The sequence below is a fragment of the Gluconobacter sp. P1D12_c genome (genome assembly GCF_018812105.1).
GTDB classification, from domain to species: Bacteria; Pseudomonadota; Alphaproteobacteria; order Acetobacterales; family Acetobacteraceae; genus Gluconobacter; species Gluconobacter oxydans_A.
This window is the reverse complement of sequence record NZ_JACSIQ010000006.1, coordinates 56,855-114,525: the sequence shown is the minus strand read 5'-3', so window position 1 is coordinate 114,525 and position 57,671 is coordinate 56,855. Positions and strand designations below refer to the sequence as shown.

Annotated in this window: 48 protein-coding genes, 1 tRNA gene, 1 pseudogene and 1 riboswitch (2 of these 51 running past the window's edge); of the genes and pseudogenes, 28 read left to right on the top strand and 22 right to left on the bottom strand. The window is 52.8% G+C overall.

Annotated features, from left to right (window positions below):
• The 5 genes from KP705_RS08575 to KP705_RS08555 all read left to right on the top strand — a co-directional run.
• Positions 1 to 523: the end of an efflux RND transporter periplasmic adaptor subunit gene (locus tag KP705_RS08575; protein WP_046900466.1), read on the top strand. The gene continues 614 nt to the left of window position 1, outside the view; the window shows 523 of its 1,137 coding nt (coding positions 615-1,137); its start codon lies off the left edge, out of view; its stop codon occupies positions 521 to 523.
• Positions 524 to 541: 18 nt separating this feature from the next.
• Positions 542 to 3,652 carry an efflux RND transporter permease subunit gene (locus KP705_RS08570; protein WP_046900465.1) on the top strand — a complete coding sequence of 1,037 codons (3,111 nt, stop codon included), beginning with the start codon at positions 542 to 544 and terminating at the stop codon, positions 3,650 to 3,652.
• A complete protein-coding gene (locus KP705_RS08565; RefSeq protein ID WP_046900464.1) occupies positions 3,649 to 5,160 on the top strand; it encodes an efflux transporter outer membrane subunit in 1,512 nt (503 codons plus the stop codon). Before KP705_RS08570 ends, KP705_RS08565 begins: the two co-directional genes overlap by 4 nt.
• 384 nt (positions 5,161 to 5,544) lie before the next feature.
• Entirely contained in the window at positions 5,545 to 7,608 is a 2,064-nt protein-coding gene (locus KP705_RS08560; RefSeq protein WP_152659215.1) for a hypothetical protein, read from the top strand.
• Between the two features lie 231 nt (positions 7,609 to 7,839).
• The gene (locus tag KP705_RS08555; RefSeq protein ID WP_046900462.1) at positions 7,840 to 9,351 is read left to right on the top strand and encodes a glycosyltransferase family 2 protein; all 1,512 of its coding nucleotides are present in this window, start codon (positions 7,840 to 7,842) and stop codon (positions 9,349 to 9,351) included.
• Positions 9,352 to 9,411: 60 nt separating this feature from the next.
• Here KP705_RS08555 and ribH read toward each other — a convergent pair whose 3' ends face one another.
• The 6 genes from ribH to KP705_RS08525 form a co-directional block, all read right to left on the bottom strand.
• Positions 9,412 to 9,891 carry a 6,7-dimethyl-8-ribityllumazine synthase gene (gene ribH / locus KP705_RS08550; RefSeq protein ID WP_046900461.1) on the bottom strand — a complete coding sequence of 160 codons (480 nt, stop codon included), beginning with the start codon at positions 9,889 to 9,891 and terminating at the stop codon, positions 9,412 to 9,414.
• The gene (locus tag KP705_RS08545; protein WP_046900460.1) at positions 9,888 to 11,141 is read right to left on the bottom strand and encodes a bifunctional 3,4-dihydroxy-2-butanone-4-phosphate synthase/GTP cyclohydrolase II; all 1,254 of its coding nucleotides are present in this window, start codon (positions 11,139 to 11,141) and stop codon (positions 9,888 to 9,890) included. Before KP705_RS08545 ends, ribH begins: the two co-directional genes overlap by 4 nt.
• Entirely contained in the window at positions 11,138 to 11,776 is a 639-nt protein-coding gene (locus tag KP705_RS08540; RefSeq protein WP_046900459.1) for a riboflavin synthase, read from the bottom strand. Before KP705_RS08540 ends, KP705_RS08545 begins: the two co-directional genes overlap by 4 nt.
• On the bottom strand, positions 11,758 to 12,792 hold the full coding sequence (gene ribD / locus KP705_RS08535; protein ID WP_046900961.1) for a bifunctional diaminohydroxyphosphoribosylaminopyrimidine deaminase/5-amino-6-(5-phosphoribosylamino)uracil reductase RibD: 1,035 nt from the start codon (positions 12,790 to 12,792) through the stop codon (positions 11,758 to 11,760). The genes KP705_RS08540 and ribD overlap by 19 nt, the downstream gene beginning before the upstream one ends.
• 120 nt (positions 12,793 to 12,912) lie before the next feature.
• Positions 12,913 to 13,074: riboswitch (FMN riboswitch) on the bottom strand.
• Positions 13,075 to 13,258: 184 nt separating this feature from the next.
• Positions 13,259 to 13,450 carry an entericidin A/B family lipoprotein gene (locus KP705_RS08530; protein WP_046900458.1) on the bottom strand — a complete coding sequence of 64 codons (192 nt, stop codon included), beginning with the start codon at positions 13,448 to 13,450 and terminating at the stop codon, positions 13,259 to 13,261.
• A 141-nt stretch (positions 13,451 to 13,591) separates the two neighbouring features.
• Entirely contained in the window at positions 13,592 to 14,608 is a 1,017-nt protein-coding gene (locus tag KP705_RS08525; protein ID WP_235271747.1) for a DUF563 domain-containing protein, read from the bottom strand.
• 197 nt (positions 14,609 to 14,805) lie between these two features.
• Between KP705_RS08525 and KP705_RS08520 the strand changes: the two genes are divergently transcribed.
• The 3 genes from KP705_RS08520 to KP705_RS08510 all read left to right on the top strand — a co-directional run bounded on the left by KP705_RS08520 (position 14,806) and on the right by KP705_RS08510 (position 18,412).
• Positions 14,806 to 15,738, top strand: coding sequence for a ribose-phosphate pyrophosphokinase (locus KP705_RS08520; RefSeq protein WP_046900960.1), 933 nt, complete (start codon positions 14,806 to 14,808; stop codon positions 15,736 to 15,738).
• A gap of 27 nt (positions 15,739 to 15,765) precedes the next feature.
• Positions 15,766 to 16,371 (top strand): histidine phosphatase family protein, encoded by a 606-nt coding sequence (locus KP705_RS08515; protein WP_215764310.1) that lies wholly within the window; start codon positions 15,766 to 15,768, stop codon positions 16,369 to 16,371.
• Positions 16,372 to 16,474: 103 nt separating this feature from the next.
• The gene (locus KP705_RS08510) at positions 16,475 to 18,412 is read left to right on the top strand and encodes a M61 family metallopeptidase (protein ID WP_215764309.1); all 1,938 of its coding nucleotides are present in this window, start codon (positions 16,475 to 16,477) and stop codon (positions 18,410 to 18,412) included.
• A gap of 133 nt (positions 18,413 to 18,545) precedes the next feature.
• Here KP705_RS08510 and KP705_RS08505 read toward each other — a convergent pair whose 3' ends face one another.
• From KP705_RS08505 to pqqA, 7 genes are all read right to left on the bottom strand, one after another.
• Complete coding sequence (locus KP705_RS08505) at positions 18,546 to 20,108, bottom strand: glycosyltransferase family 2 protein (protein WP_046900454.1); 1,563 nt, start codon at positions 20,106 to 20,108, stop codon at positions 18,546 to 18,548.
• A 142-nt stretch (positions 20,109 to 20,250) separates the two neighbouring features.
• Positions 20,251 to 21,387: a pyridoxal phosphate-dependent aminotransferase gene (locus KP705_RS08500; protein ID WP_215764308.1), complete on the bottom strand. Its 1,137-nt coding sequence runs from the start codon at positions 21,385 to 21,387 to the stop codon at positions 20,251 to 20,253.
• A 20-nt stretch (positions 21,388 to 21,407) separates the two neighbouring features.
• On the bottom strand, positions 21,408 to 22,475 hold the full coding sequence (gene pqqE, locus KP705_RS08495) for a pyrroloquinoline quinone biosynthesis protein PqqE (RefSeq protein WP_099211352.1): 1,068 nt from the start codon (positions 22,473 to 22,475) through the stop codon (positions 21,408 to 21,410).
• Positions 22,472 to 22,747: a pyrroloquinoline quinone biosynthesis peptide chaperone PqqD gene (gene pqqD / locus KP705_RS08490; RefSeq protein WP_215764307.1), complete on the bottom strand. Its 276-nt coding sequence runs from the start codon at positions 22,745 to 22,747 to the stop codon at positions 22,472 to 22,474. The genes pqqE and pqqD overlap by 4 nt, the downstream gene beginning before the upstream one ends.
• A complete protein-coding gene (gene pqqC, locus KP705_RS08485; RefSeq protein ID WP_046900450.1) occupies positions 22,744 to 23,463 on the bottom strand; it encodes a pyrroloquinoline-quinone synthase PqqC in 720 nt (239 codons plus the stop codon). Before pqqC ends, pqqD begins: the two co-directional genes overlap by 4 nt.
• Positions 23,460 to 24,374 carry a pyrroloquinoline quinone biosynthesis protein PqqB gene (gene pqqB, locus KP705_RS08480; protein ID WP_046900449.1) on the bottom strand — a complete coding sequence of 305 codons (915 nt, stop codon included), beginning with the start codon at positions 24,372 to 24,374 and terminating at the stop codon, positions 23,460 to 23,462. The genes pqqC and pqqB overlap by 4 nt, the downstream gene beginning before the upstream one ends.
• An 89-nt stretch (positions 24,375 to 24,463) precedes the next feature.
• Positions 24,464 to 24,544, bottom strand: coding sequence for a pyrroloquinoline quinone precursor peptide PqqA (gene pqqA, locus KP705_RS08475; RefSeq protein ID WP_010502998.1), 81 nt, complete (start codon positions 24,542 to 24,544; stop codon positions 24,464 to 24,466).
• 174 nt (positions 24,545 to 24,718) lie between these two features.
• Between pqqA and KP705_RS08470 the strand changes: the two genes are divergently transcribed.
• The 3 genes from KP705_RS08470 (at position 24,719) to KP705_RS08460 (ending at position 29,498) form a co-directional block, all read left to right on the top strand.
• Positions 24,719 to 25,984, top strand: a complete 1,266-nt coding sequence (locus tag KP705_RS08470) for an AI-2E family transporter (RefSeq protein ID WP_046900448.1) — start codon at positions 24,719 to 24,721, stop codon at positions 25,982 to 25,984.
• An 80-nt stretch (positions 25,985 to 26,064) separates the two neighbouring features.
• Positions 26,065 to 26,697, top strand: coding sequence for a guanylate kinase (gene gmk, locus KP705_RS08465; RefSeq protein WP_046900447.1), 633 nt, complete (start codon positions 26,065 to 26,067; stop codon positions 26,695 to 26,697).
• Positions 26,698 to 26,879: 182 nt separating this feature from the next.
• Entirely contained in the window at positions 26,880 to 29,498 is a 2,619-nt protein-coding gene (locus KP705_RS08460) for a TonB-dependent siderophore receptor (protein ID WP_215764306.1), read from the top strand.
• 46 nt (positions 29,499 to 29,544) lie between these two features.
• Here the strand turns inward: KP705_RS08460 and KP705_RS08455 are convergent, their stop codons facing one another.
• Positions 29,545 to 30,318, bottom strand: coding sequence for an SDR family oxidoreductase (locus KP705_RS08455; RefSeq protein ID WP_046900958.1), 774 nt, complete (start codon positions 30,316 to 30,318; stop codon positions 29,545 to 29,547).
• Between the two features lie 132 nt (positions 30,319 to 30,450).
• Between KP705_RS08455 and KP705_RS08450 the strand changes: the two genes are divergently transcribed.
• On the top strand, positions 30,451 to 31,353 hold the full coding sequence (locus KP705_RS08450) for a LysR family transcriptional regulator (RefSeq protein ID WP_215764305.1): 903 nt from the start codon (positions 30,451 to 30,453) through the stop codon (positions 31,351 to 31,353).
• Position 31,354: 1 nt separating this feature from the next.
• Here KP705_RS08450 and KP705_RS08445 read toward each other — a convergent pair whose 3' ends face one another.
• Positions 31,355 to 32,278 (bottom strand): slipin family protein, encoded by a 924-nt coding sequence (locus KP705_RS08445; RefSeq protein WP_046900445.1) that lies wholly within the window; start codon positions 32,276 to 32,278, stop codon positions 31,355 to 31,357.
• A gap of 2 nt (positions 32,279 to 32,280) precedes the next feature.
• The gene (locus tag KP705_RS08440) at positions 32,281 to 32,736 is read right to left on the bottom strand and encodes a GntR family transcriptional regulator (RefSeq protein ID WP_252348303.1); all 456 of its coding nucleotides are present in this window, start codon (positions 32,734 to 32,736) and stop codon (positions 32,281 to 32,283) included.
• A 103-nt stretch (positions 32,737 to 32,839) separates the two neighbouring features.
• Between KP705_RS08440 and hisG the strand changes: the two genes are divergently transcribed.
• Together hisG and hisD are read left to right on the top strand one after the other, a co-directional pair.
• Positions 32,840 to 33,544 (top strand): ATP phosphoribosyltransferase, encoded by a 705-nt coding sequence (gene hisG, locus KP705_RS08435; protein ID WP_235271746.1) that lies wholly within the window; start codon positions 32,840 to 32,842, stop codon positions 33,542 to 33,544.
• A complete protein-coding gene (hisD, locus tag KP705_RS08430; protein ID WP_215764304.1) occupies positions 33,541 to 34,839 on the top strand; it encodes a histidinol dehydrogenase in 1,299 nt (432 codons plus the stop codon). The genes hisG and hisD overlap by 4 nt, the downstream gene beginning before the upstream one ends.
• A 14-nt stretch (positions 34,840 to 34,853) precedes the next feature.
• Here the strand turns inward: hisD and KP705_RS08425 are convergent, their stop codons facing one another.
• Positions 34,854 to 36,431 carry a DUF6311 domain-containing protein gene (locus tag KP705_RS08425; protein WP_215764303.1) on the bottom strand — a complete coding sequence of 526 codons (1,578 nt, stop codon included), beginning with the start codon at positions 36,429 to 36,431 and terminating at the stop codon, positions 34,854 to 34,856.
• A 295-nt stretch (positions 36,432 to 36,726) separates the two neighbouring features.
• On the opposite strand from KP705_RS08425, the gene infA reads away from it, so the two are divergent.
• From infA to KP705_RS08400, 5 genes are all read left to right on the top strand, one after another.
• Positions 36,727 to 36,945 (top strand): translation initiation factor IF-1, encoded by a 219-nt coding sequence (gene infA, locus KP705_RS08420; RefSeq protein ID WP_007282896.1) that lies wholly within the window; start codon positions 36,727 to 36,729, stop codon positions 36,943 to 36,945.
• A 13-nt stretch (positions 36,946 to 36,958) separates the two neighbouring features.
• Positions 36,959 to 37,606 (top strand): nucleoside triphosphate pyrophosphatase, encoded by a 648-nt coding sequence (locus KP705_RS08415; RefSeq protein ID WP_211513965.1) that lies wholly within the window; start codon positions 36,959 to 36,961, stop codon positions 37,604 to 37,606.
• Positions 37,603 to 38,646: a ribonuclease E/G gene (locus KP705_RS08410; RefSeq protein WP_215764302.1), complete on the top strand. Its 1,044-nt coding sequence runs from the start codon at positions 37,603 to 37,605 to the stop codon at positions 38,644 to 38,646. Before KP705_RS08415 ends, KP705_RS08410 begins: the two co-directional genes overlap by 4 nt.
• The gene (locus KP705_RS08405; RefSeq protein WP_046900440.1) at positions 38,643 to 38,819 is read left to right on the top strand and encodes a DNA gyrase inhibitor YacG; all 177 of its coding nucleotides are present in this window, start codon (positions 38,643 to 38,645) and stop codon (positions 38,817 to 38,819) included. Before KP705_RS08410 ends, KP705_RS08405 begins: the two co-directional genes overlap by 4 nt.
• A gap of 61 nt (positions 38,820 to 38,880) precedes the next feature.
• Positions 38,881 to 38,956, top strand: a tRNA-Phe gene (locus KP705_RS08400).
• Positions 38,957 to 39,084: 128 nt separating this feature from the next.
• Here KP705_RS08400 and KP705_RS08395 read toward each other — a convergent pair.
• Both KP705_RS08395 and KP705_RS08390 read right to left on the bottom strand, forming a co-directional pair.
• Positions 39,085 to 39,516 (bottom strand): annotated as a pseudogene (locus KP705_RS08395) (MgtC/SapB family protein); the annotation flags it as partial.
• Between the two features lie 57 nt (positions 39,517 to 39,573).
• Positions 39,574 to 41,508: a glycoside hydrolase family 32 protein gene (locus tag KP705_RS08390; RefSeq protein WP_046900438.1), complete on the bottom strand. Its 1,935-nt coding sequence runs from the start codon at positions 41,506 to 41,508 to the stop codon at positions 39,574 to 39,576.
• 111 nt (positions 41,509 to 41,619) lie between these two features.
• Here KP705_RS08390 and KP705_RS08385 point away from each other — a divergent pair, with 111 nt between their 5' ends.
• The 6 genes from KP705_RS08385 to KP705_RS08360 all read left to right on the top strand — a co-directional run bounded on the left by KP705_RS08385 (position 41,620) and on the right by KP705_RS08360 (position 48,455).
• Positions 41,620 to 42,615, top strand: coding sequence for a bile acid:sodium symporter family protein (locus KP705_RS08385; RefSeq protein ID WP_046900955.1), 996 nt, complete (start codon positions 41,620 to 41,622; stop codon positions 42,613 to 42,615).
• Positions 42,616 to 42,725: 110 nt separating this feature from the next.
• Positions 42,726 to 43,472: a sulfotransferase family 2 domain-containing protein gene (locus KP705_RS08380; protein WP_211500330.1), complete on the top strand. Its 747-nt coding sequence runs from the start codon at positions 42,726 to 42,728 to the stop codon at positions 43,470 to 43,472.
• A gap of 224 nt (positions 43,473 to 43,696) precedes the next feature.
• The gene (locus KP705_RS08375) at positions 43,697 to 46,183 is read left to right on the top strand and encodes a TonB-dependent receptor (RefSeq protein ID WP_064275197.1); all 2,487 of its coding nucleotides are present in this window, start codon (positions 43,697 to 43,699) and stop codon (positions 46,181 to 46,183) included.
• 187 nt (positions 46,184 to 46,370) lie between these two features.
• Positions 46,371 to 46,964, top strand: coding sequence for a hypothetical protein (locus tag KP705_RS08370; protein ID WP_215764301.1), 594 nt, complete (start codon positions 46,371 to 46,373; stop codon positions 46,962 to 46,964).
• Between the two features lie 5 nt (positions 46,965 to 46,969).
• A complete protein-coding gene (locus KP705_RS08365; protein ID WP_215764300.1) occupies positions 46,970 to 47,848 on the top strand; it encodes a Fic family protein in 879 nt (292 codons plus the stop codon).
• A 100-nt stretch (positions 47,849 to 47,948) separates the two neighbouring features.
• Complete coding sequence (locus tag KP705_RS08360; protein ID WP_215764299.1) at positions 47,949 to 48,455, top strand: DUF892 family protein; 507 nt, start codon at positions 47,949 to 47,951, stop codon at positions 48,453 to 48,455.
• A 17-nt stretch (positions 48,456 to 48,472) separates the two neighbouring features.
• Here the strand turns inward: KP705_RS08360 and KP705_RS08355 are convergent, their stop codons facing one another.
• Positions 48,473 to 49,918: a discoidin domain-containing protein gene (locus tag KP705_RS08355; RefSeq protein WP_252348302.1), complete on the bottom strand. Its 1,446-nt coding sequence runs from the start codon at positions 49,916 to 49,918 to the stop codon at positions 48,473 to 48,475.
• A 49-nt stretch (positions 49,919 to 49,967) separates the two neighbouring features.
• Between KP705_RS08355 and KP705_RS08350 the strand changes: the two genes are divergently transcribed.
• From KP705_RS08350 to KP705_RS08340, 3 genes are all read left to right on the top strand, one after another.
• Positions 49,968 to 51,200 (top strand): DNA repair exonuclease, encoded by a 1,233-nt coding sequence (locus KP705_RS08350; RefSeq protein ID WP_046900434.1) that lies wholly within the window; start codon positions 49,968 to 49,970, stop codon positions 51,198 to 51,200.
• Positions 51,200 to 54,613, top strand: coding sequence for an AAA family ATPase (locus tag KP705_RS08345; protein WP_046900433.1), 3,414 nt, complete (start codon positions 51,200 to 51,202; stop codon positions 54,611 to 54,613). Before KP705_RS08350 ends, KP705_RS08345 begins: the two co-directional genes overlap by 1 nt.
• Before the next feature lie 150 nt (positions 54,614 to 54,763).
• Positions 54,764 to 55,630 carry a helix-turn-helix domain-containing protein gene (locus KP705_RS08340; protein ID WP_046900432.1) on the top strand — a complete coding sequence of 289 codons (867 nt, stop codon included), beginning with the start codon at positions 54,764 to 54,766 and terminating at the stop codon, positions 55,628 to 55,630.
• 86 nt (positions 55,631 to 55,716) lie between these two features.
• On the opposite strand, the gene htpG is transcribed toward KP705_RS08340, so the two are convergent.
• Positions 55,717 to 57,582: a molecular chaperone HtpG gene (gene htpG / locus KP705_RS08335; protein ID WP_215764298.1), complete on the bottom strand. Its 1,866-nt coding sequence runs from the start codon at positions 57,580 to 57,582 to the stop codon at positions 55,717 to 55,719.
• 67 nt (positions 57,583 to 57,649) lie between these two features.
• Positions 57,650 to 57,671: the final stretch of a flagellin gene (locus KP705_RS08330; protein WP_215764297.1), read on the bottom strand. 1,046 nt of this gene lie beyond the right edge of the window; only the last 22 of its 1,068 coding nucleotides appear in the window; its start codon lies beyond the right edge, outside the window; its stop codon occupies positions 57,650 to 57,652.

Here is a 57,671-nt window from a genome sequence, read left to right as displayed (position 1 = left end):
TGTCGTCTCAGCAACCAACATGGCTGTGGGACAGAACATTACGGACTCAACGGCCATTCAGATGACGCTGCTGGATCTCTCTTCCGTGTGGGTCGCTGCTGCTGTTCCGGAAAGCCGCATGTCTGACATCACGGGTGGCGCGACGCTGGATGTCACGTTCCCTGCCCTTCCCGGCAAGACATGTTCCGGTCCGGTTGCAACACGAGACCCTGCATTGAAGCCTGATACCCGGCGGCTCAACGTTTATGTTGTCTGCCCGAATACGGAAGGCTTGCTACGTCCCGGCATGTTCGCTTCGGCCAATCTGGGTGTTTCGGAAAACGATGTTGTTCGGGTACCGAAATCCGCGCTGCTGATGAACAACGATCAGGTTTCAGTTTTCGTTGAGGTTGCTCCGGGCACTTTTCGTAGGCGTGAAGTCACCATCAATTATGATGAAGGTGACGATGTGCTTGTTCTCTCCGGCTTGTCAGCAGGTGAGCGTGTTGTGACCAGCGGCGCCATCCTGCTGAACGACGACTGACCGGACGGGCCAGCCATCATGATCGAACGTTTTATCTCTTGGTGCTTTGTGCGCCGGAACATCGTCTTCTTTGCCGCCGTTTTGCTTGCCGTCATGGGAAGCATTGCGTGGCGTATCCTGCCTGTTGAAGCCTATCCGGACCTTGGGTCTGTCAGCGTTTTCGTGACGACCCAGCAGTCTGGTCTGGCCGCGGAGGAAATGGAGCAGCAGGTCACGATTCCACTGGAGCGCATGCTTGCCAGCGTTCCTGGTGTTTCGGACAGCCGCTCCACCAGCACCTTTGGGCTCTCCCTCATCACGTTGATTTTCCGGGATGGGACGGATGTGTTCTGGGCCCGGCAGCAGGTTGAAACCATTCTTGCCAGCAACCCGCTTTCCAACGGTGCACAGCCTTCTCTGGGACCAATTTCTGGCCCGACGGGCGAAATCTATCGCTATACGCTGGAATCAGACGACAAGAACCTGATGCAACTGTCGGACGTTCAGAAATGGACGGTTATTCCGGCAATTTTGCACGTTCCTGGTGTTGTAAGCGTCAATAATTTCGGTGGCTTCACGCGAGAATATCAGCTCGTTCTCAAGCCTTCCTCCCTGTTCCGCTATCACATCGGCCTAGAAGATATTCTGTCCGCGATCCGGAACAACAATATTAACGCAGGTGGTGGTCGGGTCACGCGAGGCGAGCAGTCCTATATCGTCCGCGGTGTAGGCATGATCCACTCCCTGGAGGACATGGGGAATATTGTGGTTGCCCAGCGCGATGGCGTGCCTGTTCTGGTGCGTGATCTGGGAACCATCCAGTTCGGGCATCAGGTCCGCGAGGGCATTCTGGGCAAGGACCATAACCCCGATACCATCGAGGGCGTGGTCACCATGCTGAGTGGTGAGAATCCGTCTATAGTGCTGGAAAACCTGCACCAGACGGTTGCGAAGCTTCAGACACAGCTCGCCCCTCAGCACATCCGCGTCGTTCCCTATATTGATCGCGACAATCTGGTTCTCTCCACGACCCACAAGGTCACGGAGACCATGATTGAGGGTATTCTCCTTGTAGGCGTAATCCTGACGCTATTTCTGGGAAGCCCCCGCAGTGCCATTGTCACGGCCATTACCATTCCACTGGCGCTGTCAGTTGTCTTCACCCTGATGCATTTCCTCGGCATGTCGGCGAACTTGTTCTCGCTGGGTGCGGTCGATTTTGGTGTGATTGTCGATGGTGCCATCGTCATTACCGAGACGATCCTGCGTGTTAGAGAAGAACGACCGACCGAAGCTCTGAATTCCCAGGAAGTACTGACCGTCGCGAAGCGGGCAGGTCATGCCATCTTCTCCTCAACGCTCGTCATTATCCTCGCTTACAGCCCGCTCTTTGCTTTTGAAGGAAGTGAAGGGAAGCTGTTCCGGCCGATGGCTTATACTGTCAGCTTCGCTCTGCTGGGTGCCCTCCTGTGTGCTCTGGCGCTGATTCCGTCTCTCAGCTTTCTGGCGCTGCGCAAACCACGGCATATCTGGCATAATCGCCCGCTGGAGTGGCTGCATGGGCGCTATATTCACTGGCTTGGCCATTTCATTGATCGTCCGCTGATTGCTTATGGCGCTGGTCTTGGTGCCCTCGTGGCCGTCGTGTTTCTGGGAATCAGCATTGGCAGAGAGTTCCTTCCCGATCTCGATGAAGGCGCCCTATGGTTGCAGGTGCAGATGCCGACCGGAATTTCGATGGAAAAAGGCGAGCAGATCGCCAATGAACTTCGAAGCGCCGTCCGGGAATTTCCAGAAACCTCCTACGCCATCACACAGCTTGGTCGCTCCGACGACGGTACTGATCCTTGGACGCCGTCTCATATTGAGATGCCGGTTGGCCTGAAATCCTATGATCAGTGGCCATCAGGTGAGACGAAAGCCCAGTTTGTTCAGCGTCTGCATGCACGATTGTTGAAAATTCCGGGCATCGAATTTGGCATCAGTCAGCCGATCGAAGACAACATGAGCGATCTGGTTGGTGGTGCGCATAGCCCGCTCGTGCTTCGCGTTTATGGAAATGACTTCGAAGAGCTGCGTCGCGTTGGCCAGCAGATTGTCAATGTGCTGCATCAGGTTCCGGGAACAACGGAAGCTTCCATTTTCCAGGAACCGCGCATTCCGCAGATTGATGTTACGGCTGACCGACTGGCGGCAGCTCGCTATGGCATCAACATTTCTGATATTTCAGATGCTGTGTCCTATGCGATCGGTGATGCACCAATTTCCACGGTGTATGAGGATGACCGCTTCTACAATGCTACACTGCGTATCCCTCGAAAGGATGCACAGGACCTGCAAAGCCTGTCGCAGTTCCCCCTCCTGACGGCGCAGGGGGCTTACGTTCCACTGTCTCAGGTGGCCCGCGTAAACCTGCGCATGGGTGAAAGCAATATTGCCCATGAGCTCAGCCATCGTCAGATCACTATCCGTGTCGATAATGGCGAACGCCCGCTGTCACAGTATCTTGCTGATGCTCAGGCCCGCATTGAACAGTCTGTGCATTACGACAAGCAGAAGTACACTTTGGAATGGGCAGGCACATTCCAGCAGCAGGAACGCGCGCAGAAGCGTCTTGCCGTTGCTCTGGCCGTCATGTTTGCCATGATGCTGGTGCTGCTGTTCATCGAGTTCGGTAAAATTCGCCAGGCACTGCTTATTCTGAGCGTTGTTCCGCTCGCGACGCTGGGTGGCCTGATTGCGCTGCATGTGCGTGGAGAGACCCTGAATATCGCTACAGCTGTGGGCTTTATCGCCCTTTTCGGTGTGGCGGTGCAGAACGGCATCATCATGATCTCAAGCATCAACCGACATCGCGCCGAAGGCCGTTCTGTACGGGATGCCACAATCATTGGTGCTGGTGAGCGTTTCCGTCCGGTTCTGATGACGGCCACCGTTGCAAGCGCCGGCATGCTTCCGGCAGCACTGGCAACCGGCGTTGGCACGGACGTGCAGCGTGGGCTTGCAACAGTCGTTGTAGGTGGGCTTGGGATTGCCACACTGCTGACCCTCTTTGCATTGCCCGTCTATTTCAGTGAGCTTGAAATGTGGGTGGAGCGTCGGGATGCCCGTCGTCCGCGACCGTCTGAAGAGAATGGAGCCCCGACATGAAGCGGGTTCTTAAAAATACGACCGCCCTTCTGGGGTCAGTTCTGATATCGGCCTGTGCAGTCGGTCCGGATTTTCATCGTCCGGACCTTCCAAAAGATGTGAACTATCAAGCTACGCCGCTCGCCAGGACGGCTGGCAATTCCCAAAGCGGGACAGGAGTGGCTCAACACTTCCAAAGTGGCGTGGACGTTCCTGGAAAGTGGTGGGAAGTCTTCCGCAACCCGCAGCTCAATACGCTTGTTGAGCAGGCTCTGGCCAACAACCAGTCCATGAAAGCGATGCAGACAGGGTTAAAGTCTGCATGGGAGCAACGGCGGATTGAAGGGGCTGGGCTCTATCCAACGGTCTCGGCTTCCTTTAATCCTACTCGCAATAAGACCTCACGCGTCTACTCTCCGGTTCCGAACAACAATACCTGGCTGTATAATGTTCATACCGCTCAGCTGACGATCGGATATGTTCCGGATCTCTGGGGTGGAACACGGCGGGCCATTGAGGCCGCGGGCGCGCAGGCCGAAATTCAGAAATTTCAGCTTGAAGCTACTGCCCTTACCCTGATCTCCGATCTGGTGAGCGCTACAATTGATGAGGCCACGCTTCGTGCGCAGATCGAAGCGACACAGGATCTAATTGCCAGCCAGAAATCGGCTCTCAAGCTGATTACGGCCCGACAAAAGTTCGGAGATGCTTCCGAGCAGGACATGGTGGCGCAGCTTGCTTCGGTGGCACAGCTTGAAGCTACCCTTCCCTCTCTGAATCTTCAGTTGGCTCAAACCCGGGATCAGTTAGCTGTTTTGGTTGGGGTGGCACCCAATACTCCGCTGCCGACCTTCAGGCTGGAACAGTTTACGCTTCCGCAGACATTGCCAGTCTCCCTGCCCTCAGATCTTTTGAATCAACGACCGGATATTCGGGCGGCACAGGCACAGATCCAGTCTGCAAGTGCGCAGATTGGTGTTGCGATCGCCAACCGGTTGCCCAACGTGCAGCTCAGTGCCCTTCCGGGGCAAGCCGTCGGGACCATGAGCGACTTCTTCAAACCCGGATATGGAAACTGGACGATCGCTGCAACTGTCATGCAGCCAATCTTCCAAGGCGGCTCCCTGCTGCATGCCGAGCGGCAGGCACGTGATAACCTGCTACAGGCCAACGAGACCTATAAGGCCACAGTTTTGAGTGCCATTCAGGACGTCGCGGACAGCCTTCATGCACTGGACTTTGATGCTGATGCGTTGATGGCGAATGAGAGCGCCTATAATGCTACAGGAAAAAGTCTGAAGATTGCTCAGGCTCAGCTTCGCTTGGGAGACGTCAGTGAGCTGATGGTGCTTCAAGCCCAGCAGTCTCATGCTCAGGCGCGATTGGCCTATGTTCAGGCACAGGGCGCAAGATTTTCTGATAGTGTGGGTCTGTTCCAGTCCCTCGGCGGCGGCTGGTGGAACCGTAATGACCTGGGGATGACTCCTGAAGCACAGAAAGCTCTCGGAAAGTCTCTGCTGCCCTGGTAATTTTTTGTGCCAAAATCATCTTTTACCATGACAGCGTCTTTGACTTTTGAGGCTGAGACGCTGTCATGGTAACTAAATTCAGAGCCAGTACGGCATTGTTTTGCCAACATATTCTTCTTGGTCTCTCTCGTCCTGTCATCATAAATTTTAGACGAGATGCCGTGGCACGCAGCATGACGTCTTACTGCATCTCCACCACCTTCGATTCAGGAATACTCCCTATTTTCCGATCGGGAAAACGTTTGAAGCACGTGAGGCACAGGAACCTCTGATGTCCTGACATCAGCTTCTAATTGACTTTTTGAATAAAAAATGCATTAATTAGGGCATTATAGGAATAGTGTATTCCTGTATAATATTTTCCTTAAAATAAATGGTTTCAATATGGATTTAAATTTTCCAAGGAAACCGGGTTTCCTTATTGCTGTTTTGTCACTTCTTTCTGGAGTGATCGGATATTCCCCTTCTTTTGCCGGGGATGTTCCACTTTATTACAAGACACATACAGGCTCTATTGCCCCTGTTACCGTGGGGACAGGTGTAAATTCGCAGGGCTATCCAGTTGTCCCTACATATAAAGGCAAAGACGGGGCGTGGCATTCCACAACTGTTATTGCCCAAGTCTGCGGAACAAATGCCGATGGCACTCCTGTTGCATGCAGTATAGCAGACCAACTTCCCTCAAGTGTCCTGACTACAGCAAAAATCAACGTACAGTCAGGCATTGCTGGCCTGAATGATCAGGCTCAGGTTACGGCTGGGGTAAACACAGCTTCACAAATTTTGACACAAGCAGGTTTATCTGAAGGGAATCAGGGGAGTATTCCCCTAAATCTGACGAGTAATGGCTGGCAGGGCGATGCTCCATCCCATCTCGCAGGACCACGAATTACTGTTGGTGTTTCCATGAACAATATGGCCGATCAAATGGCCATGTTTGGTGGGCATCGCCTGTACGATAGCGTTTTCAGTAAGTTCTATGCCCTTCCATATGGCGTTGGCGATAATGGGGGATGTGTTCATTCTTCAGTCATGACCTATGCCCCGGGAACGGGCGCTAACTGCGGTGCAGGAGGCTGGGACGCCGTCACGGAATACGAACTCGCAACCAACAATCCGCCTTGGTATATTGCTGGTGCAGATTTTCCTGATGAAAATGGAACGCCTCACAGTGTGACGTTTACAACATCTGGAGCGATTATTCGGCCGGCCCTGCCTGCAAGCTACACCGACTACATGCATTACCACATGCATGTTATGACCAATATTGTAGCTGGACCGACAATCTATTCAGGCGTGTCGCTGGATGGTGTGCAGGAACATCGTAATCAAGACCAACAGTTCTACGGGGGCACGCTGGAATCATGGAAAAATGATTCTGATAGTACTGGAACATTCACCCAGTTTACGATGACCGGACAATGGCAGCCCATCAGTGGTTCTGCGGTTGATAATGGGCATGTGCCGCAGGTTGGCACTCAAAACACAACCTCAGCCGCAGATCGAGTAGATGCGCTGGATCAAACCCAATATGCTGAATTTACACATCCTTTTATTGAGTTTGGAACGTACATCAAACACTTCACACGAAATACTAGCTGTGAAGTCATCGTTAAATCTGGAACAGATGGTGAAGCGATGAAACGGCTGGGCCCTTCTCGCAAATGCGATGAAGAACTCGATAACTGGTATCATGGGCCAGACTACGGCGCGACCATGCATGGCCTGACCATCGGGGCCGGATTCGACAATAAGGTAAGCCAGGATAGCTATGGTCTTGCCGTCGCAGGCCTTTGGCCAGAAGGTATTCGGACATGGCTGGGCTCTGACGGAATAGATTTCGATGGAGACGCTTATAAAGTTGGCTCCCGGATCGGTTCAGCCGCTGTTGTTGGCGCAAAAAAAATGATTGCTGAGTACTGGCAGGAGCCGACAGCAAACATTGGGTACCTGGAGAGCGTCAAACTTTGGTCTCAAACTGATACTCTTTCAGAGACCAATAATGCTAATACGGGTGGAACAGCCGCAAATGGTATGGATGTTTCCTATTGGTTTGGTCCACGCCAGTCATCTTCCTCATTTAACATAGACGGTACATTTGAAGCAGCGATTGCCTTCAATCCTGGCTGGGCCAAAAATGGTCTGGCTTTGTGCGGATCTAATGCTGCATCGTTTGATATGACATCTTCAGGAACTGCGTGCCTCACGGTCGATAGCTGGGCTAATACGTCGACAACCGGCTCCTTGGCAGTAGGTAATGGTTTGACTGTGAGCAGTGGCACAACAACACTCAAGGATGTAGTAGCTACGTCTTATAAAGAAGCGTTGAGAACCCCAGCTTCCAGCTCAGCACCCTGTCAGGCGGGAGAATTTTCTGATGATGAAAACTACCATTATGTCTGTGTTGCAGACAATTCATGGAAGAGAGTTGCGTTAAGTTCATTTTAGTTTTTTAAATATTTGTATTGTGAGCGGGTTTAACTATTTTTTTTATTCGCGCACACAAAAAGTCTCTTACTAATCTTGGGTCATGTGTCTTTATCCTCCTGTTTTCTACTGGATAAAGACATCCCTATAGGGCTTCCCCTACGAGGAGAGTCTCGGGTATGCAGACAGACAGCATCTGGTTGCCTTATTTTTGCAGCGCCGGGTCTCTCAAGCTGAGGAGTGCTTTTTCCTATGGTGCCGTCATCTGTAGCTATCGCCCTTTTCGTCAAGAATGAATTTTCTGACATTGCAGGATGGATTGCCTGGCACCTTGGCCTGGGAGTGAAGACCCTATTCATTTTTGATGATCACTCCACAGACGGAACATGGGAAATCATTCAGGCTGCGGCCAAGTCCTTTAATATTCGTGCTTTTCAAACCGACCCGGTAGCAGAACCCGATTTCTACTGGCGTCAGCGCAACTGCTTTATGCAGGCTGCCGAAATGGCCAAAGGGCATTATGCTTGGCTCGGGTTTCTGGACGGCGATGAATATGTTTACTTTCGTCACGCAGACAGCCTTCCAGAATTCCTTGAACGCTTCCCCCATGCCGATGGGCTCGCGTTAAGCTGGCGTATTCAAGGGAGCTCCGGACGGGTCGTCCGCCCCCGTAAAATGACAGTCGAAGCCTTCACTCAGCATTCGACGCCAGAGTTGGGTGACAATGTTCTCGTCAAAAGCTTTGTCAGACCGGAATGCATGGGCGACACGTATCATAACCCACATTGGTTTGACGTCCCGGCAGAACGCTATGTCAGACCTAATGGCAAATATGTTCCTTCAGCAAATGCCGTGCAGGAAATCGACTGGGAAGATGCTTTTGTCCTGCATTACATCTGCCGCAGCATGGAACACTACATCCAGCGCATCAAACGTCGCCTGAATGCTGATCTCAGTGATAGCCTCGGCTACTGGGACCATTTTGATCGCAATGATGTTGAGGACTTTGAGCCTCTTCGGTTTATTCCAAAAATCCGCCCGATTCAGGTCAGCATTAATCGAAATATGGTCGCGCGCGCTATTGACGATTTGAGAAAGCAATATCCCCCTACAGTAGCAATTTCAGATTACGAGGGTGAAATACTGGAATCCCGCGTTTTCAGCATTCACTCTGCATATTTTGAGACACAGCTCTGTGTTGATGCCAGTACGGGAGATGTCTGCCACGCTTCTCCTGCGGGGATGTCCGAACGTAATTTTTTACCTGTATATGGTGCGATTTTCCCTGATACACCCGATTTGATTACGTTCTTCGTACGAGATGGCGTGCATGTCGAGCATAACCGAGTTCTAAAAATTTTTGGCGATGATAGAGTTTTCAGTGAACTGACCTATCAGATTTCGAAAAGTATACAGGACAAGCCTGAAGGAACAGCGCTGAAAACAACTCTTTCTGGCGAATATCTCTGCTTCATTCTTCCTCATAATGGTATCGGACGGGTAGAAGCCAATCGCAGGCAGGCAAAGGACTGGGAAGAAGTGTTACTCAGGCCTGAATTTAATGTCACTTATAACTGGCAGAGAATAACGGCATCTTTACCAACATCTGGAAAGATGACGTTTGATTCTTTGATCACTTGGCTACGGAATGAAAAAGACGCTCCAAGCGTCTATCTTTTCCTGAAGATGATTGCTCTTCTGTCACCAAGTGATCGCGAGAAACTTCATAGACATGTTCCCGGACTTCTCTGGGGATTTATTTGAAATTGAAAATACCGGGCCAAGGGATCACTCACCCAAGGCCCAGGATATAAAAAGCTGGTTTTAGGCTGAAACCGGCACGTTCCGAAGGAAAGCTACGCTTTCTACGCAGGCCGCAGCAGCTTCACGGCCTTTGTTCTCAGCATCTTCGTGTGAACGGGCAACAGCCTGTGCTTCGGTGTAAGTTGTCAGGATACCAAACGCGATCGGCACTTCCGTTGCGAGTTGTGCCTGCATGATACCGATGGTCGCACCCAGCGAGATAAACTCAAAATGGGCGGTGTCTCCCTTTATGACGCAGCCGAGGCAGATCACGCCTTCATATTTGCCCGATTTGGCCAGTCTCTGAGCAAGAAGCGGCAGCTCAAATGCACCAGGAGCATCATAGACGTCCACATCCGTGATGCCGCGCTCTTCCATCCATTCGAGCGCCCCATTCTTCAGGCCACCTGTGATACCAGTGTTAAAACGGCTGACGATGATCGCCATTTTGGGGGCTGGAGAAAGGCGCAGGTCAGGGGCGACGGGGATATGCTTGCTCATGCGGGCTGTTCCTGGAGAAAATGGCCCATCCGCGTCCGCTTGGTGGCGAGATAGGCCCGGTTAAAAGGGTTGGCTTCAATTTCCAGCCGCTCGCGGGACTGCACATCAAAACCGAACCGAACAAGATTGGATTCCTTGTCCGGATTGTTCGTCAGAAGGCGAAGGGAGGTGACGCCCAGATGCCGGAGCAGGTCAGCGGCTGCATCCCATTCACGGGCATCCGCGGGCAGGCCCAGAGCCTCGTTTGCCTCTACTGTGTCCATGCCGCCATCCTGAAGCTCATAGGCCCGGATCTTGTTGGCAAGGCCAATGCCCCGGCCTTCATGACCGCGCATATAAACCAGCACGCCACATTCAGAGGCCGAGATCCGCTCAAGAGCCTCCCGAAGCTGAGCGCCGCAATCGCACCGCAAAGAACCCAATGCGTCACCCGTGACACATTCTGAGTGCAGTCGAACCAGCGGGATTCCCTGAGAAGGATCTCCCTTCACGAGGGCCACGTGTTCGACACCGTCTACGGCCCGGAAAGCATGGATCTTCAGATCATGGCCGCCGAAAATGCTGGGAAGAGCAGATACAGCCACCATTTCACCGGTAGTAGGGACTGGTGTGCTGATCAGTTGAGCATCATTCACGGAGCCACGCCCGTGCTCGCGGCACCACTCCTGCAAGTCCGCAATACTGACGACTGGCATTCCATGCTTTGCAGCGAAGCGGCGTAGTTCGGGCAGGCGCATCATGCTCCCGTCGTCCGCCATGATTTCGCAGATCACGCCCGCAGGCTCGAGGCCAGCGAGGCGCGCAATATCGATCGACCCTTCCGTGTGACCGTTACGGGCAATCACACCCTCTGGATGCGCGCGCAGAGGAAAGATGTGGCCCGGCGAGATGACATCGGCTGCTGTGGCGTCAGGGCTCGCAGCAACAACGATTGTCCGGGCACGGTCTGCGGCCGAAATGCCAGTGGTTACGCCTGTAGCCGCCTCAATGGAGACTGTGAAGGCCGTGCCCCGCGGGTCACGGTTGCGGCTGACCATAGGTGGTAGACCAAGACGGTCCACCTGCTCAGCTTCCAAAGGAAGGCAAACCAGACCCCGCGCTTCACGCACCATGAAATTGATGGCTTCCGGTGTAGCGAACTGCGCCGCCATAACCAGATCGCCCTCATTTTCACGGTTCTCGTCATCAACCATGACGACCATGCCACCTGCGCGAATGGCTTCAATGGCAGCTTTCAGGGATGGCTTCATGACGCAACCTTTCCAAGTGTAGGCGAGAAGCGCAGCAGGTTTTCGACGTACTTGGAGAGTACATCGACCTCCACGTTCATGCGTGTTCCGACTGTGAGGGACGAGAGGTTCGTATGGTCCCAGGTATGAGGGATGATTGTCAGACCAACCTCAAATCCGGACTGGTTTCCCCGAACAACATCATCATGCAGTTCGTTAACCGTCAGGCTGATCCCATCGAACGTGATGGAGCCTTTTTCCACGACATACTGGCGCAGGGCCTGTGGGACGAAAATGCGGAGGGCGTAAGAGTCTCCGGATTTTTCGACACTGGCAAACGTCGCAACATTATCGACATGTCCCTGCACGATATGCCCGGACAATCGGGTATTGGCTGCGACCGCACGTTCCAGATTAACGCGGGAACCGGCTTTGAGCTGCTCCAGAGGCGTCCGGGAGAGAGTTTCGCCGCTCAGATGGAATGTTGCCACGCCAGCCGCATCAAACGTCTCAACCGTCAGACAGACGCCATTCACTGCGACGCTTTCGCCTAGCTCAAGATCCAGAAAGCCCGTCTCGACGGTCAGGTCCATGGCCTTGTCACGGAGGGATACGGCTTTGACAGTACCCAGACGCTCTATGATTCCAGAGAACATGCGCTTTCCCTCAGCAGTCGTAGCGGGCTCTCGTCCCGCGATTGAAGTTCGATGTGATCAGTGTCGCCGTCTTTGCGGATGGTCAGCCAGTCGTCCCATAGACCAGCGTCGGACACTGTTTTCAGAAGAGATGGACCGGCTTCAACCATGGCCCAGTTCACGCCGCGCTCGGCCAGCATGGCAGGGACAGAGAGAAGGTCAGGACTGACCAGAACCGTGAACCCGGCCTGTTCCATCCCGTTTTTCCAGTCTGCGGGCAGACGCCCCTGCCGATCACACACCACAAGAAGGCGTGGGCCGCGATCCGCGTGATCTGCTACCCGACGCACCGTAAAGCGCGGCTTGTCAGCCAGCACGGTCCCGACGCCCGTGATGATGGCATCGGTAGCTCGGCGGAGACGATGAGCCAGCGTCAGTGAGGCTTCGGACGTGAACGTCGTCTGTCCCATCGGCGGAATCATCGTACCATGTGAATCCAGAGCCTGCTTGACGCTGATCCACGGACGATGACGAACGACGCGGCTCAGGAAAGGCGCCAGAAGGGCACGGCAATCGCGCTCAAGATCAGCCATTTCCGGAACATCCGAAAGGAATGTCACGCTGCGCCCGTTCGGCATCTCCCGCAGCCGCTCTGCGCCGCCTGCAGCCTGCGGATTAGGGTCAGCAACGCCGATCCAGACATGCTCGACGGGACTATTGCGGAGCGCTTCACTGCAGGGAGGTGTACGCCCCGTGTGATTGCAGGGCTCAAGCGTCACAATCGCGGTGCGCACATCGCCCAGAACGCCGGCATCGCGAGCCTGTGCAAGAGCCATTGCCTCCGCATGAGGCTGCCCGACCCTCGGATGAACGCCGACGGTGAGAACACGACCTTCTGCATCGAGCAGTGCACATCCGACAGACGGATTGGGAGAGGTTGCTCCCAACGTGTCGGCCGCATGGTCAAGGGCCAAGCGAAATCCTGCTCGGACCTGGCTTGCGCTCGCTGCGCTGGAAAAGGTGGTTTGTTTCAACAAGGCTGCGGTCACGGTCCCATTATTCGGGACGTTCGCAGGGCGCACGCCGCCCTCAGCCGATGCTCGCGGTAGAAAAGTGCGAAGATGCACGCTCCTCCCACCCGAGCAATCGGGCAAGTGCTGCGTTCTCTCTCATCCGGACTATGACCGTCGGCTCCGGAGTCTCACCGGATCTGCTTGACCCTTCCTATCCATGGATAAGAAGGCGCTCGCGGGCTTAGGAGGGACCGAAATCCCTTCAATACCGCCGGTGGGGAGTTTCACCCCGCCCCGAGAACGTCTGTTCAGTCAGGAATATGAGACCGGGAAATCACAGATTACAAGTGGAATCGAACACAAAGAGACGTGAAAACTGCTTATGTGTCATATTTCGTGATCTTGTAGGTTTTCTTAAGCCCCATAGAAAAAGCCGCCAGAGAGGACTCTGACGGCTTTTTTTACTGTTCTCTCTAAAGAGAGACAGCAATCAGTGCGTGGAAGCATCCGTGTGACGCTGAATGGCGTCCTGCGTTGCGTTCGCACCGCGAGACACATTGTGGCCCACGGAGCTGACGTCCTGACCAGCACCCCGAACAGTGTTGCAGGCCGAGAGAGAAACGGCGGCACCAGACAGTAGCGTCAGGGAAAGTGCAACACGGGCGACGGACTTGATGGACATTGGGTATAACTCCTTGAAGAAGCGTTCGATATCGAAACGCTATTCGCGGAGGAAAGTTCATCCGCGAGAAGACGTTTGTATGGCCCAATTGTTTCAAAATGAAACAGCGCTCGACCGCATCTTTCCAGCGTCTCGTTCCGGTTAGCCCAAGGTGAAATCCGCCAGTTCATCTGCGAGTTTCTCCGGGTCAGGGATACGGTAGTTCATTTGGAAACCACCTCCAGCCCCGACAGGCTCCAGGCCAGAACTATCGTACAGATAGCGGGCCTGATTGTTGTTCGCCTTATCGACCAGACACTGGTTCGCCCACATATCCGGGCTATGTGCCAGCGTCACAACCCTTCGCTGTGGGAAAAAGATGCTCGTATGAAGACAGGCATCATTATAACCAATCACGAGGGGATTTGAGGCCCAGAGCTTGAGCTGATCCCGGAAAGTCATTTGGCTGGGATAAACAGTCCCTATTCCTTTTGCTCTCAATGCCGCCGTTAGAACGGACTCATTTTCTACCCTGACGTTGCCCTGAGAGAGTTTCTCCTGCGAGAAAAAGAGAACGCGTCCCGGGTGATCCTGCGCACCTTCGGGTAAAATCTTTCGCCCGATGCTGTGAGCCAGATCTGCGAAGACATCATGAACGAGTGACAGCTCTTCAAATGCAGCCGCTGCAACCGTTATCCGTGGAAAGCGCGCAGGTGACAGAACCTGCATGAAGTGATCTTCAGTCAGATCAAGCGCCGTCACGATCGTCCGAAAATAGCTTTGTGCCATCAACTGAGCGAGAGGCTGCGGGCTGCTGAAAACGAGCTTCAGCCGTGAGCGTGCGTAGGGAGGAAGACTCCACAGGCGGGACAATACGTTGGCAAAAAAATAGAGGTAGGACGGATTAATGTTTCCAAGGAAAAAATAATCGAACTTGTCGCTCAGGGCTGGGCAATCCGGGAGGTCAGGGTAATCCTGGGAGCAGAGAGGTGTATGGAGTGAGCCCGCGCCCGTATAGAGCATCGCCTCAGGAACGCTTCGGCCCGAAGGTTCGAAAAGTCCCCACTGCGGGGCCGTTCCAGGCGGGACAAAGACAGCATTCCTGACATCCCGCTGACTTGGGAGGTCCTGAATCAGAAGTCTCCGGCCAACAAAACCCGTACAGTCTTTCAGGGCCATATTCCGACCTTTCCTGAAGCTTGAAGCAGCCTCCATCAGGCCGCGCAGACAGTTCTTGAATGTGTTTCGCTTGCATCGGTCAGCACATCAAGCCCAACTTCCGCGCAAAGAATGGCTCAGAACTGATGACAGCAGGGGGGTGCGCTGTTAGAAAGCGCGCAATTCTCCCCCTGACGGATACCAGACGAGGCCGTTTCATGAAGATCGTTGCCTGCAACAGTAATCTGCCGCTGGCTCGTGCGGTGGCGAGTGAACTACGGCTGCCCGTGTGCAAAACCGTGGTCAAGCGCTTCGCGGATGGCGAAGTCTTTGTCGAAATTCAGGAAAACGTCCGTGGTGAAGACGTTTTCGTGGTGCAGAGCACCTGCATGCCGACAAACGATCACCTGATGGAACTGCTGGTGATGCTGGACGCACTGCGTCGTGGATCTGCCCGCCGGGTAACGGCTGTCATGCCGTATTTCGGATATGCCCGACAGGATCGTAAGTCCGGCCCGCGTACACCGATCAGCGCGAAGCTGGTTGCCAACCTTCTGACGGAAGCCGGCGCCAACCGTATCCTGACGATGGATCTGCACGCCATGCAAATCCAGGGGTTCTTCGATATTCCGACGGACAACCTGTACGCGGCTCCGCTCTTCGTGCGGGACCTCAAAACGCGCCTTCCGGACCGGGAACTCATGATCGTGTCTCCTGATGTTGGCGGCGTTGTTCGCGCACGTCAGCTTGCACAGCGTCTGAACGTTGACCTGGCCATCATCGACAAGCGCCGTGAACGCGCAGGCGTGTCAGAAGTCATGAACGTGATTGGCGATGTCTCGGGACGGTATTGTGTGCTGGTAGACGACATTGTGGACAGTGGCGGATCGCTCTGTAACGCGGCCAATGCTCTCATGAGCCGGGGCGCAGAAGGCGTGGAAGCTTATGTCACTCACGGCGTTCTGACTGGTAATGCCTGCGAGCGCGTGAAAAACAGTCCCTTGAACATGCTGACCCTGACGGACAGCATCCCCGCTACCCAGGCGCTGCTCGATACGCCAAACATTCGCCAGATTACGACTGCTAATCTTCTGGCTCGCGCCATGAGCGCTGTTGCAGACGAAAGCTCGGTTTCCTCTCTCTTCGACTAAGCTTTCCCATCTCTGGAGGTTTCATCCATGCCGAAGATCCTGACCAAGCCTTACTGGTATCTCCGGCACGGTGAAACGGATTGGAACCTCAGAGGTCTCTCCCAGGGCCGAACAGACATCCCCCTGAATTCTACGGGGCTCGCACAGGCCGTCCGAGCAGGACAGATTTTCGCGGATATGTTCCGGAAGGGAGAAAATCCCTTCGATCGGATTATCGCTTCTCCCTTATCTCGCGCTCTTGTCACTGCGGAATACACGCGCGATGCCATTCGAGACAGTGGAGGCCCTGACCTTCCTTTGATTATCGATCCGGAGCTCAAGGAAGTCTGCTTCGGAGTGCAGGAAGGGCAGCCCATGGGGGAATGGTACGATCCATGGATCGAAGACGGCTATACGCCCGAAGGCGCTGAAAGCTTCGCTACACTCCAGGCACGCGCTGTAGGGGCTGTTAACCGAGCGCTGCAAGCTGACGGAACCCCTCTCTTTGTCGCGCATGGCGCATTGTTCAGAAGCCTTCGCGCAGGAATGAGCCTGCCAGTCAATGTCCGTTTGCCAAATGCCGTTCCTCTGCATCTGACACCAGAGGTCACAGGATGGACAATCCGCGCATGTCTGCCGGAAATAGCTCAATAGTCTTTCTGCGTATCTGACGCGGGCAAGGTGTTTGCCCCTTGTGCGCAAGCGCAGGGACAATTAGGGCAGGAAGGACTTTGATTTACAAATCGGAACCTTTCTTATGATGCGTATGCGCTTTCTGGTGGCATTGACTGCATTCAGCAGCCTGGTTGCCCCAGCCTTTGCCCAGCCTCAGCCAGAGCCGCTCCCTCTGCCTGCCGCCATCCCAGACCCGCAGGACAAGCCCTTTCCCGGCGCTCTGACGGTTGCTGTTGATGCGACAGATACGGTCCATCACGTCATGTCCATCCATGAAACGGTTCCCGTTCCGAAAGAAGCTGTAGAGAAAGGCGAACTGATCCTGCTGTATCCCATGTGGATTCCGGGCGATCATTCCCCAACAGGCGTCATTGAGCAGCTTGCCAGCCTGAAAATCCAATCAGGTGGCAAGACGATTCCCTGGAAGCGCGACACGGTCAATATCGCTGCGTTTCATATTCCCGTTTCAGCCACGACCCCCACACTCGACGTTCATTTCCAGCTTCTGTCTCCGGTTACGCCGGGTCAGGGCCGTGTCGTCATGACGCCATCCATCGTCAATGTTCAGTGGGATCAGGTTTCTCTATATCCGGCTGGGTATTTCACGCGGGATATTACGGTCAAACCAAGCGTTCTGGTGCCGCATGGATGGCAGATTGGCTCCGCTCTGCGCGCCGCTGCCTATGGCGATGAAACCCACTTCAATGCAACGACCTATAATACGCTGGTCGACTCCCCGATTTATGCGGGCCGGTATTTCCGTAAGTTTGATCTGACCGGGCCGGATCATGTGCCTGTCGCGCTTAATGTTGTTGCAGACGATGCAGACTCCCTGAATGCAACGCCGCAGCAAATTGAAGCCCATAAGAACCTCGTCAAACAGGCTACGGCTCTTTTCGGCTCCCATCATTATGACCATTACGACTTCCTGCTCGCTCTGACGGAAGAGTTGGGCATGATCGGGCTGGAGCATCATCAATCCAGCGAGAATGCTGCTGCTCCGGGATATTTCACGGAATGGGACAAGACGTTCCCTGAACGTGATCTTCTTGCGCATGAGTACACGCACTCCTGGAACGGAAAGTATCGTCGCCCGGCTGATATGTGGGCTCCGAACTTCAATGTTCCACAACGCGGATCCCTGCTCTGGGTGTATGAAGGCCAGACCCAGTATTGGGGGAACGTTCTTGCAGCCCGTTCAGGGCTTGTGACGAAGGATCAGGGCTTCGAAGCGCTTGCCTATATGGCAGCGACCTACGAAAACCAGACAGGCCGTCTGTGGCGCCCGCTGGAAGACACCACCAATGACCCCGTTATTGCTCAACGTGCCCCTCTGTCATGGCGCGACTGGCAGCGTTCTGAAGACTACTATGTGGAAGGTCAGCTTGTCTGGCTCGATGCAGATACGCTGATCCGCAAGCTTTCCAACGGACAGAAATCTCTGAACGATTTCGCGAAGGCCTTTTTCGGCACGAATAATGGAAGCTTTATCGTCAGCCCCTATCAGTTCGATGAAGTGGCTTCGACCCTGAACAGCATCCAGCCATATGACTGGGCTAAATTCCTGCATGATCGTCTGGACACCATCCGACCACATGCTCCGCTGGATGGCCTGACAAACGGTGGTTACAAGCTTGTTTACACAGACAAGCCAACATCATTCATCAAAGCATCGGAGGCCGTTCGCCATAGTGTGGATCTGACGTTCTCGCTTGGGATGAGCGTCACACGTGATGCCAAGACAGCACGCGTCCACTGGATGAGCCCGGCATACAAAGCAGGTCTGGCCTCGGGAGAAACGATCCTGGCTGTCAATGATATGGCTTACACAGGGGACCGTTTGCGTCATGCGATTGCAGATGCACAGAAAGACCCGAAACAGCCGATCAGGCTTGTTGTAAAATCTGGCGAGCACATCAGCACGATTTCCATCCCGTATCATGATGGCCTGCGTTACCCACACCTGGACCGTGTGAGTGGCACACCTGACTATCTGGGCGCGATCTACGCTCCCCTTTAAGCCACGACAATTTACAGCATAAAAAAAACCTTTCCAGAGTTCCCACAAACCGGGCCTCTGGAGAGATTTTCAGAAAACCATACAAGCTTTTCCCATCCTCAGAAATCTCTGAGGACGGACGCTTTGAGGCACGTCAGAGAAGATGTTCGCCGAGGATGCCGCGGCTCAAGAAAGAAACTGCTGACTTGGAGACGTCATCAAGCGCTGTAAGAGCATTGATAAGCAAGCTATCAACTTGCTCTGCGGTTTCACAGGAACGCTTTAAGTCTTCGAGACTGGTGATACGTCCAAGGTAAACACCTGCATCGCGCACAAACTGTGGGCATTCAGCGATGTCCATAAGCTTCAAATTGAAGCTTTCCCATGCAAGCGCACGGATTTTACGAATGTTATATGTTCCGTCCGGGGCAAAACCTAAATATCTATGGGTTCTTGGATGGGAAATGGAAATGGAACCATCTTCGTTATTCCATACCTTATAGGTGAGTACTTTAGAGACACGAGGGTCCCCATCGACCCTTAATGCTTCCCCATTTGAAGTGAATAAGTGAACATATTCACTTCCTTCACAATAGATTCCGAGCAAAGGCAGTCCATTTTCAGAATCTGTAGACAGCCTGCCTTCGACAGACGTCAGTCTGTGACCAAAATGGTTTTCAATATGAAAAGCGACGAAAGAACTTCGACCATCGAAGTGTTCGCTCAGTATTTTTCCTGGAACCGTATGAAATGAAATCCAGTTATGAGCAATTTCATGAGCTTCTGCCTTATAGGCAGGCTGAAACACCGGAACATTCGGTGGTGAAAGGATGCTCTCAAGCTGAGTTAGGAAGCAGGATGAGGTAGAGCGTAGAACACGTGCAATCGTATGTGTCTGCTGCGCAACAATATGCTCCATCCATTTATAGAAATCACGAATATAATCGACAGATAGAGTGCTCTCAATTGCATTATATTCTGGATTTTTCACTACAGTATGAAGCGGATCGTTCACATCTCTGCGCACGTCTTCCAGATGGCGATCCCGGTTAATATAATGCTCCAACGACCTGGATTGATAGTGTATCAGGCGCGCACCTTTCCACGTCGGCGTATTCCGGGTGAAACCACCGCTCGGAGATTCCCATTCAACCGGTAGACCTTCACTATCTACACTGACGCCGTGAACATCAACATTATGAACCTGATAAACCGGCCTCGACAACCGATCAGGACGGAATATAACCTTGGTATGCCGGTTCCAGAAAAGCTCATTATTGCCCGTTCGGGTGTAATTCAGAAATGGAACGCCTTCTGGTCGGCTAACATATCCGTTTGTTCCAACACAACACCAATTAAAAGCAACAAGCGATGCATCGCCTTGTTCTGACAGATAAGATTTTATATTTTCCCCATACAGATCGAGATATTCGTCTGCATCGAAAAACGCAATCCAGTCAAACTCATGACCATATCTAATGACGGCATCATTATAAGCACGAACCTGACGCACATTATGAATGTCACGGTTAACGGCATTTCTCATATAGCGAATATCAATTCCGCCCTGCATGGAAAGAATTACTTCTTCCGTTGCATCGCCTGAGAAGTCGTCATAAACAATTAAAGTATCAAAACCTAACGCCTTATACCAAGCGGCCCAATAAATAATTTCTGTTTGTTCGTTTTTTACAACCAGACATACTGCAACCTTCATGTCTCATACTCCCACTTAGACAGACGACAGCATGAAGGGTTTCTCACTGTCTCGCCAATTTTAACCCAGGCTTAAGTATTTTCAAGACCTGCAAAATTAATTATTAAAAAACACTCAATTAGTACCAGATTCAACACCTACCTTAAGCGCTCGGTACGTCAAACCAGGTTTTTAGCCTGCAAATTGCTTCTTCAATCAAATCAGTTGAGAGCGCAAAACTGAAACGTATGAAATGATTCCCATCAACAGGATCGAAATCTACACCAGGCGCCGTCGTGACCCCCGTTTCCAGAAGGAGTTTACGACAGAACGACAGACTATCCTCTGTGAGATGCCCAATATCCGCGTAAATATAGAATGCACCATCCGGTGGTGCGATATGTGTCAGGCCAAGCGCGGGCAGAGCTTCAAGAAGCAGATCGCGGTTTCGCCGATACGTCTCAATATGGCTATCAAGCTCCTGCCGACAGTCAAAAGCGACCAGTCCTGCATGCTGACTCAGCGCCGATGGTGTGAGGAAAAGATTTCCCATGCGCGCCCGGGCAGCATCTATCTTGTCGGATGGCACAATCAGCCACCCCAGCCGCCACGGAGCCATACTGAAGTATTTTGAAAAGCTGTTGACCACCAGCGCGTGTGGATCATGTTCCAGAACACTATGGGCGGGCTCCCCGTAGCTCAAACCATGATAAATCTCGTCTGATACAATCCGGATTCCACGGGCCTTGCAGACATCAATGATAGCCTGCAATTCACTGTCTGGCAGAATTGTTCCCGTTGGATTGGCAGGACTGGCGATAATAAGACCGTCTGGAGCAGGCTCCAGTTCGGCCACGGCTTTTGCCGTCAACTGGAAGCGTTCAGCTTCTCCGCAAGGAATCTCCACCGCCATCATGTGAAGTGTGCGAAGCGTATTGCGGTAAGCAACATAACCTGGTCGCGCGAGCGCAATACGCTGCCCAGGCACAAAACAACTCGTCAAAGCCAGGACAAGCGCCGGGGAGGCGCCGCAGGTTAGGATAACCTGCTCTGGCTGAACCGTGACGCCGTAGATCTCCTGATAATGCCGGGCAATACGCTCTTTGAGCGGCTGGCTTTCCCAGTATCCCATGGGATCTGTCGCCAGAATATGCTGTGCCCGTTCAATGGCTTCCTTCGGCGCACCAGTGGAGGGCTGACCAAATTCCATATGGATGATGCTGCGCCCCTCCGCCGCAAGCTTGTGAGCAAGCGCACTAATGGAGATAGCGTGAAACTGGTCAATGTCCGGAACGGGCATGGGAAACTCGGTACAAAACTTCAGAAGCGGCGGTAAACCAGTTCAGGCGTTTCTGCCTGCTCCACCGCCTTCTCGACGATGTCATGAAATGGTGAGCGGCTGCAAACCGGGTCCATGTTGGCGGCATTCCCTGTCAGAGCCAGCGCCTGACAACGACAGCCTCCCCAGTCGATCTCCTTACGGTCACAGGCCCTGCAGGCTTCCGGCATCCACTCCGTTCCGCGGAACATGTTGAACAGGTGGGAATTGTTCCAGATCTCGGCCAGTGATTCATCCCGGACGTTCGGGAAGGTCACATTCGGGATGATTTCCGCAGCATGGCAGGGAAGAACGCGACCAGACGGAGAGATGTTTACGAACCGCTGCCCCCAGCCGCCCATGCAGGGCTTGGGACGGTCTGCATGATAATCTGGCGTGACGTAATCAATGGCCAGACCTCCCTTCTCACGCTCGGCTTCTACAGCACGCGTGGACTCTTCGAGCTGTTCTCTGCTGGGAAGCAGCGCATCGCGGTTTTTGAGGCCCCAGCCATAATACTGGGTATGAGCAATTTCGACGCGGCCAGCCCCAAGCTGACGTGCCAACTCAAACATTTGCGGAATGCGCGCGACATTTTCCCGGTGGACAACAAAGTTCAACGTCATGGGAATCCCGGACGCCTGAATCAACCGGGCGGCTTTAAGCTTGCGAGGCTGCGCGCCTTTCAGACCACCAATGCGTTCGGCGCCCTCTTCCGTCACATCCTGGAAAGAAAGCTGGATATGATCCAGCCCGGCCTTATCCAGCGCATCAAGTTTGGCTTCGTCCAACAGGACGCCGGACGTGATGAGGTTTGTATAAAGATTCAGCTTGCGCGCCAGCGTCACCAGTTCGACCAGATCTGGCCGGGCCATTGGCTCACCGCCCGAGAAGTGAACCTGCAGGACGCCCATCTCCGCTGCCTGTTCAAGCACCCGTCTCCATCCAGCCGTATCCAGCTCTGCCGCCTTGCGTTCCAGATCCAGCGGATTGGAGCAATAGGGACAGGCAAGCGGACAACGATGGGTCAATTCAGCCAGAAGGCTCATCGGTGGCTGGGGCAAGGTCATGCGCGCAGAACGCCCTTTTCCGTCAGATCAGAAAGAAGCGCGAGAACATCCGTGGAGATGACTTCGCGCGGGGCGGAGAACTGTTCAGTCAGCTTCTCTACAATAGAGCCAACAGTCCGCTCCCCGTCCACAAGACCCAGGATATGTGGGGCGGCGCCTTCGATAATGAAAGCCTTTTCGGGAGCCTGAACAAGCCAGACGTCCCGAACACGGTCATGTTGCAACCGATGACCACGCGCAAAGGACAGGACGGTCTCTTCCGTCACACTCATGGGACGAAAGCGCCCGGCGGGATATGCCCTTCAACATACGCGTAATCCAACGCATCCAGCATGGACCACAGAACGGAGCACTTGAACTCCAGAGCACCCAAAACTTCACGCTGTTGTTCCGGTGTACGGGCGTTTTCCCGGACATAGGCCAGCGCGAAATCGGAGTCCCGAGGAGCCTGCGTGAGGCGTGGCGTGAAATAGGCCAGCGTTTCTTCAGAAATGAAGTCGTAGTGCCGCAACATCCCCGAGACACGTTCGCTGATGATCGTGGGGGAAAACAGCTCGGTCAGTGAGGACGCGATAGCTGCCAGAATGGACTGGTCTCGTACGAAATTCACATACGCATCCACGGCAAAGCGTGTAGCAGGAAGCAGGCCGTCCGTGCTCTCCACATAGTCCCGATCAAGACCCAGACCATCCGTGAGTACGAGCCAGCGCGCGACACCACCTGTTCCCGGCTCTGTACCGTCATGATCTTCGATGCGACGACGCCATTCGCGGCGCAGCTCAGCGGTCGGGAGGCGAGCAAGGAGCGTGGCGTCCTTGGCCGGGATCCTCGCCTGATAATAGTAGCGATTCAGGGCCCACGCCTGCACCTGCTGCTTCGTCAGAAGCCCGTCATGCAACTTGCGGTGGAACGGATGACGGTTGTGATAGCGCTCAGCACCAATCTGGCGGAGGCGAGCTTCGAGCTGGTCAGGAGTCAGGAGTGTCATGGTGTTTCCAGTCTGAAAGTCATGCCGTCTTCGGACACGGTCCACCCCGCGTTCTCGACGTCTTTGCGTTCCGGACTGTCTTCCATCAGAACCGGGTTCGAGTTGTTGATGTGAATCAAGACTTTACGCGGTTTTGAGCAGGACGCGAAACACTCCACCGGGCCACCACTATCCCGGACAGAGACGTGCCCCATACGCTGACCTGTCTTGGGGCTCAGTCCTGCACGGATCATTTCATCATCGCGCCATAGGGTACCGTCAAAAAACAGCAGATCCGCTTGAGAGGCACGTTCGATAATTTCTGGTGTAATGTGGGCGCAGCCCGGGATGAACAGAACCGTCTGCGACCCATCCGTGATCGAAACGCCCAAAGTTTCATCAGGCCGCGACCCTTCAGCCTCAGCGTAAAGCGGGGCCTTCCCCGGAACCGCGAAGGCCGTCAGCGTCAGGCCGGACTGGCTGCCATCCTTCAGCTTCAAAGCTGTAGGCGCATCAAGCATCAGAGGAACGCGCGGGACAATCGCAGGATCGAGCGCACCGAAGATCGGATTGGCCGCCAGTTGCTCCAGTGTGGAGTCACTCCCCATGAGCGTGAAAGGCTCACGTTCGCGCAGGGTCAGCAGACCCGTAATGGCGTCGATTTCACCACAGGTGAGAAGGACGCTCTGGATCGGCGTCCCGCGCAGACTACCCTGATGGTGAAGGGCCGGAGTCTCGATAATCTGCTGCCGGAGATCAGGGGAAGCGTTGAGAACAAACCAGTGTTCTCCATCAGCACTCACGGCAATGGAGGCCTGAGTGCGAGGGCGTGCGCCCTGTCGCGTGCGGGCGGCTACACAACCCGGCGCTGCGGAGTTCCATTGGGGGAAACCACCGCCGGCCGCGGAGCCGAGCACGATGACATCAATCATTTTTCAGAAAACCGTCTGGGAAGCATGAACAGAAAACGGCCGCCTCTGTGGGAGGCGGCCGCCATTTTTCCCCGAAAGGGAAAAGATGATTACTTCTTCTCGCCGCAGACGTACGAGTTGATTTCTGCGCCTAGCGGAATTTCGGTAACTTTCGGCGTGTTCCAAGCCATGGCTGTTCTCCTAGCTCCAGGTTCGCCAGCAGGGCAGACCCCTACCAGCTCTGATCATTATTTAGTTACCTCTTCCCACTGGAGTTCAAGAGGGTTTTTGGGCAGAACACGCAACTGTGTCCTCTGTCAGGGCTTTTACCCTGACGTCACCCCTCCCCGCTTCAGGCGTCAAACATGTCCGGCTGTCCGACAGAGCCTTCCGCAGTTTCCTCCCAGAAGGGCTCTCCTCCGCCGGAAGAGGAGGCATCGGGCCCAAGTCGACCCGGTCCGCGGGAAGGAGATGAGCTGCCAGATCCGACGCTCGACCGTAACATATTACGTCAACATCTGAATGTCAGGGACATCTGCGTCCTGATCCTGACGATTCTGGCTGTGTTTTACTCGCTGTATTTCACCGCTCCCATCCTTTTGCCCTTTGTGTTCGCGCTGGTCGTCAACCTGATGATGATCTCGCCGATGCGCTTCCTTCGGCAGAGACTGCATCTGCCAAAACATCTGGCTGCGCTGTTGCTCATCGTTGCCATGTTCGGTGTGGTCGGTGGAATTGCGACAACAATTTCTGTCCCGGCGGCCGGATGGATTTCCCGTGCCCCACAGACACTGCCCGCTCTTCAAAGCAAACTGGCGGTTATGCGGGGGCCAATTGAAGTCATGGAACGGGATTATACACGCCTTTCCGGCATGTTTGGCGGCTACAGACCCTCTGGCTCGCACGCTGTAGCAGCCCCGATCGGGGGAGAAAATGCTCTGAGCCGCCTCGGGACGTCCGTTCTGGCAGGCACCAGAGAAATTGCAGGCGGCTTCTTCTCCATGCTGCTGATGCTCTTCTTCCTCATGACGGAAGGAGACACACTGCTGCGTCGGATTGTGGAAATCATGCCCACATTCCGAAAGAAGCGCCGACTGGTTCAGATCACGACCCAGATTGAACGAAATGTCTCGCTTTACCTCGCAACCATCACAATGATGAACCTGCTGGTGGGGCTCGCGAACATGATCCAGTGCTGGGCAACCGGCATGCCCAATCCCCTGCTTTGGGGCGTGCTGGCTTTTCTGCTCAACTACATCCCGATCATCGGCCCCTTGACCGGAATGGTCGTCTATTTCGTTGTCGGGCTCTTTACCTTCCCGTCCCTGCTTTATGCGCTGGTCCCCCCCTCCATTTACCTGCTGATTCACGTGCTGGAAGGGGAAACCATCACCCCCATGCTTCTCGCACGGCGTTTCACGCTGAATCCGGTGTTCGTTATGGGGTCACTTCTGTTCTGGGACTGGATGTGGGGCATTTCCGGTGCTTTCCTGTCTGTCCCGATGCTCGCCGTTTTCAAGATCATCTGTGATCATATCGAAGTTCTGGCCCCCCTTGGCCACATCCTCGGCGGATCCCGCAGACGGTCTCTCAGCAGCGCAATAACAGCACAGCTTCAATCGGAAACCTGAGGAACATCTGGTCAGACAAGGGGTTTTCAGGCTAGAGGCAGCGACATTGTCCTGCCTCAGGAAACATCAAGGAGACCCTCATGATCCAACAGCCCCGACGCGGTGTCTGCCTGGTGATTTCAGCCCCCTCCGGTGCGGGTAAATCCACGATTGCAAACGCTCTGCGTGCGTCAGAGCCCTCGTTGAAGCACTCTGTTTCCGTGACGACCCGTGGGCCGCGTCCCGGTGAAGTTGAAGGTGTTCATTATCACTTCCGGGATATCGAGGCCTTTCGCACGATGGCAGACGCCGGAGAGCTTCTGGAATGGGCAGAAGTTTTTGGCCGTGGCTATGGCACGCCGCGTGCACCTGTTGAGGAAGCACTGGAAGCCGGTCACGACATGGTCTTTGACATTGACTGGCAGGGTCATCGCCAGCTGAGAGCCGCCCTTCCCGCGGACGTAGTAAGCCTGTTTGTTCTGCCGCCATCGTTGGAAGAGCTGGAACGCAGACTTCACAAACGGGCTTCTGATGATCCGGCAGAAATTGCAAAGCGCATGAAAGCCGCTCTGGATGAAATTTCTCACTGGGCGGAATTCGATCATACGATCGTTAATTCTGATCTGGACACAGCTATTTCTCAGGCCAGATCAGTCCTGACGGCAGCACGGCTAGCGACCAGGCGGCAGAGAAATCTCTCCAATATTGTAGCGGCTTTCAACAAGACCGCCTGATATCTTCAAAAACTGAATTTTCGAGAAGGCCACAATTTCCTGACTGTGGTCTTCATTTCTTTTTCAGAATGACAAAACATTTCGGTATCAGAATTTGCGTAGCCAGACGTAACGAATTCGTTATGAATAATGACAGCAGCGTTGGTGCTGCAGAAGACCGTAGCTTATTGGGAGTCGACGGTATGTCATCAAGGCGTCTCTTTTTTTTCGCAACAACGTCTCTCCTGGCGTCCACTGTCGGAACCCATGCCTTTGCCGCAACACCTCCGGCAACGGCGAGTACTCATCCCAAAACCATCCATCATCATGCCACGCCTCAGGCAGCGACAACGCCCACGATAGTGAAGCGACAGGCTGTGCAACATCGCGCTGCTGAAGGCGGCAATGAGAGCATGATCGTTACGGGCACACATGCGAGTAATAAAAGGGCTCGCGACAGTTCAAGCCCGGTAACAGTCGTATCCGCAGCAACGCTTCGTCGGTCTGGCCAGATGAATCTGGCTGATGCCCTGACGCGCACCTATGCTTCGATCAACGTTTCTGCAAAGGGGAGCGATACCGCTGCTCTCACGTCCTCAATCCGGATGCGTGGCCTGAACCCAAACCAGGTACTGATCCTGATTGATGGCAAGCGCCGCCACGTCACAGCCAACATTGTTCAGAACGCCGGGCCGCAGTTTGGTTCAACGCCAGTCGATCTGAACATGATCCCGGCGAACATGATCGACCACATCGAAGTTCTGGAAGATGGCGCAGCAGCCATGTATGGCTCGGATGCGATTGCCGGTGTGGTGAACATCATCACCAAAAAGCAGAATCACGGCCTGAACATGTCAGCCCAGACCGGCGCAAACGCCTATAACGGCGACGGCTGGCAGTACCAGCTCAATGCTGATGGCGGTCTGAAGCTTGGGCATGATGGCTATATGCACATCAGTGGGCAGGTTTATCACACAGATCACTTTGTCGCTGGCGCGAATGACCATCGCCTTCTCGGAAGCTGGCCCACGGGCGCGAACACCAATGGCTACTACACGGGTGTTGTCGCCAACGCTGTAAACGTGCCGAAAAATTCCAACAAAATCATGAGCACCCCAGAAGAAACCCGCGAAAATCTGGGGATTGATTTCGGGAAACCGATTACTGAGAAAATCGATCTGTATGGGCAGGTGACCTACGCCCATCGTCATGCCGAGGCCATTCAGAATTACCGCGTTCCCAGCATTGCCCCGACGCTTTATCCCTCCGGCTTCTCTCCCCTCGAAGTCATTGATGAAGACGATTATGCCGGTGAACTCGGCCTCAAAGGGCATGATTTCTATGGCTTCGACTGGGATCTGAGCACGGTTTACGGTGCGGATCAGGACAAGATCAGCAACAAGAACACGGCCAACACCGGTATGCTGGGCTCTACCTGCAACAACGGCAACGTCGCCAATTATTCCTCCACCGGGTGTGGCTGGTCTCCCACGACTGTGCGCGCGCTGAACTACCGTAATGCCCAGTGGACCAACAATCTGGATTTCCGCCGGAAGATCAACATCTTCAACACCGTCCCGATGGTTCTTGCCTTTGGAGGTGAACATCGCCTCGAAATGTATGACATCGTCGCTGGTGAACCCGCTTCTTACGAAGTTGGTGGCACGCAGGGTTATGCTGGCCTGCGACCACAGAATGCAGGCTCCTGGAGCCGAAACATCTGGGCCGCATATATTGATGGCGATTTCCACCCTCTGAAGCACTGGGATCTGGATTTCGCAGGCCGCTTCGAGCATTACACAGACGTTGGGAATGCCCAGAACGGCAAGGTCTCCACACGCTACGACGCAACGCCTTGGCTGGCATTCCGCGGCACGATCAGCACGGGCTTCCGTGCTCCGACCCTCGCCGAGCAGCACTACAGCACCATGAGTGTGAGCCCGACCAGCGCCAGTGGCCTTCTGCCTGTCAGCTCCAGTGCTGCAAGTATTCTCGGCGCCAGCCCGCTTAAGCCAGAATACTCAGTAAGTTCCAGCGGCGGCGTAGTCGTAGAACCCGTTAAGGGCTTCCACGTCGAAGCAGATGTGTATCAGATCAATCTGCGTAACCGTATTTCTCAGGGTGGAACCACCAAGGGTCAGGCGGCTGTCGATGCCATTCAGGCCATGGGGTACGCTCTACCAGTCAATTCATTTGATGTCGAAAACGTTTCTGCCTATTATTTTGCAAACGTAGCAAGTACACGAACCCAGGGGCTCGACATCAAGGCTGACTACACGTTCCACCTGCATCGCTACGGTAATCTCGCCCTCAGCATGGCGCTGGATCTGAACCGTACCCGCATGCATCATGTTGCCAGCGATACGAACGGAAACCCGCTGCTCAATGCGCAGACAATTGGTTATCTCACGACGGGCTACCCGCGGAGCAAGATCATCCTCAACGCGTACTACACGGTTGGGAAATGGGACATCAACGTGCGGCAGACGCGTTACGGCGAGACCACCAGCATGATGACCTATCAGGACTGGACGCCAACCTCGGCCACCTGCGCTGCTGCCGGCGGGGCCGCCCTTCGTTACTCCAACACCTGCTTTGGTCAGTTCAAGAACACTCCGCGCTGGCTGACCGATCTTGAAGTCGGCTATCGCTTCAACGAGCACTGGCATGTGGCTGTTGGCGGTAACAACGTCTTCAACGTTCGTCCCCGCAAGCTTCCGGAAGAGCTGAGCTCCTACGGTGCCGCTGTTTATGACTCCAACTCTGCACAGGTGCCGATCAACGGCGGCTACTACTACGGCCGTATCAACGCGACATTCTGAGCCTGCAAAGGGCTGCCAGGGAGAAAACCCTGGCAGCCCTTTCTTCTTACTTGGTCGTGTATCCACCGTTCACAAGAATGGTCTGACCCGTCATCCACCAGCCATCAGACACGAGCGTCCGGACAAACGGGACAACATCCTCAATATCGGTCAGGCCGGTCTTGCTCAGAGCAGACAGGGCAGCCGCCGTCTTGTGATATGCGACGGCATCCGTACCTTCCTGCCCATAAAAGAAGGGCGTATCCATTGGCCCGGGACCAATCGCATTCACGGAAATACCTCGTGCACCGTATTCTTTGGAAGCAGCCCGTGTGAAATGCTCGACAGCCGCTTTGCTTCCCGCATAGGTGGCGTAGAACGGCGTGTAAGCTCCCAGAAGTGACGTAACGAGCGTCAGAATCTTGCCGTTGTCGTTGAGATGTTCTCCAGCTTCTTTGATGAAGAAAAAAGCCGACTTCGTGTTCACGTCGAACATCTCGTCGAACTCTTGCTCAGACGTCTCTGCCATCGGCTTCTTGAGCACCTTGCCAACCGTATTGATCGCAATATCCGGCCGACCAACCGCAGCCACAGTGTCAGCAAACAGCTTGGTGTTGCCATCAGCAGTTCTCAGGTCCTGCTGAAAGGCGACGGCCTCCACGCCCTGAGCTCTGAGAGCCGCGACCGTTTCGTCCGCAGCGGGTTTTGTCGCTGCACTGTTGTAGTGAATGGCGATGGCCCGAGCCCCATGAGCCGCAAGATCCCGAGCGATTAGGCCGCCAAGGTTCTTGGCGCCCCCAGCAATAAGAACCGTTTTTCCTTTGATACTGTGATCTGTCATGATCCGGTCTCCGCCCTTTTTGAAATGGAACGAGCAGGCTACCGTCTGACGAAACACAACAAAGGCTGTATTCCTGACGACACCTGTCAGGAATCACGAACAAACTCAGGGCCCTGCTCTGCGGAGATTTTTTTGGACCGGATCGACCTCTTCCGCATTTTCACCAGAGTCGTTGAAACCTCCAGTTTCACACGCACGGCTGACATGCTGAACATGCCACGTTCGACCATCTCCACAGCCATTCGTGATCTGGAAACGCGCGCAGGAACGCGTTTGCTCGCCAGAACCACGCGCGCGGTCTCTCCCACTCAGGACGGACTGGCTTTTTACAAGCGCTGCTTGCGCGTTATCGGAGAGGTGGAGGACATTGAAACGCTGTTCCGGAAAGACCGTGACGGCCTCAGTGGTGTCATAAGGATCAATATGCCGGGCAGGATCGGACGTCTCATTGTTGCCCCCGCCTTACCCGATTTTTTATCCCGTCACCCTGGCTTGTCCGTTGATCTTGGCGTCACGGACAGAGCCATCAATCTGGTGGAAGACAGAGCGGATTGCGTTCTGCGTGTAGGGCCGTTGCAGGATTCCGGTCTCATCAGTCGCAGGATCGGAGAACTCAATCTGATTAACGTCGCGAGTGCGGCCTATCTTGACCAGTTTGGCTGCCCTGCCCACCCCGATGCCCTGAACGATCATTACGTGGTGCGTTATGCGTCTCCCGTCACTGGCCGACCGGAAGACTGGGAATGGCAGGAAGGGGGAGAGACCAGAACCGCTTCACCACCCAGTCGTGTGACGGTTGATAATGCTGAAGCCCTCATTGCCTGCTGCCTGGCCGGGCTGGGTCTGATCCAGATTCCGGCCTACGACGTGCAGCATCATATCCAGGCTGGAGAGCTCGTCAACGTGATGCCTGAATGGTGCGCAGAGGCTCTGCCCATGACCATTCTATATCCACACAGGCACTCCGCTGGTGATCGTGTGACAACATTCGTGGACTGGCTGGAGCCTTTAATCAAAAGCCATGTTCTGACGTAATTCAGGCTGATGGGGCTTCAGAGTCCGTTTGTGTTGCGGCCTGCACGGCCGCAGCGAAAGCCGTTGCACTTCCCATCGCGTCGGCCATGGTGGTCGGCATCAGAATGGTCGTTCCACGGTTTTTGTTCATCTCGAAAACGCGGTTGATCTGAAGAATCTGCAGGGCAATCGGTGAGGCTTCATACGTTTTGGCTGCAGCCGCCAGCTCCACAGCAACAGCACGTTCGGCACTGGCGAGCGTAACACGCGCTGCGCGTTCCCGTTCTGCCTGCGCCTGACGGCTCATCGCATCCTGTAAATTATCTGGCAGCTGAACATCACGGATCTCAACGGCCTGCACCGTAACTCCCCATTCGCGCGTCTTGACCTCAATCAGATCCCGAAGCTGGTCATCAATTCTGCGACGATCCTCCAGCAATACGGCAAGATCAGAGCTGCTGACCACCTCACGCAGGGTCGTCAAAGCCACCATGGACACGGACCCCTCGTAGTCATCCAGCTCCGTGATGGCGCGGAGTGGATCATGAACCATCCAGAAAACAACAGCATCCACATCCACCGGCGTCGTATCACGCGTCAGGGTTTGCCGCGTATGCACCGGAACTGTCCTGATCCGCTGATCAACCACTTCGGTGACCTGATCTACAAAAGGGATGATGAGAAACAGCCCAGGTCCCCGCAAACCCTGAATTTTACCGGCTCGCAAGACCAGAGCACGCTGCCACGAATTGCACATCTTCAAAGACAGAAGGACGAGAACGCCCAGCACCACGCCGATGATCGAGAAGGCGAGGTTAAAGGTCAGAGCCTGTAAGCCCCCACCGGCCAGAATACACCCGAGAGCCAGTGCAATAGACACCGAATTGACAGGAAGGCCATTGCTGCGCCGCGACACGGACGACGGAAGTGTTGGATACGAAATCATGACTATGCCTTTCCGGCGCCGGTATCTGGCGCAATTGTGGGCGAAGACGCTTCAAGGAGGTGCTGCATGGCCCGGAGGAGCGCGTCTGGATCGAGCCCCAAGGCATGGCTCCGGGCAATTGTTGCCGCCGCGAGATCCATGAGCTCTCCCCTCTTTCGATCAATATCGGCCGATGGAGGATGCTGGCTCACAAAACTGCCTCGCGCCCGATACGTCTCGATGGCACCCAGCCGCTCCAGTTCCGCGTAAGCACGCTGCACAGTGTTGAGATCAACCCGAAGATGAACTGACAACGCCCGCATCGTAGGAAGCTGGTCTCCGGGAGAAAGCAGACCAGACCCTATTGCTGTCAGGATACGCTCCCGCATCTGTGCGCGCAGGGGCAGGCCACTCGCAGCAGAAAGGGGGGTCGGAAACAGCAATGTCTCTATGTTTGCAGACATGCATACAAGATGCATCGATATACATCCTCCCTGTCAAGAAATTTTGGAAGACCGCCGCTTCGTGATATGCGCTGCTGTTCTCTTTTCATTGGCTGCGGACAGCAAGGACAGACGCCCCATGACAGCGCCTCAGACCGGAACGGACACTTCTGACCGAAGCGGTTCTCCGCTGATCCTTGCCCTTCCAAAAGGGCGGATTCTCAAGGCGTTAGCCCCCGTTCTGACACGAACAGGCATCGAACCCGATGCGGACTGCCTTCAGGAAAGCAGCCGTCGGCTGCGATTTGGCACCTCTTATCCAAATCTGGATGTTGTGCGCGTCCGTTCTTTCGACGTCGCAACTTTCGTAGCGTATGGTGGAGCGCATATCGGTGTCTGTGGCGCAGATGTCCTGATGGAATTCGACTATCCGGATATTTACGCTCCGCTTGATCTCGGGATTGGTGGCTGCCGAATTTCCGTGGCGCGCCCCAAAACCGTCACTGAAGATCCGGCAGCGTCCCAGTCACGCCTGCGTGTCGCCACGAAGTATCCGACCATTGCACGGCGTCACTTCGCGTCTCGTGCCGTGAATGCAGAAATCGTGCATCTGAACGGTGCCATGGAGCTTGCGCCGACCCTGGATCTGGCGAGCGTGATTGTAGATCTGGTGGATACGGGCTCCACTCTCCGCGCCAACGGCCTTATGGAAACCGAAACCATTGCGCACGTCACAAGCCGCCTGATCGTCAATCGCGTCGCGCTCAAGACGCGCCCTGAAGAGATTGGCGCATTGATCGAGCGATTCCGTGCAGCCCTCAACACTGAGGGAGCGTCAAAATGAAACGTCTCGACACCCTGAGCGCCAGTTTTGAACAGGATCTTGCGAACCTTCTAGCAGATCGCAGCAGCGAAGAACGCAGCGTTGCGGAGCCTGTCCGGGCCATCCTGGCTGATGTTCGTCAGCGCGGAGATGAGGCGCTCTGTGACTATACAGCCCGCTTTGACCGCCTGACTCTGCCTGCTGAAAAACTACGCATCAGCGCGGAAGAAATTGCCACGCAGGCAGATCTTGTCCCGTCAGACCTGATGGATGCTCTCAAAACCGCTGCCCGGCGCATTGAAGCGTTCCATGCTGCACAGATGCCAAAGGATCTGGATTTCACGGACGACGAAGGAATCCGGCTTGGCATGCGCTGGACGGCTCTAGATGCCGTGGGTCTTTATGTGCCCGGCGGAAAAGCCGCTTATCCATCCTCGGTTCTGATGAATGCCCTTCCCGCGCGCGTCGCCGGAGTGCCGCGCGTGACCATGTGTGTTCCATCTCCCGATGGGATGCTGAACCCTCTTGTTCTGGCAGCGGCCCGTCTCTGCGGCGTGGAAGAAATTTACCGGATCGGCGGCGCACAGGCTGTGGGCGCCATGGCGTATGGAACAGAACTGATTGCTCCGGTGGACCGGATCGTCGGCCCCGGCAATGCGTTCGTGGCAGAGGCCAAGCGACAGGTCTTTGGTCATGTGGGCATCGACAGCATCGCCGGGCCTTCGGAAGTTGTCGTTGTGGCCGATGGGAATAATGATCCCCGTCTGGCAGCAGTCGATCTGCTGGCGCAGGCTGAACATGATGAACAGGCACAGGCCATTCTCATCACCACGGATGCCGCGTTTGCAGATGCAGTAACGGCGGCTGTCCAGACAGAACTGGAAACCCTTCCCCGTACCGCTATCGCCGCCAAAAGCTGGGAAGACCATGGTGCAGTCATTGTCGTTCGGGATCTGGATGAAGCCGCCCGGATTGTGAACCAGCTTGCTCCTGAACATCTTGAAGTGCTGCTCGACGAACCGCGTTCCTTCAGTGCAAAAATCCGCCATGCGGGGGCCATCTTTATGGGCCGCTACTGCCCGGAAGCCGTAGGCGATTACGTTGGCGGCCCCAACCACGTTCTGCCCACAAGCCGCACGGCCCGTTTCGCATCAGGGCTTTCTGTGTTCGACTTCATCAAACGCACAACGACCATCGAGGCGGATGAAGCCGGACTTGAAAAGATTGGCCCCGCTGGTGTTGCTCTTGCACAGGCGGAAGGGCTGGATGCTCATGCTCTGAGCCTTTCCCTACGTCTGGGCCAGATCAAAAACTAAGTGTTCGCCCGCCCTTACGAGGGCGGGCAAATCTTCAGGCCGTCTAAATCCTGACAGTGCCGATTGGCTGCAGGCTGCAATCCGCCCACATAAATTTCGAGCGTCCCCTCCTCCTGGTCGGCTTGGGGCTTTTCTCTGCCACATGCAAAATCTTTGGGCGGGCGGGACAGGTAGAACGTATTGATCGGCCGGTTCTGCTCGGCAGACAGCCGAAAAACAGTCATAATCCGGTCGGCATCCGGGCCGTAGAGATCCAATCCACAGCCTGCCACGGGATAGAGCGCTATCTGCTGCGCGTCCCCAATCAAACCTGTCAGAGACCTGGTAACGCCCGTAACAGGAAAATCGGCCTTCCACAGATCGTGTGCCTGCGCGCGTAACGAGCGGGTATCCAGAAATTGCAGCAAGGCACAGACCATCAGCAGGCTGCCTCCGACCCTTCTCGGTATAAAGCGGGATAAACGGATTGCCGCGATCAGCAGGCCATATCCTACAGGCCAGAAGCATCGTCCACTCGCACGAAAAACGTCTGCCAAAGGGGGCGACAGGGCTATGTGCCAAAGCGGGTATGGTCCTGCATATCCCTTGTTGGAAACAGCGTAGAGCGTCATAATTCCAAGGAAAATCGACAGTCCGGCATGCCGCCACATCACGCTCAGAAGTTCGCGCCTGCAAAAGACCACATCACAGAGCAAAAGCAAAAGAAGCCCTGCACCGAGATAGGAATAGCCCTCAAAAGACTGGGTCTCCATGCCGTAATGCAGCGCAGGAATAAACGCCAGCAGATTAGAATGCATGGGCCAGAAGGGTGACAGCAGGTTCATGGAGAACAGGCCATACCCGCCAGCGCCTTGAGCATACCGGAAATATCCCAGCACCTCGCTGACGATCAGGACCAATACAATTCCAGCCCCGCATGAACAGGCTACCTCACGCCACGCCTTAGCCCTCCGACACAGAAGCGTCAGAGCTGCTGCCGCAACGGTTCCAGACGCCAGCAGCATCAGGATGGGATGAATGAGCAGGCAGATCACGAGAAAGACTGGCGTTAGTCCTAAAGCCAACTTTTCCCCTCGGACCAGAGAAAAATAAAACGCAAATGCCAACAGAAGAAGGAATTGCCCCATCAAACTGAGATGAATGATACGTCCCAGAAAAAATGGCATGCAGAGAGCCAGGATTGCTCCGGACATCAATGCCATAAAACGCCGCTCACCTGCCGCGAGCAGCGCCAGAACCATAGAGACCGGCTGTATGACGAAACAGAACACCAGCCAGAGCCTGTAAGGTACAAATCCGGCGGGAAGCAGGACCACGAACGGTTTGAACACCAACAACAGTAACGGTGTACTGTCTGTCATTGCTACGCTGGCACCACGAGGTGCCAAGAGCAAGCGTGTGTCCAGCAAAGGCCACTGCCATGCATCGTCCAGAAAATACCGCTGTCCAGCGACAGCCTGGATTCCATCCTGGAAAACTGGAAAACGGCTTAGATTATCCAGCGGGACAAGGTGCACGCCCTGTCCCAGCCCCATGAGCACGGCAAGGATCAAAGCCCAGACAATCGAAGGCACCCGCTCGCTCGCCCTCATACCTTTTCGCCACGCATTTCCTTGCCCAAGGCGCAGAGTTGTCAGAAGCTTTCCTGCTTTTGCTTCATATTACCAAGGAAACAGACCATTTCTGCCATTTTCGTACCCGGTGCCGTGGACAATCGGTGCGTCTTGTGAAAAGTCCACAATCATTTCGGCCAAAAACATCAGAAAAACCGCGTTAAGCTTGACCTTTTGCTGGACAGTCCGCACATAGCGGAACTGGATTTTCAGGCTCCGATCGGGGCCACTGCCATCCGCAGACCTTTACCCTGTCCCTGAAGCAAGGATTCCCATGTCCAAAGAAGACCTTATCGAGTTCACCGGCACCGTCATGGAACTGCTGCCCAACGCCATGTTCCGTGTCACGCTCGACAACGAGCACACCATTCTCGCCCATACGAGCGGCAAGATGCGCAAGAACCGTATCCGCGTTCTCGCTGGTGACCGCGTAAACGTTGAAATGACCCCATACGACCTGTCCAAAGGCCGGATTACGTTCCGCTTCAAGTAAGAGACTGCGGCGTATGCCCCTTTCCCAGTCTCCCCTGCCTGAAAACGGCATGACAGATCGCCCGGCGCTTGTTCTGGCGTCTGCCTCTCCTCGACGTCTGGCTCTTCTGAAGCAGATTGGAATCGTGCCTGATGATGTCATCAGCACAGATGTGGATGAGGAACCGCGCCCCGGAGAACTTCCCCGTGCGCTGGTACAGCGTCTTGCCCGCGCGAAAGCAGACCATGCAGCAGCACAGCGTCTGGATGCAGCTCTGGTGATCGGTGCCGATACTGTCGTTGCGGTTGGACGACGCATTCTTCCCAAGGCGGAGGATGAACAGACTGCACGCGCGTGTCTGCGGCTGCTTTCAGGCCGGAACCACAAAGTGCTGACCGCAGTGGCTCTGCGTCCCACCTCTGCCTGGCCGGACGGTGTAGCCAATGAGCGCCTTGTGGAAACGGCCGTCACGTTCCACCGACTGACTGACAGACAGATCGACGCACTGATCGCCAACGGAGACTGGCAAGGCAAGGCTGGCGGCTACGCCATCCAAGGGGCTGCCGCAGCTCATATCCGGCAGATTGGCGGCAGCTACTCTGCTGTTGTGGGTCTTCCACTGTTCGAAACCGCACAGCTTCTGCGCGGGCAGCCCCGTCGTCAGGGTGGGTGGATCGCGTGATCGAGATCCGCGCCGCCTGCTCTCCGGGCGATGTGCGGATTGCGGTTACGGATCATGAAACCCTTCTCGATGCTGCCATTTGGCGTCCCGGCCTTCCGGATGGGTTTGATGACTGGCATATTGCGCGCATCCAAACGGTCGCTCCTGCACTAGGCGGGGCTTTTGTCACACTCCACAACGGAGACAATGGCTTTCTGTCCTGCCGGGGTGCGCTGGTTCAAGGAGAGCTGGTCTCCGTCCGCGTCAGCCGCTCCGCACAGAATGGAAAGGGCCTGCGCCTGCGTAAGGCAGAGCCTGTACCAGATATGCCTGTTGCGCCGACGCTTCTGGCATGCGGCCCTTCACCACTGGAAGAGCTGGCAGACCGCTATCCTGACGCCCCTCTGTACGTTGATGCGCCAGGTATTGCCGCGCGCCTTCCGGCCCGACTGCGCCCCCGGTTTCAGCGATGCCAGCAGGCTTTTGACGACACGCTGGAAAGCGACTTTGACGAACTTGGCTCCGAATTTGCAGATCTTGGCCAACTGACGGCCAGTATCTTTCCCACCCCAGCCCTGATCGCCATAGACCTGGACAGCGCCAGCGCTCCTGACTTCAAGGGAAACGTTGCAAGCTTTCCGGCCCTGGCGCGACAGATACGCCTCCGCAATCTGTCAGGCACTCTGCTGGTTGATCCCGCAGGCGTTAAAACCCGCAAGAGACCTGCCCTCGTCAGCTTCCTGCGCGATGCCCTGTTGGATGATCCGTTGAAGTCGCAAGTGCTCGGAGCCACACCTTCCGGTCTTCTGGAAATCACTCGCCCGCGGCGCAGACCTCCCTTGCATGAACTTTTGTCCTCCCCACATGGGAGAGCGCTGTCAGTGCTCCGCACCATTTTGCGAGAAGACCGCAAGGGTCGCACTCTGACAGCATCCATTTCTCTCGTCAGGGCTCTGGAGAACGATCCGGAAGCCCTGAGTGACTTTACTTCCCGCCGGGCCGCTCCTCTGGAGCTGGTCATGGATCCAAACGCATCCCCCGCAAGCTGGAGCCTGTCATGAGTGCCACCTGCCCTATCTGCAATCGCCCAACGGAAGCGGCTTTTCGGCCCTTCTGCTCACAGCACTGTGCAGACATTGATCTGGGGCGCTGGTTCAACGGTAACTACCGCGTTCCATCTTTCAGGCAGGATAATGAAGAAGACTCTGAAGAATATCCTCATACTGAGGGTTGATCCCGAGCGAATCATCAGCTAAACCCCGTTTCCGCAGCGGGTGTCTCACCTTAAGCCCGGTGCCCAAGTAGCTCAGTTGGTAGAGCATGCGACTGAAAATCGCAGTGTCACTGGTTCGATCCCGGTCTTGGGCACCATTTTTTCCAGAAAATAAAATAGCCTGTCTGGATTAAGGCTTAATCGTCTTGGTGCGTCTGAGCTGCGCTGAGGCCCATGCACAGGGCCGTCATTCCTGGTCCACCGCATCAATTTGTGGCGGCAGGCGCCGATCAATCCATTTCACCAGAACTCGCAACACCGTATTGGCACCCAAAATAAAGACGGTCAGCAGAGCTGCTTCTGCAATCATGTCGCACCCTGTGCACGCGCCAATAGCGGCCGAGCACCAGAGTGTTGCCGCAGTATTCAGGCCCCGCACATTGGGGCCATCCTTCATGATGACGCCGGCGCCAAGAAATCCAACCCCTGATACCACATAGGCAATCACGCGAATGGCCGAGACATCTCCGCCAATACGCTCTGCGAGATCTACGAAAGCAGACGCACCAATCGCAACCAGTGCATTGGTGCGCAATCCAGCGGTCCGTTGGCGGAACTGACGTTCCGCCCCGATCAGCGTCCCAAATACAAAAGCAGCCAGATAGCTTCCGAACGTATCCAGAAAGGAGTGCGCATCAAAGGTCTGGGTAAAATGCATTGTTACTCTTTCTCTGCCTGCCGTGTATCGCGGTTCAGAAGCCTTGGCTGTTTGCGATCATACGGCGGTCGGACGATCCATAGTTTTCCGCAGAGGATACAGACTGAGATTTTCGATGGTTGCACCAGCGTTTGTTGCCTGAAGACTGAGTGTATCCAAGGGACTTGCAGGAAACACCAGAGCTGTCCCGACCGACAAGCCATCATTGATGAAGATTTCGAGCGCACACGCATCCAGAACCAGTTTCAGCGAGAACCGTCGGCTGTTTGCTGTCAGTGGCGTGGAAAACCTCTCCGTGAAAAATGGCTGCGAAAAACCATGCAGATCTCCGCGATCCAGCCAGAGCTGAGCTGAAAATGCGTCAAACCCGATAGACAGAGACTCTCCCTGCCCGTTGGAGAAGACAATCAGGAAGCGACCCGCTCGTCCCTTGTTGCCATCAGGTTGAGGGTTTCTGCGCTCATCCACCGTTACCGTCAGGGAGAGTTCAATGGCCTGCCCTGTGGGGATGGAGACCTGAACGCCGCTCTGAGCAGCAATACGGTCAACCCGAAAGGGAATCTGCTCGCCTCTCAGCGTTTCCAGTCCTCGAGGACGCTGCACCAACCGTAGCCAGTTCATATCGTCCCGCCTGAGCGACAAGGTTCGCGGAAGGGTCATAAGACCGCGCCAGCTTCTGTTCGGAACCTCTTCGCAATACTGCCAGTTCCCAAACCAGGCGAAATAGACGGCCTCGTTGCCCGGCATGTTTTCATAAACCTGCATGGCGTAGCTGTCTTTGGCGAAGTCCGTCAGACCTATGACCGTATTCTCGGGGATGAAGCGCTCACCGTCGAAGTCACCTACAAAATACTGCGTGACACTTCCGCCCTGGGGGCCACCGGGATTGACTGAAACGAACAGAACCCAACGGGACGTTTTCCCCTCATCCTCAACCTGCAATTCAATAAGATTGGGACATTCATAATCCACGCCGAACAGACCTGCTGGCCCGAAATCACTGAGATGCATCCAGTGTTTCAAATCAATCGATCCGTAGAAGGCCACCCTGTGAGCCCGAGCCTTCACGACGACCATGACCCACTTTCCACTGGGTTGGTGCCAGAACACTTTCGGATCGCGGAAAGAGTTCAGCCCGATATCCAGAACGGGGTTGTGCTCGTAGTCGATAAAGCGCTTACCGCCATCCGGACTCCATGCCAGATACTGCGTCTGCTTCTGGGGTGTAGCACGCGTGTAAAGAGCGACCAGACCACCCGGCATGGATGGTAACGGCGGCACCGAAGGAGCCGCTGGCGGAAGTTCAGCTGTTGTCGGTGGATCAAAGACATGCCCGAAGGGAGCATTCGTCCCCGGACCAAGAACGTCCATGTTTTCCGGCGAAAATGGCACATCCGATGTGGCCTTGGTCAAGCCGGGAGCCAAAGCCTCAACTGCAGCCTGTGTTGCCGTCTTGGGAGCAGGTGGAGTGTCCCCTTGCGTAGGGGAGTTTTCCTTCTGCGGAAAAAGACCAGAATCATTATTCCGGTCCAGAACCACGCATCCTGAATACGCTTCGCCAGCAGCTGTCTGATCAATCGCGATAGGTTGATCTTGCCACGTGTATAAATCCGTACTGGTTGCATGCCCCCAGTGCACCTGACCTGCATAGGGTGCAAAGGGGTCGTACTGGTAATAGAGATGATACGTCTGCCCGTCGAAAATCAGACCATTGGGATCATTCATGAAGCCGGTCTGTGGCGAGAAATGAACCGTGGGGCGATAGAGATAGTCACTCTGCGTTCTGACAACGGGCTGGCTTGCTATCCCCGGATGATTGCCCGGCTCCTGATGGGAATTGCTGGGTTCATCGTGATGAGGAGTCATTGCAGACATCGGCGTTTCCTCGGCGGCTCTGGCAATCCGGCTACTGCCGACAGCAGCTCCTGCGGCTAGAATGCTGGCCAGAGCCGTGCGGCGCCCGAGTTCGGGCCTGTCGTTTCGATCTGTCATACCTCCACCATACAGGAGGATGCTTAGCCCGGAAGCCTTTCAGGAAAGCGCCCGTCTTCAAAAAGAGGAAGGACATTGCATGTCCGTTGCGAATACGCACATAAGGACGTCATGAAGCGCTTAGACCCTTTCCTGATAGCCCTGATCTGCGCGATCGTCCTGGCCTCCGTCCTGCCCTGCCGCGGGGAAATGCAACATATCCTGCAGCAGGTCGTCACGGTTCTCATCACCCTGATGTTCTTCTTCCAGGGGGCCAAACTTGAACGCCATGCCATTATCGAAAGCGTGCGCGACTGGCGTCTTCAGGGAACAGTGCTGCTCTGCACATTTGCTCTCTTCCCGCTTCTTGGCATCGGGCTGCATCTGCTCTTCCGCAATTTGTTCCCGAATGCTCTGTTCGGGGAAGATCTGTGGGCTGGCATTCTTTTTCTTTGCTGCCTGCCTTCAACCGTTCAGTCCTCAATTGCCCTGACTTCGATTGCACGCGGCAATGTTCCTGCGGCCATCTGCGCAGCCACTGTGTCGAATATTGCAGGCATTGCATTGACCCCTCTTCTGACAGGCATTGTCCTTGGTCACGTTGGTGCAGGTCATTCACCCCTTGAGAGCGTTCTGGACGTTGCCAAGGAACTGCTTCTTCCGTTCATTCTCGGACAGATCCTTCAGAAATGGATTGGCCCGATTGTCAAACGCCACAAATTCCTGATCTCGTTCACAGATCGTGGCTCCATCGTCGTGGTCGTCTACACCGCGTTCAGTTCAGCCGTTGTCGAAGGCATCTGGCACCGCGTTTCACCGCTTCATTTGCTTGAGGTGGCGCTGCTGGACAGCCTCATGCTCGCGCTGGTGCTGGTGGCCTCGCACTTCATGGGCAAGGGCATGAACCAGTCCACGGAAAACAGCATCGCGCTTCAGTTCTGTGGTTCAAAAAAATCGCTGGCCTCTGGTGTTCCGATGGCAAGCGTTATCTTTCCCTCTGCCTCGGTAGGCATCATTGTTCTGCCCCTCATGATCTATCACCAGATCCAGCTTTTCACCTGCACGCTTCTGGCGCGTCATTATGGAAAACGCATAGGCTTGGAAACGCATTCAAAGCCTCATTCCTGAGCTTCATGTCAAAGCTGTTAAAGAGGTTTCTTTTTGTCACGAGGTGGTCTTTGACCCCCTTGGGTTCGTAGACCAGTGTGGCCCCAGTTTGAAAACCGGAGCTACAGAATATGCCGTCATACTCGACCCTGGTTCAGGAAAAAATTCCTGAATCGTCGGTACTCAGGCCTGTACCAGACGGCATTCCACAATCACTTCTCTGCCGACTTTTCCGCGTTCAGCAATTCAATGATATTCACGAACGGGCTGCTGAACTTCATCTGCACCTGCCCTTGGGCAAAAAGCGCTTGAAACGTCTGGAATGTATTCGAAGTGCTGGTGCACTGTTTATTCATGTTCCCAAAAATGGCGGAACATCCATCTGTAACCAGCTTTACGGCTGTTCCATGATGCATCAGACGTTTCGATACTATCGCCACGTCACACCGGAGCTGTCCAAGGAACTGCCGAGCTTTGCCATTTGGCGTGATCCGGTAGAGCGATTTGTTTCCGCCTGGGCGTTCGCAAGAAAAGGCGGCACTTCGACAGTCAAAATCCACCCTTCTGTAAATGCACTTTACCGCTCATTCCACACGCTGGACGATGCCATCACACACGTGGAAAGCCAGTCATCCCCATATGACGTAGACCACGTCTTCCGCCCGCAGGCCTGGTACATTTGCGGAAAGGACGGACAGCTTGAGGTGGATAACCTGTTTCCTATGGAACAAATTGCGCAACTGCCCGAACTCGTTCCAGCCATGCGGGGCCACGTCATCCCACACCTGAATCAGAACCCGCACGCAATCGAAGTTACGGCACTACAAGCTCGCAGAATCCGCAAGCTCTACCAGCAGGATGAAGCGCTGCGCCCGTAACGCCAAGAATAGACAAAGGGAAAAATAGGACCCTTTTCTCTAAACTGTCACAAAGCATACAGCTATCGCTCTATAAATAGCCCCGGAAAGACTGTGTTGTTGCGAAATTACCATACACCCTAAATGTCATAGTGTGACTTACATGATCTGATTGAAGATCACTGCAAACCATGGTCTTTCTCGGCCGAACCAAACCCACCTGGCCGAGAAAGACCCCACAGACGATGCGCCTTACACGCCTCCTCTCGACCTCAGCGCTGATCGCATTTGGCACATTGCCAGCATTTGCAGCGCCTGTTTCAGATACGAAACATCCAAATCAAAAGGCTCATCCGAAGACGGAAATAGCCGCCCCATCCATGATGGGTAATACTGCTCCGACGGACGTGCATGAAGAGCATGTCTCTGTCAGCGGTCGGCATTCTTTCGACGGCGTAACACGTCGTGCCGTTGGCGGCGGTCTGATGGAGAAGCAGGACAGCGCAAAGTCTGTGTCGGCTGTCTCACGTGACTTCATCGAGAAGCAGGTTCCGGGCGCTGACCCGATGCAGCTGATTGCCCTGCTGCCGGGTGCGAACGTCTCTTCGACTGATCCGGCAGGTCTGACAGGCAGCTCCATGAGCATGCGTGGTCTGGACCAGTCACAGATCGGTTTCACACTTGAAGGCTTCCCGATTAACGATATCGGAAACTTCGCAGTCTATTCTCAGGAAATCGTGGACTCCGAAAACCTGCGTACGGTTCGCGTCGCACAGGGTTCGGCAGATCTCGACAGCCCGCATATCAGCTCAACGGGCGGTGTGGTCGACATGTACATGATCGATCCTCAGATGAAAGCAGGCGGCCGTCTGGGCGTCAGCTATGGTTCCTACGATTATACCCGTGGCTTCCTGCGTCTCGACACGGGCAAGATTGGTAACACCAATCTGCGTGCCTACTTCTCCGGCTCTTATGCCACGGAAGGCGTCAACAACAGCGACGCAACAAACCGCAAGCTGCACGCAGAAACCAAGATTGTGAATGACTGGGGCGACGGTAACCGCGTCTCTCTCGCAATCGTTGGCAACCGTCTATACAACTATCTGACGCCTAGCGTGAGCAAAGCATCCTGGGATGCCTACGGCCGCGGGGTCAAGGACCGTTACGTCGCACCTGGCAAGAATGCAGCCGGCCAGAGCATCTCCAATACGGTGTGGAATTCCACTTACAATCCCAATGCTTCTGACAGCGGCACATCATATTACAAGCTGCACCAGAACCCGTTCACCAACATTTATGCAAGTGCCCCATCTACCTTCAAACTGGCAGACAACCTTGTTCTGACGGAAACCCCGTATTTCTGGTACGGTGATGGTAGCGGTGGTAGCGCATATCTGACGGACATGAACAAACTGTCTTACGGATCGCAGGCTACAACAGGCAGCCTGAACGGCGTGACCAGCAAGCGCGTTCTTTACAATCCGTCCATTACGAAAACCTATCGTCCGGGTGCAGTTACGAAGCTGACACTGACCACCGGTCAAAACCGCCTGATGGTTGGTTACTGGTTTGAATACGCCAAGCAGGCTCAGCAAGGTCCCTACACCGGCGTCGGTGCAGATGGAAATCCGTGGGATATCTGGGGTAGTTCAGCAAACGTTGTCTTGGGTAACGGACAGACTTACATGTACCGCAATACCCTCACGCAGACACGCGTGCACACCATGTTTATTGGTGACACATTGTCGTTGCTGAACAACAAGCTGACAATTGATGCTGGATTCAAATACGCCATTGTTCTGCGTAGCGGCACCAATATGCTGCCGGACACCTCCACTGGCCGAAACACCAGCAAGACCTATGCTGAGCCGTTGCCAACTGTAGCGATCCGCTATCAGATCAATCCGGAAAACCAGATCTTCGTTTCCGGCGCCACGAACTTCCGCATGCCGACCAACTACTCCCTGTACGATGCGGGTGCTTATTACACGGGTTCCGGTTACGCGACGCATGCCAACACAAATCAGAACCCGGAAATCTCCATTTCTGAAGAAGTTGGTTACCGTTATACCGGTAAGACCATCATGGGTTCGATCACTTATTTCCACTACGACTTCACGAACCGCCTGATGTCCACCAGCCAGTGCATGGACGCTGCTTGTAACAATTATTACACAACTAATATCAATGCGGGCGGTCAGACGACAAACGGCGTAGATGCTGAAATCGGAACTCGTCCCGTCTTCCGTTATTTCCGCCCATACGTCTCGTTTGAATACGTTGATGCCCGTCTTGGTAGCAATCTCCAGGCAGGCAGCGGCACCGGAATTGATTATCTACACACCAAGGGCAAATTTGCCCCTGAAACGCCGAAGTTCCAGGTAGGCTTTAACCTCGACTACGACGATGGTCATCTGTTTGGTGGCTACAACCTGAAATATGTTTCCCGCCAATATTCCACGTTCATGAATGACCAGTCCATTCCTGGCTATGTTCTTATGAACGCCAACATTGGTTACCGCTTCCAGAACCTTGGTTTTCTTCAGGCTCCAAACGTTCGGATCAACTTCTCCAATCTGTCGGACCACGCTTATCTGGGCTTCGTGAAGGGCATTCAGACCAACGCGACTCAGCAAACCGGTATTTTCGGCAAGAAAATCAGCGGATCTACTCCGACCTACGCCATCGCAGCTCCGTTCTCTGCTATTGCGAGCGTCAGCGCCGGTTTCTGATCTTCCGACCAGATATCGCTTCGTACAGTCCTCATGCCAGTCTCTGGTATAAGGACTGTCCCCTATTTTCTACATAAAATACTATTTTCAGATATGTACTACGCGCATATTCGATACTTATTTTCTTGACTTTTCATATGGCAAGTCAGACTGTTTCTCCTGTTAATTTAATTAACAGGAGAAACAGATGCGAAACAATATTCCAGATTCTGATAAAATCCTAACGTTCGGAGTTTCTCTATACTCCGATACTGCAGGACTCTCAGATAGTTTCAGTCCTCCTGACGGACCTGTTGATTTAGGGAGCCCTGATAGCGGATCATCAAACGCCCCTCAAATTCAGTTTGCTCAAGCTTACAGCCCGGGTAATACCATGGTAATGGAAGTTGGCTTCATGTATACGGACGCCACGTACAGCAATAAGCCTGGTGTTAGCACACCTCAGAATGTTTATTTTGACGGGCAATTGATTGACGACAAAATGAATTATAGTGAATCTTCAGGAAAATCCACGGAAACCATTGTAATTCCTATTCCAGATGGAAATTATAACGGAAATCAACTTACGGGTGTAAGTGTTGTTGGATATATTCAAGGAAATTCAGATAGCTTTTCGTGGGGATTTTCAGACTTAGGCCATGCAGTACAAGCATATGCTCAAGACCTTGCTACATTTTCAGCAAATAGTCTCCACTCGCAATATGCAGGATCTACATCAGATTTATATACTCTTTCCCAGAGCGTAGCAAATTCATGGTCTTTATTACAACATAAATGGTGAAAAAAATGGAGCATATTGTTTGGAGAAGCCCAACAGGATTAAAAAAGGGCATTAGAATGCCTCTACCTCAAATGCCGACTCCAGACTCTATGCTTTCCTTACAAGAAGAGCAGAAAAAATTTATTTATCTAACAATTAATTATTCAAAAATAGACGTTATTTTAATACTTTTTTACATAAAAAATGATCTTTCTTTTTTTGCAAATAAGATAACGAGGGAAGCTTTATTTCATAGATTATCTGGAAAACTACAGCCGCTAGGCAATGACGGCATTAAGTGCAGCCGCTCTTCTATTGAAGAATATAAAATGTGCATAAAATACAAACGCTCGTTCTTTAATAGTATTCGCTCTGTAGAGAGTTTCTTAAAATATATAAAAGAAATCTCTTCTGATTTATTGGGAAATCCCGTTTTTATTCGGGAAAAAGAAGTAATAGTAACTCCAGATCGATATGGAAATTTTGTAGCTTATCCCAACCAGAAATATATAAATTTTGGTATAGAGAAATTATTGTTTGTTATAAAAAATAAGGAAAAATATGGTGCACTGCTATCATCGTGCACCATATTATCAATGCTTCTTAGCATTCATCCATTTCAAGACGGAAATGGAAGGGTATCAAGAATAATATTTAATATATTTCTTATGAACACCGTTAATAAAAATATATTTATTCCGATTTACGAATTTTCGAAAATTTCTCAAAATGGTTTTTTATTTAACATTAGAGAAGCACAATTATTCAATAAATGGGAAAATATATCGATATACATGAATAATATTCTATTAGAATCAATAAAATTCAACATGAATTTTGATAATATTAGATCTATATCCAATGGAAAACTAGAAGAATTTTGTTATTATTTATATAAAACATAATCATATAAGCCCACATATATTACAGTATTTATTTGACAAATTCTATATTTTAATTAAATATAATGCCTTGTTTTTATTTTCTTGGCGCTGGAGGAAGCCTATGGCTAGCAGAACAAAGTCTACAGAAACAACTGCACTGGATATTTATCTGGAGCGGTTGCAAGACCACTTGGCAATCGAGACCAAAGCTATCGAGACCGTTCTTTCAGAGCTTCCATTCTGCGAGCGTTATGGAAGTGTGAGCGCCCAGATGGAACAGGACCTTATCCTGCGTCGAAAACATGTCAGCGACATCGCGGTCCTTCTGAGCCGACATGGTCGGCAAACGCCCGCAGCGCATGAGACCGTATCTTCCATTCTCAGCACTGTTTCCAGTTTGTTGAGCACTGGAGAGGAAAGTAATCTCCTCAAGAACGTGCTCACCGACGTCAGTTACCGCGCTCATCAGATCGCATCTTTGAATATGCTGGCGATCCTTGCAGACCGCTTGGGTTTCAGCAGCGACCTATCTCTTCTGGAGCGGCTTCGCAATGAGGAAACAGCTTCGACTGACAAGCTACAACAGAATTTGCCAGTTATCGTGACGCAGTATCTCGCCAATCACTAAAAACATAGTCGCCCTCTTCAGTCAGGCAGACCGTAAACCTGAATCTGACTGAAATGCAGGTATGTTTTTTCACCGAGGATTGTAATCCTTACAAATCTTGCCCGGATACCTTCTGGGGTCACCCAAATGTAGGGGCTTCCGTCGGCACCACCGAAAATCTGTCCGTCTTCCTTACGATGGACTACGACCCAAGCCTCTCCATCAACTGAAACAGAGATTTTCAGATTGTTTGCACGCTCCAATGCAGTATCAAGTCGATTAAACAACCGCACTTCGTGAACACTTACTTCTTCCTGAAGATCGACCTGCCACCACGGGTCTTTTTCTTCAGTAGTATGGTGCGCAGGGAAATTACCGATTTGTCCTGAAAGTGGGCCCTCGGCATCATCTTCGGGCGAGATGTTCAAAAGTGCTGAAGACTGCGTAGCGGAGCATCCTTCTGACACAAGCGGCCACGTTGAAATCGGGAAAACGCAGGTTACCTCCGCATCAGACAATTTCTTCCAGTAATCAGCCAGATAAGTGTCATGAACAGCATTTGTCATCGAAAAGAAATTTTCGCGCTCTGACTGCGTCATTAACTTCCAGGTATTTTGACCACTGAAATTCCCGACAACACTCCGCTTTGCACGGATTTCAAAGTCCTGCTCAGATTTTATATTATAATGAGCAATAAAAGCGATATCCATTATACTATGATTTCGCTCGTTTTCCTTAAGATACGTCCACGCGTTTTCTGGAAAATTTTCATAGTAGCCAAGCATCGTCTCTCCCAGAACATTCGTTGCTCTGAGATCCGGTGCTACCGTGAGAAGATTATGGTGAATTGCTTCATGCGGGTTTTCAAAAATAACCTGGTAAGGAACCGCCGCTGACCTTACGAGGATTTTCGTAAATGGGGTCGCTCCATTCTCGCGGCGAGTATAATTGGTTAGAACGAAACCTTTAGGTCGAATTTTATGCCCATTATTGCCAAAAAATGACCAGTTGAAATAAAGAGCATCGTTTTGCGGGAATTTTCCAAGGAATTTTTCGATGTTGTCGCAATCTCTCAGACACAAAAACTCATCGACATCCAGGAACATATGCCACTCTGTTTCAGTCGAGTAGTGGCGTAAATAATGAAAAAACATCTGAAACTGGGCACCGACAACCCCATAATGGACAAAGGTCACTTTAGGGTTTGGGCCAACAGTTAAAGGAAGAACTTCGTTATAGAGTTCTTTTGGGTCGTCATCATTGCAGTATATGTAGACGTGCTCAAATCCTATCGAAAAATGATAGGTAAGCCACTCTAAAATATAGGGTGTTTCCCAACGTACTGTGGTCACAAGAGAGAACTGATGCTTGGGAGCAGGCCGTTGTCCTCCTCCAGCAATCACTTCACGAGGTGCAGTACCGTAGGCTGTCCAACTATCCATCGATCCGGCATAAGGTGGGTTGTCTCGCTTCGTCAAGGCCATCTTCCAAAACACTCTTCGCTCGTTTCAGCTCTCGCGTTAGAGTGTCAGCATGTCCAGCTTCCGCTTCCTCCACGCCGCCGACATCCATCTCGATAGCCCCCTTAAAGGACTAAGCCGTTATGAGGGTCTTCCACTGGAAGAAATCCGGAATGCAACACGACGAGCCCTGGATCGTCTCATCGATATTGCCATCGAGGAAAAGGTCAATTTCCTGATCCTTGCGGGCGATCTGTACGATGGAAGCTGGCAGGACGCCAGTACCGGCCTCTACATGATGAAATCTCTTAGTCGCCTCGTGCATGCTGGAATTCGAGTGATTACTCTTTCGGGCAATCATGACGCTCAGTCCGTCATCGCACGTGAGCTTCCTCGACCGGCTGGTATTGATCACTTCAGTTACGATGCTCCTGAAACCATACGACTGGAAGACATCCAGGTCGCCCTGCACGGTCAGAGCTTTCGTGACAGACACGTTCGAAAAGACATGACGCCGACATACCCTGAACCTGTTTCCGGATGGTTCAATATTGGTGTTCTCCATACCTCCCTTTCGGGCTACGGCGAACATGAAACCTATGCGCCCTGCTCCGTCGAAACGCTGGCGTCGAAGCACTATGACTATTGGGCTCTGGGACATGTTCACGCCCGGCAGATTGTTTGTCATCATCCATGGATCGTGTTCCCTGGGGTTCTTCAAGGTCGACACATTCGGGAGACAGGCGCTTGTGGCGCAATGCTCGTCAGCGTCGAAAACAACATCGTTCAGTCTGTCACACCAGTTGCCTGTGACGTCATACGCTGGAGCCATATCGTCATAGATACAGCTGACATGCATGACCTGGATGACGTCATGCATGCCGCGAGGCTCCGTATGGAGCAAGCTCTGGCTCAGGCCGACGGACTTACCGTTATCGCACGTGTGACGCTAACGGGAACAACCACTCTGCATGACAGCCTCTGTGCATCCACCTGTTGGCAAGACGATTTAAGGAGTGTTGCTGTCTCTCTGGATACCGGTCAGAACCAGATCGCGTTGGAGAAGCTCCGGAACAAGACAACCTCTCCGCCCTCTACAAATACACTCCATGATCTAGATGCGGCTTTGTCGGAGCTCATGAGCGATCCCGAGTTTATAGCAACGCTTTCTGATGACTTTGAGATGTTCTTCTCCGCGCTTCCTGGATGTGTCGAGAGAAGTGCTTTGATGGCTGATGAAAATAGTTGGCCGCTGGAAGAAGCAAGTTCTGCCTTGCGCGCACGACTGATGGGGAGCGCAAGCTAATGCGGTTTGATCGTCTTGACCTGTTCAGATATGGCGGCTTTCAAGACCGCACTATTACCTTCCCAAAATCGGAAGGGGATTTTCACGTCATTCATGGACACAATGAAGCCGGAAAATCCACGATGCTTGCAGCTATCAGGGACTTTCTCTTTCAATTCCCTCATCACATCAGTGCAGACTGGATAAGTGCGGCCCCCCTTCTACGAGTTGGTGGACAGGTGAGTCACAATGGAGCGGTACTGGAGGGCATACGCCGTAGAGCCCGCACACAGACCTTCTACGCCTCCGATGACGCCACCCCTAAAAGTGACGAGCTGCTGAGACAATGGATGGGAGACCTGGACGCTAAAAGCTTCGAAACCGGATGGGCTCTTGACCATCGTCGCCTTCGTGAAGGCGGTGAAGAAATGCGCCGCCTTAAGGACGATGCAGGCCTGCAAATTCTTTCCGCGGGTCTGGGCGTCGGCGGTTTGGGCGGCCTGATAACTTCTCTCGAAAAAGAAATGAACTCTCAATGGCGAAAGGGAAGCAGTACATCTGCCATTCTGAAAGCAAAGCGTGACCTTTCAGAGCTGAATAAAACTCTAAGAAATACCGCAGTCCTCCCTCATGATTTAACTGTTGCCCGCGAAATACAGGAAAAAGAGGAGAAAGCTCTTTCTGAATGTAATGCTGAACAACAACGCCTTGTCGTGCGACAGCGAGAAAACTCTCGAGCCAGAAATATCAGCATTCCCTATCTTCAGCTTATGGATCTGCAATTACAACTTTCGCAATCAGGGCTTCCTGAATTTTCCTTCTCTGAATGCGACAATTTTGAAGTTATTCTTTCAGAAATAAAAACAGAGACAACCATTGAAGCCGCAACAAAATCAAAATTGGGGTCGATATCGGCACATATAAATGCGTCCGCCCCCAGGAACAAAATCTTAGATGATGCAAACCAGATATTATCATTAACCAATAAGAATGATTTTATAGATAAAATCGAATTCGATACGAAACTAAGGTTAGATCGAATTCGTAATGACGAAATTTGGATGGAGCAGTTTTGGGCACGACATTGCGCAACGCCCAATCGCCTTCCTGATACAGGCGCGCTGGACGACTTAAATAAAAAGCTTCAGGAGCGAGAAAATTATCTTACCCTTGAGCATGAAATAAAAGATCGTTTGAAAAAATTACGCCAAGAGTTTGATCTAATACGATCTTCTAATTTTTCTTCTGACGAGCGGAAAACCGTTTCTACGGCCGATTTCGAGCGATTAAAAACCAATCTGAACTATGCAAGAGGTCTGGCTGGAATTGATGATGAAATTGAAAAATTAAAGAAGGATCTGAAAACAGCCATTCACGACACTAATGCAGCATTTGATCGTCTGCTTCCTTGGTCAGCCAGTGCTGAAAACCGTTGGGCGGCGCTGGATGGTCTGCCTGTTCTGGAAAAAGAGATTATTGACGAAGAGTATCTTAAATGGCGTGACCTTGAGGAGAAATTTCTTCAGGAAAATAGCCTTCTTCTAAAACTCCAAGAAGCGCTTTCGAAGAAAAACTTTGATCGCGATGTTTTGGAAAAATCTGGAGATGCTGTTTCCACAGAAGCTCTTTCAAATGCACGAGATCTCCGCGATGCGACCTGGTGCAACATTCAGGGTATTTTACAAGCAGAGAAATATCCGGATCCATCTGTTTTAAATGCATTTTTCATTCTGCTAAAAAATACAGATATTCTTGCAGATCGGCGCCATGCTCATGCTGAGCAATCGGCTCGACTGAACGATCTTAGCCATCATATTAGCAGCATTAAAATTGAAGCTGCTCAGGCTGAGCAAAATATCCTCTTTGTTAAATCACAACAAATTTCTCGCCAAAACACTTGGTTTGAAAAGTTAAAATATCTTGGACTGCCCGCACTTCCACCTAAAGAGTTTCTGAGCTGGTGTGACGCTAGAATTGATGCTCTTTCCAAATCAAAGCATCAGGAACAAATTGCAGAATCTTTTCAGAAAAAACAGCAGCAAAAACGTTCTGCACTAGAACAGTTATCACCTTATCTACAGGAGGCTCAGACTGATAATTTTGTTCTCTGCCTCCAGCATGCTCAAAATATTCAGGATGAATATGAGGCTCATTTAAGGAGTGCACTAGAAAAAAAACAGGCCCAAGAAAGACTGCAAACTGCTATCGCAGCTGAAGAACGTCAACTCGAGACGCTCAAACATAATTTGGCCGCATGGCAAGTTTTATGGGAAACAGCTTGTGCCTCTTGCCATTATCCTGCTGGGGCCGGGCATATTGATCTTGTTGATGTGCAAGAGGCGCGATCAATACAAATCCGTTTGGAAAACGAAAAGAAAGAACACCATAAAAATTACGCGGATATTCTGGAATTTAAAACTTCTCTCAATTCCATGCTTGAAAAGCATAACAAGAACTCGTTGGAAAATTTATGCACCTCACTTCAACAGTCCGAAGAGGCTGAACACAAACGTCAAGAATTCATAACCCAAAGAGCAACACTCCTGGAAACTCTCGAAGCCACAACTATAAAGCTCGCCTCATTGCGGCAAAGCCTAGCTCCCATATTAATGAAACTTGGTATTTCATACAGTGACGGTCTCCATAATGTCGCTGCAGAACTTAGGCATCGCGCCACTCTGCTTCAACGCCGTGATGAGCTGAATACTATTATTCTTTCCGCGGGTAACGGCCGGGCTCTTGAGGCCCTTCTGTTAGAAGCAAAGAAGTCTGATCCTGAGACCCTTGAAAGGGAATCTGACGCACTTGAGCAGCAAAGTCTTATGCTAAAGCAAAAACACTCGGAAATTGAAAAGCGGCTCTGGGATGCTCGGCAAATTTTGACATCCTTGGAAAATAAGGGCGGTGCCCACGAAACTGCCGAGCGGATACAGGAAATCGAAGCAGAGCTGAACGATCGTGCAGCGCGATATGTTTCACTTCGCCTTCAAAGCCTGATGTTACGCCGTCTCGTGGAAAAACAGCGCCAGGAAACTCATGGTCCTTTACTGGAGAAAGCAGGGAGCATGTTTTCGCACCTCACACGACATCGATATGCAGGAATTGCTTTAGAAGATACAGGAACGGACAATTTGACCTTGTCCGGCCTTCTTCCAGACAAATCCTCTCTTGTTCCCGTACACTCCATGAGTGAAGGTACAAGAGATCAACTTTATCTGGCGTTACGACTTGCCTCGGTCGAACAATCTCTCGATCGTGGAATTCAGCTTCCCTTTATCGCAGATGATCTTTTTATAACATTCGACGAAGAAAGGTCTCTTTCCGGATTAGAACTTCTTTCTTCAATATCAAAACGAACTCAGATATTATTTTTCACACACCATGCACATATTGCAGATATTGCAAAAAATTTTGGTCATATTACTCACCTTTAAAATAAAAAATTTAAATTATATTTTAATATTTTGTTTTAAAGGTTTTTCTCAGACATATAACGAAATTCTATATTTCCATTCCTATGACTGAGTAATTTCGTTATAGCAGACCATTCTGTTTTCTTCTGGAGGCTCCATAGAGTTTCTGCCATGACCCAAAAAGGGCCTTCACCAGAGCTGCCTGCTCGCATTATTCCGCTTGCGGCGCTTGCTACTCCATCCCAAGGGCTGCAGCCGGTCGTCCAAAGACGACAAGGAGCCTCTCATGAAACCATCGAGAGCTTTCTCCACTACTTCAATGAAGAAAGAGCTCTCTTTACAATCTCACGATATGCTGGTGGAAACCTGTATATTAACCGTGAACAGTTCAATAGAAATTATCATTCTGAAAAGCCTGCTTTAGGTCACGAAAATCTTCTGACTAACGACAGTATTCTTATATCTGTAACACAGAGCGGTCTGCTTAATCACCTTCCTGTCCTATCTGGCCTTCCTGTCGTTCATTTTGAAACCCAGTCAGGCCCAGGTCGCTTTCTTCTCACCTGCTGTGAACTAATTCTTGATGGTGCCTTGGAAGCCAGCCCTTCTCAAACGCGAACACGTTTATTCAAACACCTGACAGATCTTTTAATTACAACACTCTTGGATTCTCTCGGCCTGGAGTTAAGCGTTGCAGGTCGACGTAAACACCGTCAAAAACATATCCGATCTTATATTGAAAGCCGATTGCATGAGCCTGATTTAACCCCAAAAAGCATTGCCAATGCCTACGGTATTTCCTCCAGAGCGCTTTATTTGCTTTTTGATGGAGAACCAGGAGCTGTTTCAGGCTGGATTTTAAGTAGGAGACTGGAAAGAATTTATAAGGACCTACAATCGGCTGAATTCACATCTATGGCCATTGCCGAAATCGCTGCAAAACATGGCTTTAGAAATGCAGCTCATTTTTCAAGGCGTTTCCGTCAAAAGTTTGGTCTTTCGCCCCGAGAACTTCGTCAGAAAAAATTAGCCGGCTAGAGTTTCGTTCGCTACCTCAGCATCCTCAAAAAAAAGCGGAAGATTACTCTTCCGCTTTTTTTCTTAAATCGACGAAAAGCGACTTGTTAGGCAGTAGCAGCCCCGACAAGCAAACCTGCAAGCAACCGAGCAAACCCAGTCGGATCTGGTAGGGGCTCGCCCTCCTGAACACGCGCAAGATCCAACAGCACGCGTGCAAGATCTTGAATGCTTTCCTTCTTTTCAACGCGCTGAGCCAAGGCTTTAATCAGCGGATGGCGAGGGTTAATTTCCAGAATTGGGAGCGTTTCCGGAAGAGCCTGTCCTGATCGGCGCATCAGCCGCTGCATGGCCAAGTCCGGGCCTCCCTCAGACGTAATCACGACCGCACTATTCGTCAGGCGAACCGTACTCCGGACATCTTTCACTGCATCGCCCAAAGCCTCTTTCAACGTAGGAACCAAGGTGTCTACGTTAGCTGCCTCGACTGTTTCCTCATTGTCTGTCGAGAACTTCTCAAGATCTCCATGAGAGTAGACGACTGACCGCAAAGTTTTGTCGTTGTATGAATGAAGCCGCTCTGGCCAGAAAGCATCTACTGGATCAGAGAGAAGAAGAACCTCCAAGCCCCGGGCATGGAAGCCTTCCAGCTGTGCAGATGCCTTCAGAGCGTCAAGGTTGTCACCTGTGAGGAAGTAGATAACGTCCTGTCCGTCCTTCATACGCGAGATATAGTCATCAAGCGTCGTTAGATCGTCACCATGGGTTGTATGGAAACGGGCGAAACCGGCAATTTCCTGACGGTGCTCGCTATCTTCCCACAAACCTTCCTTGAGAACCGCCCCAAAGTTTTCCCAGAATGCATTAAATCCAGCATCTGCGTCCTTGGCTCGGGTTTTAATCTCCGTCAGAACGCGTTTCGTGACCGCCTTGCGGATACGAGCAAGAACTGGTGTCGCCTGTAACATCTCACGAGACACATTAAGCGGCAGATCTTCTGTATCCACTACACCCTGAACAAAGCGCATCCAGTTGGGAAGCAAATCTGCCTCATCTGTGATGAACATGCGGCGAACATGAAGGTGGATCTTGCTCTCCCGAGACTGCTCCATGAAATCAAAGGGTCGAGCGCTGGGAAGAAACAGAAGGGCTGTGAATTCTGTCGTACCTTCTGCATGCCAATGCATTGTTGCATAAGGTTCATCAAAAGCACGCGCAATGTGCCTGTAGAATTCCGTGTACTGTTCAGGGGCAATTTCGGCCTTAGGCTTGCGCCACAAAGCTGTTCCTTCGTTGGCAGCTTTCTCTTCGACTGTTCCATCCTCATTGACCTCACGCAGAGTGATTGGCCAGGAAATATGGTCAGCCCATTTGCGAATAATTGACCGAAGACGCCAGCTGTCCAGAAAGTCTTCCGCATCACTTTTCATGTGCAGAACAATGTCAGTGCCAGGCGTAGAGCGAGTGGAAGGCGTGAGGGTAAAAGCGCCCTTCCCATCTGAAGACCAAGTCCAGGCCTCGTCTGCCCCAGCCTTGCGGGACGTTACATCCACCCTGTCGGCAACCATGAACGCTGCGTAGAACCCGACACCAAACTGACCAATCAGACTTGGGCGATCTTCAGCTTTGGCAGCATTCAGTTTTTCACCAAAAGCGCGTGTGCCTGAACGGGCAATCGTACCTAGATTTTGAGCCAGTTCATCATGCGTCATTCCCACACCGTCGTCGGAAATGACCAACTCTTTCTTGTCTTTTTCCGGGGCAATACGAATTGACGCATTTTCGGGAAGAGCAAGAGCAGAGTTCGTCAGCCCTTCAAAGCGGCGCTTGTCTGTTGCGTCGGCTGCGTTCGCAACAAGTTCACGCAGAAAAATTTCTCGATCCGAATAAAGCGCATGCACGACAAGATCGAGCAGACGCCCCACCTCTGCACTGAATTCATGCTGTTCCGGCTGGCCTTGCGTTGCACTCATCGTCATCAATCTCCTCTTAGGAAAGTAACGAAGATATGCGACGTCAGGGTCAATTTTTCAACAGACGTCAGAGATAACTTGCAAGCGTC

Coding starts and splice junctions, on each gene's coding strand:
- KP705_RS08560 (WP_152659215.1), top strand. CDS start 5,545: ATGGATTTAAATTTTCCAAGGAAACCGGGTTTCCTTATTGCTGTTTTG.
- KP705_RS08545 (WP_046900460.1), bottom strand. CDS start 11,141: ATGAAGCCATCCCTGAAAGCTGCCATTGAAGCCATTCGCGCAGGTGGC.
- KP705_RS08455 (WP_046900958.1), bottom strand. CDS start 30,318: ATGACAGATCACAGTATCAAAGGAAAAACGGTTCTTATTGCTGGGGGC.
- KP705_RS08530 (WP_046900458.1), bottom strand. CDS start 13,450: ATGTCCATCAAGTCCGTCGCCCGTGTTGCACTTTCCCTGACGCTACTG.
- KP705_RS08385 (WP_046900955.1), top strand. CDS start 41,620: ATGAAGCGCTTAGACCCTTTCCTGATAGCCCTGATCTGCGCGATCGTC.
- hisG (WP_235271746.1), top strand. CDS start 32,840: ATGACAGCGCCTCAGACCGGAACGGACACTTCTGACCGAAGCGGTTCT.
- KP705_RS08355 (WP_252348302.1), bottom strand. CDS start 49,918: ATGGCCTTGACGAAGCGAGACAACCCACCTTATGCCGGATCGATGGAT.
- KP705_RS08505 (WP_046900454.1), bottom strand. CDS start 20,108: ATGAAGGTTGCAGTATGTCTGGTTGTAAAAAACGAACAAACAGAAATT.
- KP705_RS08415 (WP_211513965.1), top strand. CDS start 36,959: ATGCCCCTTTCCCAGTCTCCCCTGCCTGAAAACGGCATGACAGATCGC.
- KP705_RS08375 (WP_064275197.1), top strand. CDS start 43,697: ATGCGCCTTACACGCCTCCTCTCGACCTCAGCGCTGATCGCATTTGGC.
- gmk (WP_046900447.1), top strand. CDS start 26,065: ATGATCCAACAGCCCCGACGCGGTGTCTGCCTGGTGATTTCAGCCCCC.
- KP705_RS08425 (WP_215764303.1), bottom strand. CDS start 36,431: ATGAGGGCGAGCGAGCGGGTGCCTTCGATTGTCTGGGCTTTGATCCTT.
- KP705_RS08405 (WP_046900440.1), top strand. CDS start 38,643: ATGAGTGCCACCTGCCCTATCTGCAATCGCCCAACGGAAGCGGCTTTT.
- KP705_RS08540 (WP_046900459.1), bottom strand. CDS start 11,776: ATGTTCTCTGGAATCATAGAGCGTCTGGGTACTGTCAAAGCCGTATCC.
- KP705_RS08345 (WP_046900433.1), top strand. CDS start 51,200: ATGCGGTTTGATCGTCTTGACCTGTTCAGATATGGCGGCTTTCAAGAC.
- KP705_RS08565 (WP_046900464.1), top strand. CDS start 3,649: ATGAAGCGGGTTCTTAAAAATACGACCGCCCTTCTGGGGTCAGTTCTG.
- KP705_RS08370 (WP_215764301.1), top strand. CDS start 46,371: ATGCGAAACAATATTCCAGATTCTGATAAAATCCTAACGTTCGGAGTT.
- KP705_RS08555 (WP_046900462.1), top strand. CDS start 7,840: ATGGTGCCGTCATCTGTAGCTATCGCCCTTTTCGTCAAGAATGAATTT.
- ribH (WP_046900461.1), bottom strand. CDS start 9,891: ATGAGCAAGCATATCCCCGTCGCCCCTGACCTGCGCCTTTCTCCAGCC.
- KP705_RS08510 (WP_215764309.1), top strand. CDS start 16,475: ATGATGCGTATGCGCTTTCTGGTGGCATTGACTGCATTCAGCAGCCTG.
- KP705_RS08380 (WP_211500330.1), top strand. CDS start 42,726: ATGCCGTCATACTCGACCCTGGTTCAGGAAAAAATTCCTGAATCGTCG.
- KP705_RS08515 (WP_215764310.1), top strand. CDS start 15,766: ATGCCGAAGATCCTGACCAAGCCTTACTGGTATCTCCGGCACGGTGAA.
- htpG (WP_215764298.1), bottom strand. CDS start 57,582: ATGAGTGCAACGCAAGGCCAGCCGGAACAGCATGAATTCAGTGCAGAG.
- KP705_RS08570 (WP_046900465.1), top strand. CDS start 542: ATGATCGAACGTTTTATCTCTTGGTGCTTTGTGCGCCGGAACATCGTC.
- infA (WP_007282896.1), top strand. CDS start 36,727: ATGTCCAAAGAAGACCTTATCGAGTTCACCGGCACCGTCATGGAACTG.
- KP705_RS08470 (WP_046900448.1), top strand. CDS start 24,719: ATGTCCGGCTGTCCGACAGAGCCTTCCGCAGTTTCCTCCCAGAAGGGC.
- pqqD (WP_215764307.1), bottom strand. CDS start 22,747: ATGAGTGTGACGGAAGAGACCGTCCTGTCCTTTGCGCGTGGTCATCGG.
- hisD (WP_215764304.1), top strand. CDS start 33,541: ATGAAACGTCTCGACACCCTGAGCGCCAGTTTTGAACAGGATCTTGCG.
- pqqE (WP_099211352.1), bottom strand. CDS start 22,475: ATGACCTTGCCCCAGCCACCGATGAGCCTTCTGGCTGAATTGACCCAT.
- KP705_RS08445 (WP_046900445.1), bottom strand. CDS start 32,278: ATGATTTCGTATCCAACACTTCCGTCGTCCGTGTCGCGGCGCAGCAAT.
- KP705_RS08390 (WP_046900438.1), bottom strand. CDS start 41,508: ATGACAGATCGAAACGACAGGCCCGAACTCGGGCGCCGCACGGCTCTG.
- KP705_RS08440 (WP_252348303.1), bottom strand. CDS start 32,736: ATGCATCTTGTATGCATGTCTGCAAACATAGAGACATTGCTGTTTCCG.
- pqqC (WP_046900450.1), bottom strand. CDS start 23,463: ATGACACTCCTGACTCCTGACCAGCTCGAAGCTCGCCTCCGCCAGATT.
- KP705_RS08340 (WP_046900432.1), top strand. CDS start 54,764: ATGACCCAAAAAGGGCCTTCACCAGAGCTGCCTGCTCGCATTATTCCG.
- KP705_RS08350 (WP_046900434.1), top strand. CDS start 49,968: ATGTCCAGCTTCCGCTTCCTCCACGCCGCCGACATCCATCTCGATAGC.
- KP705_RS08360 (WP_215764299.1), top strand. CDS start 47,949: ATGGCTAGCAGAACAAAGTCTACAGAAACAACTGCACTGGATATTTAT.
- pqqB (WP_046900449.1), bottom strand. CDS start 24,374: ATGATTGATGTCATCGTGCTCGGCTCCGCGGCCGGCGGTGGTTTCCCC.
- KP705_RS08500 (WP_215764308.1), bottom strand. CDS start 21,387: ATGCCCGTTCCGGACATTGACCAGTTTCACGCTATCTCCATTAGTGCG.
- KP705_RS08365 (WP_215764300.1), top strand. CDS start 46,970: ATGGAGCATATTGTTTGGAGAAGCCCAACAGGATTAAAAAAGGGCATT.
- KP705_RS08525 (WP_235271747.1), bottom strand. CDS start 14,608: ATGGCCCTGAAAGACTGTACGGGTTTTGTTGGCCGGAGACTTCTGATT.
- pqqA (WP_010502998.1), bottom strand. CDS start 24,544: ATGGCTTGGAACACGCCGAAAGTTACCGAAATTCCGCTAGGCGCAGAA.
- KP705_RS08460 (WP_215764306.1), top strand. CDS start 26,880: ATGTCATCAAGGCGTCTCTTTTTTTTCGCAACAACGTCTCTCCTGGCG.
- KP705_RS08520 (WP_046900960.1), top strand. CDS start 14,806: ATGAAGATCGTTGCCTGCAACAGTAATCTGCCGCTGGCTCGTGCGGTG.